Here is a 57671-nt window from a genome sequence, read left to right on the forward strand (position 1 = left end):
CCGGTTGCATGGTGATCGAAGGTGTCGTTCACCGTAACCGTCCGATCCGCGTATTGCGTGAAGACATCGTGATCTTCGAAGGCGAGCTGGAATCCCTGCGCCGCTTCAAGGATGACGCTTCCGAAGTACGTGCCGGCATGGAATGCGGTATCGGCGTCAAGAGCTACAACGACGTCAAGGTCGGCGACAAGATCGAAGTCTTCGAGAAGGTCCAGGTTGCTCGCAGCCTCTGACTCGCGTACTTCAAGAGCCGTACCGGGCAGTCGCATGAATATGCGCTGCCTGGCTGGCGGACTCTAAACGCAACGCCCGGTCTGGCTTTTGCCAGGCCGGGCGTTTGCCGCTTTCAGACCTCACGGGTTTGACCGTGGGGCAGTAACAGGTAACAAGACATGGCAAAAGAATATAGCCGTACCCAACGAATCGGCGATCAGATGCAGCGCGAGCTGGCCCAACTGATCCGTCGCGAAGTCAAAGACCCGCGCGTCGGCCTGGTGACCATTACCGCTGTTGAAGTCAGCCGTGACGTCGGTCACGCCAAGATCTTCATCACGGTGATGGGTCAGGACAGCGCCGAAGAAATCGCCCAGAGCATTAAGGTGCTCAACTCGGCAGCCGGTTTCCTGCGCATGCAACTGGCGCGGGAGATGAAGCTGCGCAGCGTTCCACAGCTGCACTTCCACTACGACGAAAGCGTCGTGCGGGGTGCGCATCTGTCGGCGCTGATCGAGCGTGCCGTGGCTGAAGACAGTCAGCATCCGGCTGCCGCTGAACCCGAAGACACCAAGGAGTAATCGGTGGCTCAGGTCAAACGTATCCGTCGTAACGTCAGCGGCATCATCCTGCTCGACAAGCCGTTGGGATTTACCTCCAACGCGGCGTTGCAGAAGGTTCGCTGGCTGCTCAATGCTGAAAAGGCCGGGCACACTGGCAGCCTCGATCCGCTGGCTACCGGCGTGCTGCCGCTGTGCTTCGGCGAGGCGACCAAGTTCTCCCAATACCTGCTCGATTCCGACAAGGGTTATGAAACCTTGGCGCAACTGGGCAAGACCACTACCACGGCGGACGCCGAAGGTGAGGTTTTGCTGGAGCGCCCGGTGACCGTTGGTCAGGCGGATGTCGAAGCGGTATTGCCGAAATTTCGCGGGCAAATCAGTCAGATACCGCCGATGTACTCCGCTTTGAAGCGCGATGGACAGCCGTTGTATAAACTGGCCCGTGCAGGCGAAGTAGTGGAGCGCGAACCGCGTTCTGTTACTATTGCGCGCTTGGAATTGCTGGCCTTTGACGGTAATACTGCACGGCTCGCCGTGGATTGCAGCAAGGGCACCTATATCCGGACCCTGGTGGAGGATATTGGCGAGCAGCTCGGCTGTGGCGCGTACGTGGCGGAATTGCGACGGACCCAGGCCGGGCCCTTCACGTTGGCCCAGACGGTCACGCTGGAAGAGCTTGAAGCGGTGCATGCCGAAGGCGGCAACGAAGCGGTCGACCGTTTCCTGATGCCATCGGACAGCGGCCTGCTGGATTGGCCGCTCTTGCAGTTCTCGGAACACAGCGCGTTCTACTGGCTCAACGGCCAGCCGGTACGCGCCCCGGATGCGCCGAAGTTCGGCATGGTCCGGGTACAGGATCACAACGGTCGCTTCATCGGTATCGGTGAAGTGAGCGAAGACGGGCGCATTGCGCCGCGTCGACTGATTCGGTCGGAATGACCGGAACCAGCCTGCGTAACAGCGGGTTGGCGAGTGTGGCTGTTAACAGGCACGGTCACTACTCATTTATAGATACAGGGATTTGTCCCTGGCCTGTTGAAGCTGTTTCCTCGGAACAGTTTCCTGACTAAAAGGATTGCCTCATGGCTCTCGACGTTCAAGAAAAAGCTCAAATCGTTGCTGACTACCAGCAAGCTGTTGGTGACACTGGTTCGCCAGAAGTGCAAGTTGCACTGCTGACCGCCAACATCAACAAACTGCAAGGTCACTTCAAGGCCAACGGTAAGGATCACCACTCCCGTCGTGGTCTGATCCGCATGGTAAACCAGCGTCGCAAGCTGCTGGACTACCTGAAAGGCAAGGACGTGAGCCGTTACAGCGCTCTGATCGCTCGCCTGGGTCTGCGTCGCTAATCAGCGATTGCGCTAGAGGTTGGTGGTCTGTCGTACGTCAGTGGGTTTCCCGCTGGCGCATGGCAGGCTCCCAGCCTCAAGTTTTATCTGGATACACGTTTTACCCTGGACAGGCGTCGGGCCGATTCCCGTCATTGCCCAAGAATTTCGCAAGAAGACAAGTTCCCCAAGAGCCACAAAGAAGGTAGGACACCGTGAACCCGGTAATCAAAAAATTCCAGTTCGGTCAGTCGACCGTTACCCTCGAGACTGGCCGTATCGCCCGTCAGGCCTCCGGCGCAGTGCTGGTCACCGTTGACGACGACGTCAGCGTATTGGTGACCGTAGTGGGTGCCAAGCAAGCCGATCCAGGCAAGGGCTTCTTCCCTCTGTCTGTGCACTACCAGGAAAAGACCTACGCCGCGGGCAAGATCCCTGGCGGTTTCTTCAAGCGTGAAGGCCGTCCTTCCGAGAAAGAAACCCTGACTTCCCGACTGATCGACCGTCCGATCCGTCCGCTTTTCCCTGAAGGTTTCATGAACGAAGTGCAGGTTGTCTGCACCGTCGTTTCCACCAGCAAGAAGACCGATCCGGACATCGCTGCGATGATCGGTACCTCGGCTGCGCTGGCGATCTCCGGCATTCCTTTCGATGGCCCGATCGGCGCTGCCCGCGTTGCGTTCCACGAAAGCACCGGCTACCTGCTGAACCCGACCTACGAGCAACAGAAGGCATCGAGCCTGGACATGGTCGTGGCCGGTACTTCCGAAGCCGTGCTGATGGTTGAATCCGAAGCCAAGGAACTGACCGAAGACCAGATGCTGGGCGCCGTGCTGTTTGCCCACGACGAGTTCCAGGTGGTCATCAACGCCGTCAAGGAACTGGCTGCCGAAGCCGCCAAGCCAACCTGGACCTGGGCTCCTCAGCCAGAAGCCACCGAGCTGCTCGGCGCGATCCGTGCCGAGTTCGGCGAAGCGATCTCCCAGGCCTACACCATCACCATCAAGGCCGACCGCTATGCGCGTCTGGGCGAGCTGCGTGACCAGGTCGTTGCCAAGTTCTCCGGCGAAGAAGGCCAGCCATCGGCCAGCGACGTCAAGGCGGCTTTCGGTGAAATCGAATACCGCACCGTTCGCGAAAACATCGTCAACGGCAAGCCGCGTATCGACGGTCGCGACACTCGCACCGTGCGTCCGCTGAACATCGAAGTCGGCGTCCTGCCAAAGACCCACGGTTCGGCACTGTTCACCCGTGGTGAAACCCAGGCGCTGGTCGTTGCGACACTGGGCACCGCCCGTGACGCGCAACTGCTCGACACCCTGGAAGGCGAGAAGAAAGACCCGTTCATGCTGCACTACAACTTCCCTCCGTTCTCGGTGGGCGAGTGTGGTCGCATGGGTGGCGCCGGTCGTCGCGAAATCGGTCACGGCCGTCTGGCCCGTCGTTCGGTCCAGGCCATGCTGCCGGCCGCTGACGTGTTCCCGTACACCATTCGCGTGGTATCGGAAATCACCGAGTCCAACGGTTCGAGCTCGATGGCTTCGGTCTGCGGCGCTTCCCTGGCTCTGATGGACGCTGGTGTGCCGATGAAGGCGCCGGTGGCCGGTATCGCCATGGGTCTGGTCAAGGAAGGCGAGAAATTCGCCGTCCTGACCGACATCCTGGGTGACGAAGACCACCTGGGCGACATGGACTTCAAAGTGGCCGGTACCGCCAAGGGCGTCACCGCGCTGCAGATGGACATCAAGATCAAGGGCATCACCGAAGAGATCATGGAAATCGCCCTGGGCCAAGCCCTGGAAGCGCGCCTGAACATTCTCGGTCAGATGAACCAGATCATCGGTCAGTCCCGTACCGAACTGTCGGAAAATGCTCCGACCATGATCGCGATGAAAATCGACACCGACAAAATCCGTGATGTCATCGGTAAAGGCGGCGCGACTATCCGTGCGATCTGTGAAGAAACCAAGGCTTCGATCGACATCGAAGACGACGGTTCGATCAAGATCTTCGGCGAAACCAAGGAAGCGGCAGAAGCAGCACGCCAGCGCGTCCTGGGCATCACCGCAGAGGCCGAGATCGGCAAGATCTACATCGGCAAGGTTGAACGCATCGTCGACTTCGGCGCGTTCGTCAACATCCTGCCGGGCAAGGACGGTCTGGTTCACATCTCCATGCTGAGCGATGCTCGCGTCGAGAAAGTGACCGACATCCTGAAAGAAGGCCAGGAAGTGGAAGTGCTGGTACTGGACGTGGATAACCGCGGCCGTATCAAGCTGTCCATCAAGGACGTCGCAGCAGCCAAGGCATCGGGCGTTTAATCACTCCCTCGCTTGACCGCTGAACAAGCAAACGCTCCGACTGGTTCGGGGCGTTTTGCTGTGTGCTGAAAATCCCTTCAGGGCAGGTTGCCTGTCCCCCGGGGACGATGCTAGGTTTAGCCACCGCCCGTGTAGCTCAGTCGGTAGAGCAGCGCACTCGTAACGCGAAGGTCGCAGGTTCGATTCCTGTCTCGGGCACCACCCCCCCCCTGGTTATTTCACCTTCCTGCTCAGCTCCTCGACCGTGCGTTTGAGCTGTGTCATTTCGTTGTCCTGATCGCTGAGCTCCCGTTTCAGGGACGAAATTTCGCTGCTGCTCGAGCTCGAACTGGAACTGCTGTTGCGCTTGAGTTCTTCCACTTGCTTGCCAAGGTCGTTCAGATCGCGTTCCTGTTCCTTGATGATGCGCTTGAGATCGTCTATCTCCTTGCTGCTGGAGGTGGAGCTGGAGCCACTGTTGCGTTTGAGTTCTTCGATTTGTCGGGCCTGCTCGCCCAGGGTGCGCTTCTGACTGTCCAGCTCGGCGGTGTTGTCCTTGACTGCTTCTGGTAGTTTTTCCAGATCACCCACGCTGATATTGGTCTTGATCAGAATATCCTTGTCGAATGAGTTGCGAAGCAGCGGGATAGTGTCAGACGGCAGAGGGGTGCCGGAGGAAACTTCGACTGCCGCTTGAACGGCACCGATCAAGGTCAGGCTGCCGAGCAGGAGGGACGTGGTTGCAAACCGGGTCGACGAACGTTTCGCAAGACTGCGCATCATTGGGTTCCTGAAGAAGTGCCGATATGGCACATCGCTATGACTGGTTGCCATGACAAATGTTCCTGGGCACCTTGCCGTCAGGCATGAGATTTTTTCTGCGGTGGATGTAAAGAGCCGTGTAAATCGTTGGCAAAACATCCTATATTCGTCACCTGCATGAGCATCGCCCAGCAGTTTTCAGATGATCCACGAATGGTTCTGAAGGCCAGGAAAACCGAGCTTCCAACGGCTTCCTGCGTCAGAGAGATCCTTGATGATCCAGATCCATCTTCCATTCCCAGATCAGCGAGAACGCCATGACCGCTAAAGAATTGTCCCAAGAAGCCAGACACGAAGAAGCCCTGGAAAAGTATCTCGAAGAAACGCCGCAGTTGCGCGATGAGATCAAGGACTTGTCCGCCGATGATCAGAAAGACCAGGTCCAGTGGGCATTCGAGGATGAGGCTGAAGCCCAGGGCCTGCAGCCTTGGGAGCTGACGCTCAAGTACACCAGTACGCCGGAAGAGTTCGAGGCGCAGCGCCTTGTCTTGCACAAGGAGGCGGCCGAGGTGTTGGGTGTGGATTGGGATGAGTACTGCGAGATGAATAATCTTGTAGTTTAAAAGCAGCTACAAGCCACAAGCCCCAAGCTGCAAGACAAGCGCCGAACCGCTTGAAGCTTGCAGCTTGGGGCTCGCAGCTGCTTAGAGACTAAGCCGCATCGACAGGTCCACGGCTTTCACGTCCTTGGTCATCGCACCGATGGAGATATAGTCCACTCCGGTCTCGGCGATCGGGCGCAACGTGCTTTCGTTGATGCCGCCGCTGGCTTCCAGTTTCGCCTTGCCGCCGTTCAGGCGCACGGCTTCGCGCATGTCGTCCAGGCTCAGCTCGTCGAGCATGATGATGTCGGCATCGGCCGCCAGCGCTTCTTTCAATTCAGCCAGGCTTTCCACTTCGATTTCCACCGGCTTGCCCGGTGCGATCTTGTGGGCGGCGCTGATGGCCTGGGCAATGCCACCGCAGGCGGCGATATGGTTTTCTTTGATCAGGAAGGCATCGTAAAGGCCGATGCGATGGTTATGGCAGCCGCCGCAGGTCACCGCGTACTTCTGGGCCAGGCGCAGCCCGGGCAGGGTCTTGCGGGTATCCAGCAGCTTGACCTGGGTGTCGGCCACAAAGTCCGCCAAATAGCGGGCCCGGGTGGCAACGCCCGAGAGCATCTGCAGGAAGTTCAGCGCGCTGCGTTCGCCCGTCAGCAGTGAGCGGGCCGGGCCTTCGAGGTGGAACAGGGCCTGGTCGGGGCTTGCCCGGTCGCCGTCGCGCACTTGCCAATGCACCGCGACGCGGGGATCCAGTTGTCTGAACACCGCATCGACCCAGGCCGTGCCGCTGATGGTCGCGGCTTCCCGGGTGATGATGGTGGCCTTGGCCAGGCGTTCGGCGGGGATCAGTTGTGCGGTGATGTCGCCGCTGCCGATGTCTTCGAGCAACGCACGGCGCACGTTGGCTTCGATTTCGGCGGTCAGATCGGCGAGGCGTAGATTCGGCATGACGGGCTCCACAAACAAAGTGGCCGGATTATAGGGCCAGGCTGCAGGCGAACCCAAGGCGCCACTTGCGCGCACCCGAATGAAACCTGCATTTGGTCGCATGGGCGCAACATTTTCCCGATTGTCCTGTCACTTGTTCCGAGTATTTCGAGCTGGTTCACAAGTGTCCACTGGTGCGCCAGGGTTCTTTTACCCGATAATCCGCCTTTCGATTGACGCCATGACTTTGACGTCGCGAACCGAAGAATACCCTTTCAGGAGGCCAGGATGCACAACGACGGGAATGTAGTGCCTTTGCACAAGGCGTCTACCGATCAGGCGAGTCGCTCGCCGCTCGCCCGCCTGCCTGTGATTCTGCTTCAGGTTCGCGACAAGGCTGCGCAGCAATTGCGCCTTGGCTTGCAGGAATTGTTCGATAACGCTGACGATACCTTGTTCGAAATGGCCGATCGGGCGCGGAACGATGTGGAGCAGAACCTCTACTTCGAAGCCATGCGAGACCTGCGGCTGAAACGCAAGAGCATCGAGCGTGAATTCCTCGAGCAGTTTTTCGAGGCGTTCGTCAATCTTGCCCAATACGATCTGACCCAGGCCACCCTCGCGCCCGTATTGGGCGCCATACCGGCCCAGCGAAACCATGATGACCTCGAACGGCGACTGGCGGTGGAAACCATGGTCACCCGGGTGCTCAGTCGCGATGGCCTGTCTCTCGATCAACTCACGGCGCGACTCGGCGCGTTACTGTCGCGGCCCCTGGCGAACCAGCACAACCCCTTGAACCCGGCCCTGCTGTGTGAGAATTTTCTCCAGGCCGGGCGTAACCTGGGCGTAGGCATCAAGGTCAAACTGATCCTGCTCAAGCTCTTCGAGCGGTATGTGCTCAGCGAATGCGACAACCTTTATTCCGAGGCCAATCAGCTATTGGCGGCAACCGGGATCTTGCCGGATCTGAAGGTTTCTCCGTCGCGGCGGGCCTCGGACCGTGTCGAAGAGCCTGCTCGACCCAGCACTGCCGGGCCTGCCAGGCCAAGGGTCGACGATGTCGATGACAGCGTGCACGAAGTCTTCGCCGCTTTGCAGAAGTTGTTGGTCCAGGTGCGCGGCAGTGTCGCGCCGACCCTTGAGCCCAGTGCACCGGCCCAGCCAATCACGACCCGTGACCTTTTGCGCTTGTTGTCTCATTTGCAGCAATACGTGCCGGCCCCCTCGGTTCAGGATGACTTCGACCTGCGCAGCCAGCTTGAACAGCTGTTGACCCGGGTCAGTGTCAAGAGCGGCAAATCCCGCGTGGTCGAAGGCGCGGACGAAGACGTGATCAACCTGATCGCGATGATGTTCGAATTCATCCTTGATGACCGTAACCTGCCGGACTCCCTCAAGGCGTTGATCGGCCGGCTGCAGATCCCGATGCTCAAGGTCGCGGTGCAGGACAAGAGTTTTTTCAGTCGCAATAATCATCCGGCGCGCCGGTTGCTCAATGAAATCGCCGCGGCGGCGATGGGTTGGGGGGATTGCGATGATCATCAGCGCGACAGCCTCTATCTGCGCATCGAGCAGGTGGTGCAGCGCCTGTTGAACGACTTCGTCGACGATCCGGCGATATTTTCCGAAGTGCTGGCCGATTTCCTGGCGTTCACCAGCGACGAGCGCCGCCGTTGTGAATTGCTTGAGCAGCGCATCCGTGACGCCGAAGAGGGAAGGGCAAAGGCCGACCTGGCTCGACAGCGGGTCGAAGGGGCGCTGAACCAGATCATGCTGGGCAAAGTCCTGCCCCAGGCCGTAGTGGATTTTGTGCAGCAGGCCTGGAGCCAGGTGCTGCTGCTGACTGGCTTCAAGCATGGCGAGCATTCAGCCGAATGGCGGGCCGACGTGCTGACCCTGGAACAATTGGTCTGGAGTGTCCAGCATCACGAAGAGGCCGATGCGGGCCTGCGTTTGCTGGCGATGGTGCCGGAGCTGCTCAAGGCCCTGCGCGAGGGGCTGAGTCGCTCGGCGTTCGATCCGTTCGCCACCAGCGAATTTTTCAGCGAGCTGGAACTGCTTCATGTCCAGGCCCTGCAGCGGCTGGGCCAGGCAACGGAGGCTGGCGAGCCGGTGGATCTGCCGGTCATGGTCGAAGTGGCGGAACCCATCGTCCTTCGCACTGCGCCACAGACGCCCCCGCAGGAGCCGACCGTGCGTTTGCCGGCTGATGATGCAGGCCTGCTTCAGGTCGATCAATTGCGCCTGGGATGCTGGGTAGAGTTCCAGGAAGACGAAGACAACAGCCTGCGTTGCAAGCTGGCGGCGATCATCCAGGCCACCGGCAAGTTCGTTTTCGTCAACCGCACCGGCCTCAAGGTCCTGGAGCACAGCCGCACCAGCCTCGCCCTGGAGTTCCGCCGGGGAGCGGCACGTCTGCTGGACGACACCCTGCTGTTCGACCGGGCACTGGAGTCTGTTCTCGGCAACCTGCGCCAGCTCAATCGCGGCAAGTGATCGCGCAGCCGACGTAGATCGCGGCATACTGGCGGCAATCACCGTCGTCATCGAAGGAACCCGTATGCAGCTGGACCCCGTGAGCGGTTGGTGCGATGGCATGCGTCATTGCCCTTCGCCTAATTTCAATGCGCGCCCCGAAGGCGAGATCTCCCTGCTGGTGATCCACAACATCAGCCTGCCGCCGGCACAGTTCGCGACCGGCAAGGTGCAGGAATTTTTCCAGAATCGTCTGGATGTCACGGAACATCCCTACTTTGCCGGTATTGCCGACCTGCGCGTTTCTGCGCATTTTCTGATCGAACGTGACGGCGCGGTGACGCAGTTTGTCTCTTGTCTGGAGCGTGCGTGGCACGCGGGGGTTTCGTGCTTCGAAGGGCGGGAGACGTGTAACGATTTTTCCATAGGCATCGAGCTTGAAGGCACCGATGATCTGCCGTTCACCGACGCGCAATATGTGGCCCTGGTGGACCTGACCCGGCAGTTGCGCGCGGCGTTTACGGCGATCACGGTGCAGCGCATCTGTGGGCACAGCGACATTGCCCCGGGGCGCAAGACCGATCCGGGACCGGCATTCGACTGGGCGCGCTATCGCGCGGCCCTGACAGAAGGGGAAGGACAATGAGTTTTCTGGTGTTGCTGCTGGCAGTCTGGATCGAGAAATTCTCGGCCCTGCGCCAGCGGGTCCAGCGTGACGGCGGTTGGCTGCGCGAGCTGAACAAGCTCGAAGCGAGCCCACGCTGGGTCAATCGGCCGTGGCTGGTGCTGATGGTGATGGTGCTGTTGCCGGTGGCGCTGCTGGCATTGCTGTTATGGGTGCTGGAGCCGGTGGCCTATGGTCTGCTGGCACTGCCGGTGCACCTGTTGGTGGTGATCTACAGCCTGGGGCGCGGCGATCTGTTGGCTGAACTCGGGCCGTTTCGCGACGCTTGGCGCCGTGAAGATCTGCAGGCAGCGAATCATGTGGCCAAGCGCGACCTGAACATCGATGCCGATGGCGGCGAGCAGTTGCTGGAGCGGGTCCAGGGGCACTTGCTGTGGCAGGCGTACCAGAGTTTTTTTGCGGTCATCTTCTGGTATTTCCTGCTGGGCCCGGTGGCTGCCCTGAGCTATCGATTGCTCGCCCTTGCCGCCGAACACAGCCACAACCCCGGCGTGGCCGAGCGTGCGGCGCAGCTGCGCCACGCGTTCGATTGGGTACCGGTGCGGTTGTTGGCGGCGAGCTTCGCCCTGGTGGGCAACTTCGTGGCGGTCAGCCGGGTGATGCTGCACGAACTGCTGAACTGGAACATCAGCGCGGCCGACCTGATCAACAAGGTCGGCCTGGTGGCCGGCGAGATCCCGACCCCCGTCGCCGGGCCGGACGGCATCAACAGCCTGGATCGGCTGTGGGAACTGCTGTTGCGCGCGGCGGTACTCTGGTATGCCGGGTTTGCGTTGTGGACGGTGTTGGCCTGATAGAACGGATCTTTGTGGCCAACAGCTTTTGTGGCGAGGGAGCTTGCTCCCGCTCGGCTGCGCAGCAGCCGCAAACCCGGCTAAAGAGATCTACTTGGAAAAAACCCAGGGGCCTGCTTTGCAGGCCAGCGGGAGCAAGCTCCCTCGCCACGGTGGTTTGCGGTCATTCCTCTCGTTAACCTTAAGTTACAAATCTCCCCGCCGATTTAGGCTATACAGAAGCAGCGTCCGCATAGTGGCCTTCTGCTGCCTGCCCGCGCGCCTATAAAAATAAAAATTATCGGGAGACTTCCTTGTGAAGAGTTTGCTCTGGCCCGCCGTCGCCCTGATGAACCGCCTGAGCTTCGGCATGAAGTTCAGCCTGATCAGCGTGTTGTTCCTGCTGCCGATGCTGGTGACCAACTTCTTTCTGGTACGTGATTCCTACCGGGAGTTTCAGGGCACCCAAGTCGAGTTGCAAAGCCTCGACTTGCTGGGCAGCAGCCTGACTCTGCGCCGCGACCTGGAGACCTTGAACAACCTGGTGCAGATCAATGCCAGCCTGGGCCAGTCCGGCAAGGCGGGCGACGTGGAAAGCCGGATCAGCACCCTGGAGCAACAGATTCTCGCGCGCCTCCAGGGCATGCAGGCGATGGCCGCAGAGCCCGAGCACGTCAGCGCCTTCGATGCCAAGCGCGACGAAATGATTGCCGCCTTCAAGGCCCAGCAGGCCGAAAGCTCACTGCAAAGCAAAAGCGCGTTGATCGGCAGGTTGCTCAACAATGCGCAGATATTTGGCCAGGTCATTGCCAGCCAGGCGGGCCTGAGCCGCGACAACCAGGGCGACATCCGCCAACTCAGCGAGCTGATGGTCGGCGTGACCCCCAAGGTCACCCAGATCCTGGGCGAAGGGCGTGCGCTGGGGGCTTCGTCGTTGGGCTTGGGGTTCCTCAATTCTGCTTCAAGCACCCGGTTTGACGAGTTGCTGGTACAGGTCGAAAAACTCCAGGGCGAATATGATCTGAAATTGCAGGACGCCCTTGGCTCCAGCAAGGCGGCCGGGCAGGCGCTTGCCGAGCAGGCTGGCGCCAGCAAGAATTCCCTCAAACAGGCCGCCGAACTGATCGAGGAACAGGTGGTGATGGCTGATACGCTCGACGCCCCCTGGTCGGCGTTTTACCAGCAGGTCAGCGGCCTGATGGAACAGACCTATCGGCTGAACGAAGTGACACTGGGTTTTCTCGGTGTCCAGTTGCAGCACCGCCTGGAGCAGAACCGCAGCCACATGGTGCTGCAAGCGGCGGCACTGGCGGTGGTGTTCCTGTTGATTTTTTACCTGTACGCCGGTTTTTATGCCTCGACTCGCACCACGCTCAAGCATTTGGGCGCAATGATGGACAAGGTTGCGGCCGGCGACATGACGGTCAATTTCGTGGCGCGCAGCAAGGATGAGTTGGGGGAGCTGGGTGAAGTGTTCAACGGCACCGTGGCGAAAATCCATGACCTGATCGAGCAGGTCGGTCGCACGGTTGCCGAGGTCGAGCGCCAGGCCGGTCAGGTGCAAGCCGTGTCTGCCCAGAGCAACCAGGCCGTGGCCGGGCAGCGCAGCCAGATCGAGCTGGTCGCCACGGCGATGAACCAGATGTCGGCCACCGCCCAGGAAGTCGCCAGCAGTGCCGCCGCGGCGGTCAGCAGCGCCCATAGCGTGAATGATGAAACCCTTAGCGGACGCGGCCTGGTTGAGTCACAGCAAAGCAGCATCGCCCGGCTGGCCAGTGAAATCGATCAGTCGGTGCAAGTGATCAATCAACTGGCCACCGACAGCCAGGCCATCAGCCGTGTACTGGATGTGATCAAGAGCATTGCCGAGCAGACCAACCTGCTGGCGCTCAATGCCGCGATCGAAGCGGCCAGGGCCGGCGAGCAGGGGCGTGGGTTCGCGGTGGTGGCCGATGAGGTCCGGACCCTCGCCAAGCGAACCCAGAAATCGACCGAGGAAATCGAAGCGATGATCAGCCGGCTGCACAGCGGCGTGGGCGCCGCCGTCAAGGCCATGGGCAGCAGTCATGAGATGGCCAGCGGCACCGTCGGCCAATCGGAAAGGGTTCAGCAGGCCCTGGAAAATATCCTCGGCGCCGTTGGCATGATCGTCGACCAGAACCAGCAGATCGCCGCTGCCGCAGAGCAACAGACGGCGGTAGCCCATGACATCGACCAGAACATCGTCGAGATCAACCGCGCCGGCGAGCGCACCGCCGAGGGCGCGCACCAGACCGAAGACGCCAGCCGCGAGCTGTCCGCGCAGGTGGTGCAGCTCAAGCAGTTGATCAATGCGTTTCGGGTTTGATTCCTGTGTCCACACAGTTCCAATGTGGGAGCGAGCCTGCTCGCGAAAGCGGCATATCACTCGCAGACAGGGTGTCTGGTACACCGCATTCGCGAGCAGGCTCGCTCCCACAGGTTGTCACCAATTGAACAGTTGGCGGGCGTTGGCCGTGCTGGCCTCGGCCAATCGCTCCGGGCTGATCCCGATGATCTGCGCCAATGCCGCGCAAATCGCCGGCAAATGCGCCGGGCTGTTGCGCTGGCCGGGGAACATCGCCGGGGCCATGTCCGGTGAATCGGTCTCCAGCACCACCGCGTCCAGCGGCAGTTTTGGCAGCACCCGGTGCATGCGCAAAGCCTGCGGCCATGTCGCGGCGCCGCCGAGGCCGAGCTTGTAACCGAGCCTGAGGTATTCGCGGGCCTCTTCGAAGCTGCCGGCGAAGGCGTGGATGATGCCGGTGCGGGCGGGGCGGATACGCTTCAGGGTTGCGATCACCGCAGCGTGGCTGCGGCGCACATGGATCAGTGCCGGCAGTTCGAACTCCACGGCCAGGCCCAGTTGTGCCTCGAACAATGCCTGCTGGCGATCACGGTCCAGCGTCTCGATGTAATAGTCCAGGCCGATTTCCCCCACCGCACACAACTGCCGATGCCCGGCCAGGCGGGCCAGCCAGTCACGTAAGTGCTCAAGATCTTCGCCACGATGCTGGTCGAGGTACACCGGGTGCAGGCCCAGCGCGGCATGCAGGTCGGGGTCGCTTTGCACGAGGTCCCAGACCCGTTGCCAGTTGTCCCGAGATACCCCCAGCAAGACCATTTGCCGAACGCCCAGGGCGCGGCTTTCGGCCAGCAGCGCCGAGCGATCCGCGTCGAAATCCGGGAAGTCCAGGTGGGTGTGGGTGTCGATCAGCTCCATGGTTCGATCCGGGAAAATCCTCAGCCTTGGTGGATACGCTGTTTGAACGTGCGGGCAATCGCCTGGACACCAGGCTGGTAGTCATCGTTCTCGATGGCTGCCAGCGCCAGTTCCAGCGCCTTGGCGGCGATCAGTTGATGCTGTTGGGACATGGCATTGACCGGCAGCGGCAGGAAATCCAGCAGTTGCGTGTCACCAAACGTGCCCAGGCGCAGCGGCCGCGACTTGAGCGGAAAATCATGCAGGGCGTCGAACACGCCTTGCAGCAGTACATAGGACGTGGTGATCAGCGCATCGGGCAAATGCCCCAGGCGCGCGAGCATCTCGTCCATCAGTTGGCGACCGCATTCACGGCTGAACGACTCGCCGTGTTCGATCAACACCTGGCCGTCGAACCCGGCCAGCGCCTCGCGAAACCCAGCGGTCCGCTCCTGGCTGATGCTCAGTTCGGGACGGGCACTGATCAGCGCGATCTGCCGCGGGTGGGTGTCCAGCAGGCTGCGGGTCAGTTGCAGGCTGGCCTGGCGGTCATCGCTGATCACCGAGCAGAAGTGCGCCGGTTCCATCACCCGGTCGATGGCAATTATCGGAATACCCTTGGCCTGGAGCTGACGGTAACTGTCATCCTCGGCCGGCAGGCAACTGGCGACGATCAGCGCATCGCAGCGCCGGGCGCGGAACAGTTGCAGCAATTGCCGCTCGCTGTCAGGCGCGTCGTCAGAACTGGCTATCAACAGTTGATAGCCCCGGGCGCGAGCGCCTTGCTCCAGAAGCTTGGCAATACGGGCATAGCTGGGGTTTTCCAGGTCCGGCAGGATGAAACCCAACGTCCGCGTGTGCCGGCTGCGCAGCCCGGCGGCCTGGGGGTTAGGCGTGAAGCCATGTTCTTCGACCACCGCCCGCACCCGTTCGACGGTCGCGTTGCTGATGCGTTGCTGTTCGGCCTTGCCGTTGATGACGTAGCTGGCGGTGGTGACGGACACACCGGCAAGCTGGGCGATATCACTGAGTTTCAACCCGGTTTTCCTTGTTTTTTCGAGTGTGCCGCGACATTGAAGGCCCATCCTACCCGATTCGGCACGATGGTCACCCCCGAGGCGCTTTCGACAAGTTGCACTTCAAGGATGAGAGATTATCGAGTAACGTGCCAATCTTTCTAGATTAAACGTTTCAGCAAGCGTATTTTCAGGCTCTCGGGATTTTCTGGCCGCACTGCCGCGATACCGCCGGAAGCTGTCCCACACGCTAAGCTGATTCATTCAAAACAATACCTGGCGCCCACCGGACGCCAAAAAGGAGAAAGCATGCTCGAGCTCACTCTAGAGCAGATATCCATGGCCCAGGTGGCTGTGGATAAAGACGCCGCGCTGCAATTGCTCGCCGACAAACTGGTGGCCGATGGCCTGGTCGCCGAAGGTTACCTCGCCGGTTTACAGGCCCGCGAGGCCCAGGGCTCGACATTTCTTGGCCAAGGTATTGCCATTCCCCACGGTACCCCGCAGACCCGCGACCTGGTGTATGCCACCGGCGTGCGCTTGCTGCAATTCCCGGACGGCGTGGATTGGGGCGATGGCCAGATCGTCTACCTGGCGATTGGCATCGCGGCCAAATCCGACGAGCACCTGCGCCTGTTGCAACTGCTGACCCGCGCCCTCGGCGAGACGGACCTGGGTCAGGCCCTGCGCCGCGCCGGGTCTGCCGAGGCGCTGTTGAAACTGCTGCAAGGCGCGCCGCAGGAACTGGCGCTGGATGCGCAGATGATCGGCCTCGGCGTGTCGGCCGACGATTTCGAAGAACTGGTGTGGCGCGGCGCTCGTCTGTTGCGCCAGGCCGACTGCGTGAGCAACGGCTTCGCCGGTGTGTTGCAGCAGGTCGAGGCGCTGCCGTTGGGCGACGGCCTGTGGTGGCTGCACAGTGAACAGACCGTCAAGCGCCCTGGCCTGGCTTTCGTCACGCCGGACAAGCCCATCCGTTACCTCGGCCAGCCCCTGAGCGGACTGTTCTGCCTGGCGAGCCTCGGCGAGGCCCATCAGGCCTTGCTGGAAAGACTCTGCGCGCTGCTGATCGAAGGTCGCGGCCACGAACTGGGCCGCGCCACCAGCAGTCGCAAGGTCCTCGAAGTGCTGGGCGGCGAGCTGCCCGCCGACTGGCCCAGCGCCCGTATCGGCCTGGCCAATGCCCACGGCCTGCATGCACGTCCGGCGAAAATCCTCGCGCAATTGGCGAAAAACTTCGACGGCGAAATCCGCGTGCGCATCGTCGACGGCCAGGACAGCGCCGTGTCGGCCAAGAGCCTGAGCAAACTGTTGAGCCTGGGTGCCCGTCGCGGCCAGGTCCTGGAGTTCATCGCCGAGCCGAGCATTGCCGCCGATGCGCTGCCGGCCTTGCTGGCCGCCGTCGAAGAGGGGCTCGGCGAAGAGGTCGAACCGCTGCCGCCACCGAGCGCGCCACGGGAAACCACCATCGCCGAAGTCGCCAGCGTGATGCTGGCGCCCGAGTCCGGCAGCCTGCTCCAGGCGGTCGCCGCCGCACCGGGCATCGCCATCGGCCCGGCGCATGTTCAAGTGCTGCAAGACATCGACTATCCGTTGCGCGGCGAGTCACCGGCCATCGAGCGCGAGCGCCTGCAAAAGGCGTTGAGCCAGGTGCGCCGCGACATCGAAGGCTTGATCGAGCGCGCGAAGGCCAAGGCCATCCGCGAAATTTTCATCACTCATCAGGAAATGCTCGACGACCCGGAGCTGACCGACGAGGTCGACACCCGCTTGAAGCTGGGCGAGAGCGCGCAAGCGGCGTGGATGGGCGTGATCGAAGCCGCCGCGAAAGAACAGGAAGCCCTGCAGGATGCCTTGCTTGCCGAACGTGCCGCCGACTTGCGGGACGTCGGCCGGCGGGTGCTGGCGCAGCTGTGTGGCGTGGAAACGCCGGCTGAGCCGGATCAACCGTACATTCTGGTAATGGACGAAGTCGGCCCCTCCGACGTGGCCCGCCTGGATCCGGCTCGGGTGGCGGGGATCCTGACCGCCCGGGGCGGCGCCACCGCCCACAGCGCGATTGTTGCCCGTGCCCTGGGCATTCCCGCCCTGGTCGGTGCCGGGGCAGCGGTGTTGCTGCTGGCGCCGGGCACCTCCTTGCTGCTGGACGGCCAGCGCGGTCGGCTGCATGTCGACCCGGACGCTGCCACATTGCAACGCGCCGCCGAAGAGCGCGACACCCGCGAGCAGCGCCTCAAGGCCGCCGCCGAGCAGCGTCACCAACCGGCGCTGACCCGCGACGGTCACGCCGTGGAAGTGTTCGCCAACATCGGCGAAAGCGCCGGCGTCACCAGCGCGGTGGAGCAGGGCGCGGAGGGCATCGGCCTGCTGCGCACCGAATTGATTTTCATGGCTCACAACGAGGCCCCGGACGAAGCGACCCAGGAAGCCGAATACCGCAAGGTGCTCGATGGCCTGGCCGGTCGGCCGCTGGTGGTGCGCACCCTTGATGTGGGCGGCGACAAACCGCTGCCGTACTGGCCGATCGCGAAGGAAGAAAACCCCTTCCTCGGGGTGCGCGGCATCCGCCTGACCTTGCAGCGTCCGCAGGTGATGGAAGCGCAGTTGCGCGCCTTGTTGCGCTCGGCGGACAACCGTCCGCTGCGGATCATGTTCCCCATGGTTGGCAGCGTCGACGAGTGGCGCCAGGCCCGCGACATGACCGAGCGCCTGCGCCGGGAAATCCCGGTGGCGGACCTGCAACTGGGAATCATGATCGAAGTGCCGTCCGCCGCTTTGCTCGCGCCGGTGCTCGCCAAGGAGGTCGACTTCTTCAGCGTCGGCACCAATGACCTGACCCAATACACCCTGGCGATCGACCGGGGCCACCCGACCCTGTCGGCCCAGGCCGACGGCCTGCATCCAGCGGTATTGCAGCTGATCGATATCACCGTGCGCGCGGCCCATGCCCATGGCAAATGGGTCGGCGTGTGCGGCGAGCTGGCGGCTGATCCGCTGGCGGTGCCGGTGCTGGTGGGCCTGGGTGTCGACGAACTGAGCGTTTCGGCCCGCAGCATCGCCGAGGTCAAGGCGCGGGTTCGCGAATTGAGCCTGGCGCAAGTACAAACCCTGGCCCAAGAGGCCTTGGCCGTGGGCAGCGCCGACGACGTGCGCGCATTAGTGGAGGCGCTGTAATGGCGAAGATTCTTACCCTGACCCTCAACCCGGCGCTCGACCTCACGGTGGAGTTGGCGCGCCTGGAACCGGGCCAGGTCAACCGCAGCGATGCCATGCACGCCCACGCCGCCGGTAAAGGCGTGAACGTGGCCCAGGTGTTGGCCGATCTCGGCCATACGCTGACGGTCAGTGGATTTCTGGGCGAGGACAACGCCCAGGTGTTCGAGACGCTGTTCGCTCAGCGTGGCTTCGTCGACGCGTTCATCCGCGTGCCCGGCGAAACCCGCAGCAACATCAAGCTGGCCGAGCAGGACGGCCGCATCACCGATCTCAACGGCCCGGGCCCAATGGTCGACGAAGCCGCGCAGCAGGCGTTGCTGGCGCGCCTTGAGCAAATCGCCCCCGGCCATGATGTAGTGGTCGTGGCGGGCAGCTTGCCCCGTGGCGTCAGTGCGCAGTGGCTGCAGGCGCTGATCACGCGCCTGAAACAACTTGGCCTGAACGTGGCCCTCGACACCAGCGGCGAAGCCTTGCGCGTCGCCCTGGCGGCGGGGCCGTGGCTGATCAAGCCGAACACCGAGGAGCTGGCCGATGCGCTGGGCTGCGCCGTGGTCAGCGAGCTGGCCCAGGCGCAAGCGGCGCAGCGCCTGCATGCCGAGGGTATCGAGCACGTGGTGATTTCCCATGGCGCCGACGGCGTGAACTGGTTCAGCGTCGGTTCGGCGCTGCATGCTTCGCCGCCCAAGGTGACGGTCGCCAGTACCGTGGGCGCCGGTGATTCGCTGCTGGCCGGCATGCTGCACGGCTTGCTCGGTGCGCACACGCCGGAGCAGACCCTGCGCAGCGCCACGGCCATCGCCGCCATGGCGGTCACGCAGATCGGTTTTGGCATCCACGACACCGCGTTGCTGGCGTCGCTTGAACAGGGCGTGCGCGTGCGCCCCCTGACAGAACAATAAGAGGGTTCGCAAGATGAAATTAGCCATTGTGACGGCCTGCCCGAACGGCATGGTCACCAGTGTGTTGTGCGCCCGTCTGCTGGACGCGGCGGCCCAGCGCCAGGGCTGGAGCACCAGCGTTGAAGTGCATGACCCGGCGCACCCCGAGCGCCAGTTGTCGGCCGCCACGCTTGAGGCGGCCGAGTGGGTGCTGCTGGTTACCAGCGGCCCGGTGGACCTGTCGCGATTTGTCGGCAGGCGGGTATTTCGCAGCACCCCGGCCCAGGCCCTTCAAGACGTTGATACGGTGCTGCGGCGTGGCGCCGAGGAAGCCGTGGTGCTGGCCGAGGCCGACATGCTCGCCGAAGCACCACAGGCCTCCACCGAACGCGCCCCGCGCCTGGTGGCCATCACTGCGTGCCCGACCGGCGTTGCCCACACCTTCATGGCCGCCGAAGCCTTGCAGCAGGCAGCGGCGCGCTTGGGCTACGACTTGCAGATCGAAACCCAGGGCTCGGTGGGCGCGCGTAATCCGCTAAGTCCCGAGGCGATTGCCGAGGCCGACGTGGTGCTGCTGGCGACCGACATTGAAGTCGCCACCGAGCGTTTCGCCGGCAAGAAAATCTACCGCTGCGGCACCGGCATCGCGTTGAAGCAGGCCGAAGCCACGCTGAACAAGGCCTTGGCCGAAGGTCGGCAGGAAAGCGTCGCCAGCGAGGCTTCCGGCGGTCCGGCGAAGGCGGAAAAAAGCGGCGTCTACAAACACTTGCTGACCGGTGTTTCGTTCATGCTGCCGATGGTGGTGGCGGGTGGTTTGTTGATTGCCCTGTCGTTTGCCTTTGGGATCAAAGCATTCGAGGTGCAAGGCTCACTCGCTGCCGCGCTGAAAACTGTCGGTGACCACGCTTTCCAATTGATGGTGCCGTTACTCGCGGGATACATCGCTTACTCCATCTCCGACCGTCCAGGCCTGGCTCCCGGCATGATCGGTGGCCTGTTGGCGAGCTCTTTGGGAGCGGGTTTCATCGGTGGGATCGTGGCGGGTTTCCTGGCGGGCTACTGCGTAAAAGCGATCAGTTGGCTTGTACGTTTACCCCAGAGCCTTGAAGCATTGAAGCCGATTCTGATCATTCCCTTGTTGGCCAGCCTGGTGACGGGGCTGGTGATGATCTATGTGGTAGGACCGCCTGTAGCTCAATTGCTCAATGGATTGACCGACTTCCTGAGCAACATGGGCACAGCCAATGCAGTTATGTTGGGGGTTCTGCTCGGCGGGATGATGTGTGTAGATCTGGGCGGGCCGATCAACAAGGCGGCCTATTCCTTTTCGGTCGGGCTCCTGGCCTCGCAGAGCGGCGCACCGATTGCGGCGGCCATGGCCGCGGGGATGGTGCCTCCGATTGGGTTGGGTATTGCGACCTTCCTGGCTCGCAGTAAATTTGCACAGGTCGAGCGAGAGGCGGGCAAAGCGGCCATGATCCTCGGCATGTGTTTCATCTCCGAAGGTGCGATTCCGTTCGCCGCCAAGGACCCATTGCGAGTAATTCCCTCGAGTATCGTCGGGGGAGCGCTTGCCGGCGCACTGTCGATGTATTTCGGCTGCAAACTCGCCGCTCCCCACGGAGGCCTGTTCGTGTTGTTGATCCCCAACGCCATCAATCATGCGTTGCTGTACCTGCTGGCAATCGTCGCGGGCAGCCTGCTGACGGCGGTGACCTATGCGCTGCTCAAGCGGCCTGAGGCGGTGGAGATGGCGCTGGAGCCGGCGAAGGCCTGACCCAACCCTGTTGTTTCCTGTGGGAGCGAGCTTGCTCGCGATAGCGGTGTATCAGTCGACATTTTAGTTGCCTGACACCCTGCCATCGCGAGCAAGCTCGCTCCCACAGTTGATCTTGGGGCGTCCTGAGTCCCTGTCACACCCACTTCACACAGCCATGCTTAAGTTTTCCCATTTCAAGGGAGAACACCATGAGCGAATTCGACCTGGGCCGTCGCCGTGTAATGCAAGCTGTTGGTGCCGGTTTGTTGTTGCCGGGGCTGGCGCCGGCGGTGATTGCTTCGGTCAAGGATCGGCCGGTGCTGACCGAAGGCGTGCAGTCGGGCGACTTGCAGGGCGACCGGGCGATGATCTGGAGTCGCAGCGACCGCCCGGCGCGGATGGTGGTGGAGTGGGACACCCGCAGCCAGTTCTCCAACCCTCGACGCTTTGTCTCGGCGCTGGCCGACAGCCGCAGCGATTTCACCGCCCGGGTCGAACTCACCGGCCTGCCGCCCGACCAGGCGATTTTCTACCGCGTGCATTTCGAAGACGCCCGCAGCGGTGTCGCCAGCGAGCCCTGGCTCGGCCATTTGCGCAGCGTGCCGCAGTTCAAGCGCAACATCCGGTTTGTCTGGAGCGGCGATACCGTCGGCCAGGGATTCGGCATCAACCCGGACATTGGCGGCATGCGCATCTACGAAGCCATGCGCCTGCGCCTGCCGGACTTTTTTATCCACAGCGGCGACACCATCTACGCCGACGGCCCGGTGCCGGCGCAGGTCACTACCGAGGGCGGGCGCATCTGGCGCAACCTGACCACCGAAGCCAAGAGCAAGGTTGCCGAGACCCTGGACGAATATCGCGGCAACTACCGCTACAACCTGATGGATGAAAACGTCCGTCGTTTCAATGCCGAGGTGCCGCAGATCTGGCAATGGGACGACCACGAGGTGGTCAACAACTGGTCGCCGGGCAAGCAGCTGGACGAGCGCTACCAGACCAAGGATATCCACAGCCTGGTAGGCCGTGCGCGACAGGCCTGGCTGGAATATGCGCCGATGCGCCTGCAGAAGGCCGACCATGGTGGACGGATCTATCGCAAGCTCGGCTACGGACCGATGCTCGATGTGTTCGTGCTGGACATGCGCAGCTACCGCGAAGCCAATGACGCCAACCTCGGCGCGGCGAAACCGTTCCTGGGGCGTGAGCAACTGAACTGGCTCAAGCGCGAACTGAAGCAATCCCGGGCGCAGTGGAAAGTCATTGCCGCCGACATGCCCATTGGCCTCGGCGTACCCGACGGCGAAGTCAGCCCCGGTGTGCCGCGCTGGGAAGCGGTCGCCAACGGTGACCCGGGCGAGGCCCAGGGGCGTGAGGTGGAAATTGCCGAACTGCTCGGTTATCTGCGCAAGCATCAGGTGCGCAACTACGTCTGGCTGACTGCCGATGTGCACTATTGCGCCGCCCACCATTACCATCCTGAACAGGCCGCGTTCCAGGACTTCGAACCGTTCTGGGAGTTTGTCGCCGGGCCGCTGAACGCCGGCAGCTTCGGGCCCAATGCCCTGGACAAGACCTTCGGTCCCGAAGTGGTATTCCAGAAAGCGCCCCCCGCGCAGAACACTTCGCCGTTTGCCGGTTATCAGTTCTTTGGCGAGGTGAACATCGACGGGCAGAGCGGCGAGATGAGCGTGGTGTTGCGCGATCTTGAAGGCGTGGCGGTGTTCGAGAAGAAGTTGCAGCCGGTTTGAATTCAAGGCCCACCAAAAAACCAATGTGGGAGCGAGCTTGCTCGCGATGGCGGTATGTCTGTCAATAAAATGCTGACTGACAATCCGCTATCGCGAGCAAGCTCGCTCCCACAGGGTTTTAGGGTGGATTCAAAATAAGCGTTCGTCAGTAAACATCCCGCCGATACCGGCCCTGCTCGATCAGCTTTTCCACTTCCTCGCGGCCCAGCACCAGGTTGAGCACGTGGTCCACGCCTGACGCCATCCCCTGCAAGCTGCCGCAGACATAGATCACCGCGCCGTCGGCCAGCCATTGCTTGAGCAACGCGGCCGATTCCAGCAGGCGGTCCTGGACGTAGATTTTCTTTTCCTGATCCCGGGAGAACGCAAGGTCCAGGCGTTCCAGGTCGCCGGAGGTCACCCATTCCTGCAGTTCGTCGCGGCAATGGAAATCATGCTCGCGGTTGCGCTCGCCAAACAGCAGCCAGTTGCGCTGCATGCCCTGGGCAACGCGGGCCTTGAGCAAACTGCGCAAGCCGGCCAGGCCGGTGCCGTTGCCCAGCAGAATCATCGGCACGCCCTGGGGCGGCAGATGGAAGCTGCTGTTGCGACGGACGCGCAGGCTGATGGGACTGCCCAGCGGCGCATGCTCGGTCAGCCAGCCGGAACCGATGCCCAGGCTGCCATCGGCGTGACGTTCCTGGCGTACGATCAGTTCCAGTACACCGTCGGCGGGGATCGAGGCGATGGAATATTCACGCATCCCCAGCGGTGCCAACGCCTCCACCAGCGCCTGGGCGTGCAGACCCACCAGGTGGGCGCGGTTTTCCGGCAGCTGACGCGTGGCGAGGGCTTGTTCGAGCGTCTGCTGCAAGCCATCGACCTGCACCCGAGCGATACCGGCGATACCCAGGCCATCGAGGAAGTGTTCGATAGCCCACGGGTCATTGCGCGGCAGGATTTCCACCAGGTCACCGGCCAGCCAACTGCTCGGGCCGGGGGCGCCGAGGCCGAGCAGGTACACGCCCGAACCGCTGCTGTCGGGGTTGAGCAGGGTGCGCTGGCTCAAGGTCCAGTGTTCAAAGCTCGGCGCTTGCCACGCATCCGCCGGAGGCTGGCCGGTCAGCTCGGCCAGTTGCTGTTGCCAGTGCCGCAAGGCGTACGGGTCGCCGCTGTCCACTTCCACCGGCGCGAACAGCGTCTTGCCGCCGTGCTCCGCCAGCCAGTTGTGCAGACGGCGGGCGAAACCGCAGAAATTGTCATATTGCCGGTCACCGAGGCCGAGAACCGAGTATTGCAGGCTTTCCAGGCTCATCGCCCGGCCGAGCACCTTGCGCTCGAAACCGCGAGCGCTGTCCGGTCCGTCACCGTCGCCAAAGGTGCTGACGACAAACAGCGCGCGGGTGGCGCTGTTCAAGTCCTTTTCGCTGACGCCGGCCAACGGCTGGACCTTCACCGGTAGCCCGGCGGCCTGGAGCTGGCCGGCGGTCTGCCAGGCCAGTTGCTCGGCAAAACCGCTCTGGCTGGCGAAGCCGATCAGCCACGCCGGGGCATCGCCAGGGTTGCCTGCAAGCGCTTGGCGAGCCTGGCGGACCTGACGTTTTTTGCGTCGGCGGTCCAGGTAGAGCAGCCAGCCGGTGATGAAAAACAGCGGCATCGCCAACGCGGCGGCGGTCACCAGGATCCGCCCGACCAGGCCGAAGTAACTGCCGACATGCAGGGCATAGATGCTGGTGAGCAATTGCGCCTTGAGGCTCTTGTCGGTGTAGCGGCTGTGACGGCTGATGACGCCGGTGCTCGGGTCGAGCATGAGTTGGTTCAGGGCGCGGTCATGGGGGGCGTCCTTGAGCAGGTAGAAAACCGTCGCCGGTTGCCCGGCCACTGGCGGCATGCGCACGTTGTAGGCGGACAGACCAGGACCGGCGGCGCTGTAGATGCTGCTCCACATGGCCCGGTAATCGGCGATCGGCGCCGGCCCGCTCGGTGCCGGGCCACGGGTGCGCACGCGCTCATCCTTGGGCGAATCGGAAAGCAGGCGGGTCAGGCCTTTGTTGTACCACTCATAGGACCAGGTCAGCCCGGTCAGGGCGGCCAACAGATAGAACAGCAGGCACCAGGTGCCCGCGACGGAGTGCAGGTCCCAATTGAAGCTGCGGCCCTTTTTCGCCCAATCGAGGGTCAGCCAGGCGCGCCAGTTTTTCCACTGGCGTGGCCAGCGCAGGTAGAGGCCGGACAAGCAGAAAAACACCAGGATCAGCGTGCAGGCGCCGGTGATCTGCCGGCCTACGTCGTCCAGGGTCAGGACGCGGTGCAGCCTGAGCATCAGGCCGAAGAAATCCTGGCCCACCACGTCACCCAGGAACTGCGCGTTATAGGGGTTGAAGTAGCGCATCGGCCCGCGTTTCTCTCCGGGCGGGGCGGTGAAGATCGCCCGCGCGGCGTTGCCGCTGTCGGTCTCGACCCAGAGCATGGCGACGGTCTTGCCGGAGGCGGCTTCGATCTGTTCCACCAGTTCGGCGGGCGGCAGGACGCCGGCCGGTTGTTTTTCAACCGTCAGCACCTCGGGGTTCAATGCCCGCAGAATCTCGTCCTGGAAAGACACCACCGCACCGGTAACGCCCATCAACGCCAGGACCAGCCCGGCACTGATGCCGAAAAACCAGTGCAACTGGAACAGGGTTTTCTTCAACACGTCGCCCGCCTTGTTCATTCAATACTGTTTGTCACGGCGTGCATTATGCCGTGTGTTATCGAGAAGCATTCATAAACACACATAAAAGCCCCATTCATTTGCATGAACGGGGCTTTTGCCCGGTGCCGGTCAGTAATGGGGCGGTGGCTAGATCCTGTGGGAGCGAGCCTGCTCGCGAAGACGTCGTGTCAGTCACGCATTTATCAACTGACACTTCGCTTTCGCGAGCGGGCTCGCTCCCACAGGTTCATTGCCTGGCCATCGGCGTCGGGTTCTTTCAATCGGTCAGAAGTGGAAATTGGTACTCAACAACGCCGTGCGCCCGGCCGCCTGGTTGGCGAAGTGGGTCGAGAATGCCTTGTCGTAGTAAGTCTCGTCGGTCAGGTTCTGCACGTTGAGTTGCAGGTCCAGGTGCTTGCTGACCTTGTAGCTGGCCATGGCGTCATAACGCACATAAGAGTCGACCATGGTGGTGTTCGCCACGCTGCCGAACACATCATCCACATAAAAGGCCCCGCCACCGATGGTCAGCTTTGGCGTGAGCGCGTAGGTGGTCCAGACGCTGGCGCTGTTTTTCGGCGTGTTCGGCAACTCGTTGCCATCGCTGGTGCTCATCGGCCCGCCATCGACCTGCTCACTGTCCAGGTAACTGTAGCCGGCGAACACCTGCCATTTCTCGGTGAGCTTGCCGCTGGCCGACAGCTCCAGGCCGTCGACGCGAGTCTTGCCGGCGTTTTCATAGGTCGTGGTGTCGACCTGCACCCGGGCGTTTTCCTTCTCGGTGCGGAAAATCGCCGCGGTCAGCGAAAGCCGGCTGTCGAGCAAGTCCCACTTGGTGCCGATCTCGTAGTTCTTGGTGGTTTCCGGCTCCATGTCACTGGCGAGCAGGTTGCCACTGCGGTCTGGCGTCCCACCGAGCGGATTGCCCTCGATGCCTTCGCCAACCATGCTGCCGGGCGGGGTGGCCGAGGTCGCGTAGGACGCATAGATGCTGCCGTTGTCGGCTGGTTTCCAGACCAGGCCGAACTGGCCGGTGACGAATTCGCTGGTGTCGTCACCCTTGGACGTGGTGGTACCGGCGGCGTCGTAAGTCTTGTATTTCGTGTCGAAGTGGTCGTAGCGCAAGCCCATGTTCACCAGCCACTGCGGTGACAGTTCCAGCGTGTCGAACACGTAGAGCGCGCGGGTGACGCTGGTGGTGTCGGTGCCGGCGTAATTGCGCGAAATCGCGCCGTTCCAGGGATCGTTCGGGTTCGGGTTGGACAGCGACGTGCAGTTGTAGCCGCTCGGCGCGCCGACCAGGGCCGGCGTGCAGTTGGTGTTCGCGGCGGTGGTGCCCGGTACGGTGTCGGTGTTGACGTTGTACGAAGTCTTCTCGCCGGTCTCGCGGCTCAGCTCGATGCCGGTGGAGAAACTGTTCTTGAAGCCGGCCACATAAAAATCACCGAACAGATCAGTCTGGTTAGTGGTGGTGTCGACGTTGCTGACGCGGCTGTTGACGCGGCGCCAGACTGTACCGTTGTTGACGTTGCCCTTGCTGTCGTCGGGTTGGGTGAGGATGTAGTCCTGCATGCTGGAGCCGTGGCGCAGGGTGTTCTTGACGGTCAGCGCATCGCTCAGGTCATGCTCGATGGCGATGGTCGCAGTGTCGACGCGGGTCTTGCGGAAGTCGCGGTCGGTGAGGCCATAGAAGTTGCTGTTGTCGCCGCCGGCATAGGGCTTGTCCGGGTTGGCTTTGGTGCGGTCGGCGGTGCGGCCCGAGGCGGGAACCCTGTAGGGAATGCCCGAATCCGGCAGGTCGTTGCTTTCCAGGTGATAGTAGTCGAGGTTGACCCGGGTGTCGGTGCCCAGGCCGAACGCCAGCGACGGCGCGACGCCCCAGCGATCGTAGTTGACCTGGTCACGACCGGCGACGTTGCTTTCGTGGCTCATCAGGTTGAGCCGGCCGGCGGCGCTGTCGCTGAACTGGTAATTGCCGTCGAGGGTGTAGCGCTGGGTCTGGTCCGAACCCCAGGTGAAGCCGCCGTCGAACGAGTCGCCCAAGTGGGCTTTCTTGCTCACCAGATTGATGGTGCCGCCGGCGGCGCCGCGGCCGCCGATGGCCGAGTTCGGGCCCTTGCTGACCTCGATGGACTCCACCGCAAAGATCTCCCGGCTTTGCGAACCGGTATCACGCACGTTATCCAGATAAGTGTCGCCCTGGGCATCGAAGCCACGGATGAAAGGTCGGTCGCCCTGGGGGTTGCCGCCTTCGCCGGCGCCAAAAGTGATGCCCGGCACGGTACGCAGGGCGTCCTGCATGTTGAGGGCGCCGGTGTCCTTGAGCACCTGCTGGGGAATGACCGTCACCGAGCGCGGTGTGTCGACCAGCGGCGCGGTGTATTTCGAGGACGAGGCTTTTTCGACCTGGTAGGACGTCGTGTCCTGGGCCTCGCCCGTAATGCTGGTAGCGTCCAGGGAGATGGCGTTGCGCGGGGCTTTTTCGTCGATCTTTTCCGCCGCTTGGGCCATCTGCGCGATTGACGTCGCACCGAGGGCGACGCCGATGGCGGAGGCCAACAGACGAGGTGAATTAACCGGTGATTGTGATTGTTGACGCGACATGAACAGTGCCTTCCCCAAGGTTGAGGCGGCGGAATATAGGGTAAACAGTTTTATGTATCAATTGCGAAACATTGCTATTTGTGAGGAATTTACATTCTTTACATTTTGCCTTTACGGTTTCTGCCCAGTGGCGCGCTGGCGGGGGTTGTGCACAGTCAATAAGAATCACTACCATTGGCGCCCCGCGTTATCCACAGGTCTTGAATGCCATGTTGCTGCACATTCCCGGTGTATTTTCTCCTGAAGAAGTGCAGCGTATCCGCGAGGCGCTGGAGCAGGCCGAATGGGCAGATGGCAAGGTCACGGCCGGTTATCAATCGGCCAAGGCCAAGCACAACCTGCAACTGCCCGAGGGGCATCCCCTGGCCAAGGAAATCGGCGCGGCCATGCTGGATCGGTTGTGGAAAAACCCCTTGTTCATGTCGGCGGCGCTTCCACACAAAGTCTTCCCGCCGCTGGTGAATTGCTACACCGCTGACGGCAGTTTCGATTTCCATATCGACAATGCCGTACGCCAGCCCAAGGGCAGTGCCGAGCGGGTGCGCACCGACCTGTCGGCCACGCTGTTCTTCAGCGACCCGGAGGACTACGACGGCGGCGAGCTGGAAATACAGGACACCTACGGCACCCAACGGGTCAAATTGCCGGCCGGGGACATGGTGTTGTATCCGGGCACCAGCCTGCACAAGGTCAACGCGGTTACCCGTGGCGCACGCTATGCCTCGTTCTTCTGGACCCAGAGCCTGGTGCGCGAAGACAGCCAGCGCGCGCTGCTGTTCGAGATGGACGGTGCGATCCGGGAACTGACCCGGGACGTGCCCGAGCATCCGTCGTTGATTCGCCTGACCGGCACCTACCACAACCTGTTGCGTCGCTGGGTCGAGGTGTAGGTGGCGGATTTTCGTCTGCGCCGCGAGGAAGTGCTCGACGGCGAGGCCCTCAAGGCCATGCTCGAGGACAGCCCGGCGCGGGCGGCCCAGGCGATTTTGATCGCAGCGGGCGAAGGGCTGCTTGAGGCCCAGGCGCTGCTGGGGCAGATCCTGCTCGAAGGGCGCGGTATCGAACAGGACAAAACCCTGGCCCGGCGCTGGTTCGAAATCGCCGCCCAACGCGGGCACCTGATGGCGCGCAACATGCTGGGGCGATGCCATGAGCATGGCTGGGGCTGTGTCGCCGATCCTTCGGTCGCGGCCGGACATTATCGCCAGGCAGCCGAGGCAGGACTGGATTGGGCGATGTACAACCTGGCCAACCTGCTGGCGACTGGGCGCGGCGTTTCTGAGAATCAGCCGCAGGCATTGGTCCTTTATTGGCGCGCGGCCGAGCTGGGGCACGCCAAATCAATGAATCTGTTGGGGCGGTATCTGGAAGAGGGGCGTTTCTGCCCGGCGGACCCGGTGGCGGCGGCCCGGTGGTATCGACGTTCGGCCGAAGGCGGGGATTTTCGGGGGCAGTTCAGCCATGGCTGCGTATTGATTGCCGATGCCCGTATCGAAGAGGGCTTGGTGTGGTTGCGCCGGGCGTTGGCCGGAGGGAATCTGAATTTTCTTCGTGTCGCCGTGCAAACCTTGCAGACGGCGCGGCTGACTGCGTTGTCTCCACTGATCGAGGCCTATCAGGCGCGAATCCAGCAGATGCAAAAAAGCCCGTGAGCCAGTCACGGGCTTTTGGGTCAGGCAAGCGCGTTTTTACACGTAGAACGACTTCAGCGGCGGAAAGCCATTGAACTCCACAGCGCTGTAGCTGGTGGTGTAGGCACCGGTCGACAGCCAGTACAAACGATCGCCAATCGCCAGGTTCAGCGGCAAACCGTATTTGTAGTTTTCGTACATGATGTCGGCGCTGTCGCAGGTCGGGCCGGCGATGACCACTTCTTCCATCTCGCCTTTCTTCTCGGTCCAGATCGGGAACTTGATGGCTTCGTCCATGGTTTCGATCAGGCCGGAGAATTTGCCCACGTCGGTGTACACCCAACGCTCGACGGCGGTACGCGACTTGCGCGCCACCAGCACCACTTCGCTGACCAGGATGCCGGCGTTGGCGATCAACGAACGGCCCGGCTCGAGGATGATTTCCGGCAGTTCGTCGCCGAAGTCTTCCTTGAGGAAGCGGATGATTTCCTCGGCGTAGGTTTCCAGGCTGTTGGTGCGGGTAATGTAGTTGGCCGGGAAGCCACCGCCCATGTTAATCAGCTTCAGGACGATGCCGTCTTCTTCTTTCAGACGCTCGAAGATCACCTTGACCTTGGCGATGGCCGCGTCCCAGACGCTGATGTCGCGCTGTTGCGAGCCGACGTGGAACGAGATGCCGTAAGGCACCAGGCCCAGGTCGCGGGCGAGGATCAGCAGGTCCATGGCCATGTCGGTCTGGCAGCCGAACTTGCGCGACAGTGGCCAGTCAGCCGTGGTCGAACCTTCGGTGAGGATGCGCACATAGACTTTCGAACCCGGCGCGGCCTTGGCGATGTTGCGCAGGTCAGCTTCGGAGTCAGTGGCGTAGAGGCGCACGCCCTTCTCGTAGAAGTAGCGGATGTCCTTGGATTTCTTGATGGTGTTGCCGTAGCTGATCTGGTCCGGGCCAACGCCACGGCTCATCACCTTGTCCAGTTCATAGATCGAGGCGATGTCGAAGTTCGAGCCTTTATCCTTGAGCAGGTCGATGATTTCCACCGCCGGGTTGGCCTTGACGGCGTAGTAGACCTTGGCGAATTCGAAACCGGCGCGCAGGTCGTCATAGGCCTTGGCGATCATCGCGGTGTCGATCACCACGAACGGGGTTTCCTGCTTGTCGGCGAACGCCTTCATTTTCTGAAAGGTTTCGCGCGCGAAATAATCTTCGACCTGGATCGACATACTTGGGACTCCTACTGGCAAACATCAGGATCAATGGGTTTGAGGGCAGCAACCCCCGCGAACGTCCTCCGTATCCCCACTTTGGTTCGCCTACTTCCCAAGGCATTGCCGCCGAAAGCAAAAAGGCCATCCAAGTCGTTTGAGAGCTACTTCGCTTGGCAATACTGCGTTGGGAAGAGGCTCGGAATGCTCATTTACAATCAGTAAACTCCGCTTCCTCGCCTCTTCCCGCCTTGTCTTGCCTGCGCTCGCTACGCTCTCAAAAGACTTGAAACATGATTCCCTTGGCCTTGCTGTCTCGTCGTCAGTACTTGAGCCGGATGGATCGTTTCCAGCATGGACGTTCGGCGCGAACTTTAGGGCGTGAGGGGCCTGAGATCAACTAAAAATGTCGCGTTTTTGCACGTCTCCGTCGTGCGGCGCGCGACAGCTCATGATGTAACCGACCGGTGTGACAGGTTGATGTTCCCTCGGATCGGTTTTCGAGCCTGTTGGATGTCACGTTTGCACTTGTGGCGAGGGAGCTTGCTCCCGCTTGGGTGCGAAGCGCCCATCGCTTTTTTTGGGGCCGCTTCGCGACCCAGCGGGAGCAAGCTCCCTCGCCACAAAAGCCAGCTACAAAGGCACTCTTTCCCCGCCTAGATGGACGCGGTCTCGGCCGGCGAGACGATGCTGGTCTTGCCGCCACGGGACTTGCCGGAGCTCAGGTATTCGGCAATCGATTCCTGGGTCACTTCCCCAAGGAAGACCCGCTCGGCATCCATCACCGGCAGCCACGAACGGTTGAACTCATACATGCGCGACAACAGGATCCGCAGGTGTTCGTCGTAGGCCGCGGTGGCGTTGAATTCCCGCAGGAACTGCCCGCAAGTGCCGGTCTGGCGGTACAGGTCGCGACGGCGCACATACCCCAGCGCCTTGTTCTCGGCGCAGGTAACCACCACGTAGCGCCGGTCGTGTTCGTCCATCAATTCCAGCGCCTCGGCCACCGGTGTTTCGGGGCTGACCGACGGGGCGTTGTCCGCCGCGTCTTCGGCCTTGACCAGCAACAGGCGCTTGAGGGTGCTGTCCTGGCCGACAAAGTTGCTGACGAATTCATCGGCCGGGTGGGCGAGGAGCGTGTCCGGGTGATCGCACTGGACCAGCTTGCCGGCGCGGAAGATCGCGATCTTGTCGCCCAGCTTGATGGCTTCGTCGATGTCGTGGCTGACCATGATCACGGTCTTGTTCAGCGCCCGTTGCATCTCGAAGAACTCGTTCTGGATCATCTCGCGGTTGATCGGATCGACCGCGCCGAAAGGTTCGTCCATCAGCAGCAACGGCGCATCGGCGGCCAGGGCGCGGATCACGCCGATCCGCTGCTGCTGGCCGCCCGACAGTTCACGGGGGTAGCGATGCAGGTACTGCTTGGGCTCGAGCTTGATCATGCTCATCAACTCGCGGGCGCGGTCGTGGCATTTCTGCTTGTCCCAGCCAAGCAGGCGCGGGACCACGGTGATGTTCTCCTCGATGGTCATGTTCGGGAACAGGCCGATCTGCTGGATCACGTAGCCGATGTTGCGGCGCAGGGTCACCTCGTCGAGGCCGGTGGTGTCTTCGCCGTTGATCAATACCTTGCCCGAGGTCGGCGGTATCAGGCGGTTGATCATCTTCAGCGTGGTGCTTTTGCCACAGCCCGACGGCCCGAGGAACACGCAGATCTCGCCTTCGTTGACGGTCAGGTTCACCGAGTCCACGGCTTTCACATCCTTGCCGTTGCTCTTGAAGGTTTTGCTGAGGTTTTGAAGTTCGATCATTTTAATAGTCCTTTCGGGGTCAGCGAGCGTTGCAGCCATTGCAGAAGCAGGTCGGCGAAGATGGCCAGGAGGCTGACCAGCACGGCGCCGACGATCAGCATCGACATGTCGCTGCGGCTGATGGAAGCGAGGATGAGCACGCCCAGGCCACCGGCGCCGATGGTGGCGGCGATGGTCATGACGCCGATGTTCATGACCACGGCGGTGCGTACGCCGGCGAGGATCACCGGCACGGCAATCGGCAGTTCGACCATGCGCAGGCGCTGGCTGAAGGTCATGCCGATGCCGCGGGCGGCTTCACGAATGCCCGGTTCGACGCCGGTCAAGGCCAGGTACGTGTTGCGCATGATCGGCAGCAGCGAATAAAGGAACACCGCGGTGATCGCCGGCATCGGACCGAGGCCCTGGCCGAACTTGGAATAGAACGGCAGCAGCAGGCCGAACAGGGCAATCGACGGAATGGTCAACAGTACCGTGGCGCTGGCTTGCAACGGGCCGGCGAGCGCCGGGAAGCGGGTCATGAAAATGCCCAGCGGCACGCCAATGATTATCGCCAGGGTCACGGCGATGCCCACCAGGGTGATGTGCTGCCAGGTCAGGTGCAGCACCAGCGGCCAGTCCAGATGGGAAAAGGCGTCAAGAAAATCCATGGCTTTTCCTCCAGGTCATTGGGTTGAGAGCAGGGAATGCTGGCGCAGGAAATCGGCGGCAACGGCGGAAGGGCTTTCATGATCGACATCCACACGAGCGTTGAGCTGGCGCATGGTTTCGTCGTCGAACAATTCGGCCAGTGGCTTGAGCTGCGCGGCCAGTTGCGGATGGGCGTCGAGGAAGGCCTGGCGCACCACTGGCGCGGCGGTGTAGTCGGGGAAATAGTGCTTGTCGTCCTCCAGCAGCTTCAGCTTGAACGCGTTCAGTCGGCCGTCGGTGGTGTACACCAGTCCGGCGAACACCTGGCTGTTGCGCAGGGCGGTGTAGACCAGGCCGGCGTCCATCTGACGGATATTCTTGCGGGTCAGGTTCATGCCGTAGCGCTCGACCATGCCGGCCAGGCCGTCGGAACGGTTGGCGAACTCGGTGTCCAGCGCGACCAGGTGATTTTCCTCGGCCTCGGTCTGCAGCACCGTATTCAATTGGCTGATGGAATTGATCTGCGGGTACTTCTTTGCGACTTTCTCCGGCAGGGCCAAGGCGTAGGTGTTGCTGAATTTCGACGGCGCGAGCCAGACCAGGCCTTTTTTCGCGTCGAGTTCTTTCACCCGGGCGTAGGACTGGGCGCTGTCGAGTTTTTCCGTGACATGGTTGTAGGAAACCAGCGACACGCCGGTGTATTCCCAGAGTAAATCCAACTGCCCGGTTTCATGGGCGCTGCGGGCCAGGTTGCTGCCCAGCCCGCCAGTGACCTGAGCGTCGTAGCCCTTGTCGCGCAGGTATTGCGCGGTGATCTCGGCCAGCAGGGTCTGCTCGGTAAACACCCGGGCACCGAGGCGGATCAGCGGTTTTTCAGCGGCTTGGGCGAATCCCGCGAACAGCAGCAGGCAGCCCAGGATCAAGCTCAACTTCTTCATAATGATTCCTTTATCCAGCCAGGCTCAGGACGGTCGCAGACCGCGCTCCAGCCAGAGGCGGCTGGCCAGGGTTACCAGGCCGTCGAGCAGCAGCGCCAGCAAGGCGGTGCAGGCCGCGCCGAGCAGCAATTGCGGCTGGTTGTTCAAGGCGATGCCGGGGAAAATCAGGCTGCCAAGGCTGTTGGCGCCGATCAGGAACGCCAGCGGTGCGGTGCCGACGTTGATCGCCAGGGCTACGCGCACGCCACCGACGATGATCGGCACGGCGTTGGGCAGTTCGACTTTCCACAACACCTGGCGCGGGGTCATGCCGATGCCGACGGCAGCTTCCTTGAGCGAGCCCTGGACATTTTTCAGGCCTTCATAGGTGTTGCGCACGATGGGCAACAGCGAGGCGAGGAACAGGGCGAAGATCGCCGGCCCGCTGCCGATGCCCAGGATACCCAGGGCAATGGCCAGCACGGCCAGGGGCGGCACGGTATTGCCGATGTTGAACACTTGCATGAAGCGTTCGGCGCGCCCGACCATGCCGGGGCGGCTGAGGGCGATGCCGGCGGGAATGCCGACGATCAGGGCCGCCAACATGGAAGCCAGTACAAGCATCAGGTGCGCTTGCAGGTAGAACAGCAGGTCGTCGCGGTAACGGTGGATCGTATCGATGCCGATCCAGTGGACCAACAGGGCCAGGAGGGCGACGACGACCGCCCCCCCGATAAGCCCTTTGCCATAGCGGATAGCCACAGGCGGACTCCTTTGTATTTTTAGTCGGCGCACGCTTTCCCGGGCGGCGGACCTTCATTGGTTGCCGGGAAAACGTTCGCGAGAAGCAGCTCTTTTCGATGCCGTCAAAACGGCTGTCGAAGCGAGCCATGAGCGCAGCCTCGTCAGGCTAACTTGCTGATTTTTCAGACCCTGACGGTTGCTCGTATCAGGGTGGTGGACGCCTCCACGCGGCAAAAGGTTCCCATGTGCGGCAGCATCTGGCCACCCTTGATGTGCTCAACGGTTCGGTTCCTGGCACAAGTTGAGCTATAATCGCCGCCCTTTTTTGAATCACCTGCCAGGCGATTTCCCATGACCAAACAGGCCGCCGAAGTCGCGAAACGCCGCACTTTCGCCATTATTTCCCACCCCGATGCCGGTAAGACCACCATCACCGAAAAGCTCTTGCTGATGGGCAAGGCGATTGCGGTGGCCGGCACGGTGAAGTCCCGCAAGTCCGACCGCCACGCCACCTCCGACTGGATGGAGATGGAAAAGCAGCGGGGTATTTCCATTACCACGTCGGTCATGCAGTTCCCATATCGCGAGCATATGATCAACCTGCTCGATACCCCGGGCCACGAAGACTTCTCCGAAGACACCTACCGTACCCTGACCGCGGTGGACTCGGCCTTGATGGTCCTCGACGGCGGTAAGGGCGTCGAGCCACGGACCATCGCGCTGATGGACGTCTGCCGTCTGCGGGACACGCCGATCGTCAGCTTCATCAACAAGCTCGACCGCGACATTCGCGACCCGATTGAACTGCTCGACGAAATCGAAGCGGTCCTGAAGATCAAGGCCGCGCCGATCACCTGGCCGATCGGTTGCTACCGCGACTTCAAGGGCGTTTACCACCTGGCCGACGACTACATCATCGTCTACACCGCCGGCCACGGTCATGAGCGCACCGAAACCAAGATCATCGAGAAGCTCGACTCCGACGAGGCCCGCGCGCACCTGGGCGACGAATACGAGCGTTTCGTCGAGCAACTGGAGCTGGTTCAGGGCGCCTGCCATGAATTCAACCAGCAGGAATTTCTCGATGGCCAGCTGACCCCGGTGTTCTTCGGTACCGCCCTGGGCAACTTCGGCGTCGACCATGTGCTCGACGCCGTTGTCGACTGGGCTCCGCGCCCGCTGCCACGCGTTGCCAACGAGCGCACCGTGGAGCCGGTGGAAGAGAAATTCGCAGGCTTCGTGTTCAAGATCCAGGCGAACATGGACCCCAGGCATCGCGACCGCATCGCCTTCATGCGCATTTGCTCCGGCAAGTACGAGAAGGGCATGAAGATGCGCCACGTGCGCACCGGCAAGGACGTGCGCATCGGCGACGCCTTGACCTTCTTCTCCTCGGAACGCGAGCAACTGGAAGAGGCCTTCGCCGGCGACATCATCGGCCTGCACAACCACGGCACCATCCAGATCGGCGACACCTTCACCGAAGGCGAAGCCCTGGGTTTTACCGGCATCCCGCATTTCGCCCCGGAACTGTTCCGCCGCGTACGCCTGAAGGACCCGCTCAAGTCCAAGCAATTGCGCCAGGGCCTCCAGCAGTTGGCCGAAGAGGGCGCCACCCAGGTGTTCTTCCCGGAGCGCAGCAACGACATCATCCTCGGCGCCGTCGGTGTGCTGCAGTTCGACGTCGTCGCCAGTCGCCTGAAAGAGGAATACAAGGTCGAGTGCTCCTACGAGCCAATCACCGTATATTCCGCCCGCTGGATTGAATGCGACGACAAGAAAAAACTCGAGGAATTTTCCAACAAGGCCGTGGAAAACCTCGCGCTGGACGGCGGCGGCCACCTGACCTACCTGGCGCCAACACGGGTCAACCTGGCGCTGATGGAAGAGCGCTGGCCAGATGTGAAATTCCGCGCGACGCGCGAGCATCACTAAGCCCCCAGGCGTCTAAACCGAAAACCTGTGGGAGCGAGCCTGCTCGTGAAAGCGGTGGGTCAGCTTGCCTGGATGCTGGATGTGCGGGCCTCTTCGCGAGCAGGCTCGCTCCCACATTAGTCCTGCGCTAGTTTTTCAATCCCCCGGCCACCCCTAATCCCTGTGGGAGCGAGCCTGCTCGCGAAGGCGGTGGGTCAGCTTGCATGGATGCTGTGGTGTTAGTGGGTTTGGGAATAAACCTTATTCGAAACCAATCTTTATGGCAGCGGCATTTCTGGCTGTTCCGTGGCGTCCTATCTGATGAACCGGTCTGTTCGGAACAGTATTTCCTGAGCACCGTCGGCCCCGGCTTTATCCGGTAAAGAAGGAATTGGCTATGAATAAGCTGCTGCGCATGATGTTTTTTCTAAAGGTGTTGGTGATGCTGTCCCTCGGTTCCACCGCTGCGTGGGCCGAATGCGATGAGCACGAGAAGCACGCGTCGAGTGGCTCGGTGGTTCAAGGCGAGTTGATGCTTGCCGCGACCGATGCGGACGCAGGCGATCCGGACGATGGCGAGGATGATGATGGTTCGCCAATCGACACGCCGGATGGCGATGAGGATGAAGAGGGCGATAGCCAGACGTAGGTTTGTGGCCTACAGAAACCCCCTCCAGCCCCAACTGATACTCAGTCGGGGCTGGAGGGGTTTTTTATGTCGGGTGCATGACCCAAGGCAAAGGATGGTCCCGTGGCGAGGGAGCTTGCTCCCGCTGGCCCGGTCCGACGCTTCGGGCGCAGCAGGCCCAAAAAAGAGGGTCCGCTTCGCGGCCCAGCGGGAGCAAGCTCCCTCGCCACAAGTGCTTTTCTGCCTTACGTGCTTTGCTGCTTTTTAGCCTTACGCCGCGCCGTCAAGGAACCGCTCGGCGTAGTGACACGCCACCAACCGGTTATCGAGTGGGCGAAGCGCCGGCTCTTCGGTCTTGCAACGCTCGGTCGCGTACGGGCAGCGCTTGTGGAAGGCGCAGCCGGACGGTGGGTTGAGCGGGTTGGGCAGTTCGCCGACGATTTTGATCTTCGGCTTGTTCGGGTCCGGGTGGATGGTCGGGGTGGCCGACAGCAGCGCCTGGGTGTAGGGGTGCAGTGGGCGGCTGTAGATGGACTCGTTGGGGCCCATTTCCACCGGGCGGCCGAGGTACATCACCATCACGTCGTCAGCGACGTGCTGCACCACCGCCAGGTTGTGGGAAATGAACACATAGGCGGTGTTGAATTCCTGCTGCAGGTCCATAAACAGGTTCAGCACCTGGGCCTGGATCGACACGTCCAGCGCCGACGTCGGTTCGTCCGCCACCAGCACCTTGGGTTGCAGCATCATGGCCCGGGCGAGGGCGATGCGCTGGCGCTGGCCGCCGGAGAACATGTGCGGGTAGCGCTGGTAATGCTCGGGGCGCAGGCCCACCTGCTTCATCATCGCCTGGACTTTGTCGCGACGCTCGGTGGCCGAGAGGTTGGTGTTGATGAGCAACGGCTCGGCCAGTTGATCACCGATTTTCTGCCGCGGGTTGAGGGACGCATAAGGACTCTGGAAGACCATCTGCACGTCTTTGCGCAGTTGCTTGCGCTCGGCCTTGTTGGCGCCGGCCACTTCCTGACCGGCGATTTTCAAGGAGCCGGCGGAAGGCTCTTCGATCAGCGTCAGGGCCCGGGCGAGGGTGGATTTGCCGCATCCGGATTCGCCCACCACGGCCAGGGTCTTGCCGGCCTCCAGTTCGAACGACACACCGTTGAGGGCGCGCACGGTCGCATGACCCTTGAACATGCCACGGGACACTTCGTAATGACGGGTCAGGTCACGGGCGGTAAGTACGACGGCCATCACGCCACCTCCTGGTTCAACGGGTAGAAGCAGCGGGCGAGGCTGTTGGATTTCGGATCGAGCGCAGGGCGCTCCTGGCGGCAGTTGTCGCGCACGTACGGGCAGCGCGGCGACAGCAGGCAGCCTTGCGGGCGGTCGTAGCGACCGGGCACGATGCCCGGCAAGGTCGCCAGGCGCTCGGCGCCCATGCTGTGTTCCGGAATCGCCGCCAGCAGTGCTTCGCTGTACGGGTGGGCCGGGATGTCGAACAGCTGCGGCACCTTGCCCACTTCCACGGCCTGGCCGGCGTACATCACGCACACGCGCTGGGCAGTTTCAGCCACGACGGCGAGGTCATGGGTGATCAGCACCAGGCCCATGTCCTGCTCTTTCTGCAGGGCCAGCAGCAGATCCATGATTTGCGCCTGGATGGTCACGTCCAGAGCGGTGGTCGGTTCGTCGGCGATCAGCAGTTTCGGCTCGCCGGCAATCGCCATGGCAATCGCCACGCGCTGGCTCATGCCGCCGGACAGTTGATGCGGGTAGGCGTCCATGCGGCTGGCGGCGCCCGGGATCTCGACTTTTTCCAGCAGTTCGATGGCGCGCTTGCGGGCGGCCTTGCCGGACATCTTCAGGTGCAGGCGCAGCACTTCTTCGATCTGGAAACCCACGGTGTAGCTGGGGTTGAGCGCGGTCATCGGGTCCTGGAAAACCATCGCCAGGTCCTTGCCGACGATCTGCCGGCGCTGGCGGTTGCTCAGCTTGAGCATGTTCTTGCCGTCGAAGTTAAGCGCGTCGGCGGTGACGATGCCGGGGTGCTCGATCAGGCCCATCAGCGCCATCATGGTCACGGATTTACCCGAGCCCGATTCGCCGACGATCGCCAGGACCTCGCCTTTGTCTACGCTCAGGTCCAGGCCGTCGACCACCGGCACGGCGGTGGCGTCGCCGAAGCGGACGTTGAGATTCTTGATTTCTAGCAATGACATGGGAATCTCCTCAGGCGGCATTCTTGAGTTTCGGGTCCAGCGCATCGCGCAGACCGTCGCCCATCAGGTTGATTGCCAGCACGCTGAGCAAAATGGTCAGGCCGGGCAGGCTCACGACCCACCAGGCGCGTTCGATGTAGTCGCGGGCCGAGGCCAGCATGGTGCCCCACTCGGGGGTCGGTGGTTGCACGCCGAGCCCGAGGAAGCCCAGGGCGGCGGCGTCGAGGATCGCCGAGGAGAAGCTCAGGGTCGCCTGGACGATCAGCGGTGCCATGCAGTTGGGCAGCACGGTAATGAACATCAGGCGCGGCAGGCCGGCACCGGCCAGGCGGGCGGCGGTCACGTAGTCGCGGTTCAGCTCGCCCATCACGGCGGCGCGGGTCAGGCGCACGTAGGACGGCAACGAGACGATGGCGATGGCGATCACGGTGTTGATCAGGCCTGGGCCGAGGATGGCGACGATCGCCACGGCCAGCAGCAGCGAGGGCAGGGCGAGCATGATGTCCATCAGGCGCATGATGGTCGGGCCGAGGATGCGCGGGAAGAACCCGGCGAACAGCCCCAGCAGGATGCCTGGGATCAGCGACATCACCACCGACGACAGGCCGATCAGCATCGACAGCCGCGAGCCCTCGATCAGGCGCGAGAGCAAATCGCGGCCCAGTTCGTCGGTGCCCAGCAGGAACTGCATCTGCCCGCCTTCGAGCCACGCCGGCGGCGTTAGCAGGAAGTCACGGTATTGCTCGCTCGGGTCATGCGGCGCGACCCATGGGGCGAAGAGTGCGCAGAACACGATCAGGATCATGAACATCAGCCCGGCGACGGCGCCCTTGTTGCGGGAAAACGCTTGCCAGAATTCTTTGTATGGGGACGGGTACAGCAGGCTTTGATCGACTGCTACCGAGGTAGTTGGAGTACTCATGGTTTTGATCTCAGCGCTGGTGACGGATACGTGGGTTGGCAAAGCCGTAGAGGATGTCCACGACGAAGTTGACCAGAATCACGATGCAGGCGATCAGCAGAATGCCGTTTTGCACCACAGGATAATCCCGCGCGGCAATGGCTTCGATCAGCCACTTGCCGATGCCCGGCCAGGAGAAGATCGTTTCGGTCAGGACCGCGCCGGCCAGCAGTGTGCCGACTTGCAGGCCGATCACGGTCAGTACCGGGATCAGCGCGTTGCGCAGGCCGTGCACGAACACTACGCGCGACGGCGACAGGCCTTTGGCCTTGGCTGTGCGGATGTAGTCCTCACGCAGTACTTCGAGCATCGATGAGCGGGTCATCCGCGCGATGACTGCCAGTGGAATAGTGCCCAAAACGATTGCAGGCAGGATCAGGTGATGCAGGTAGTCGAGTACCGCACCGGGCTCATCGCTGAGGATAGTGTCGATCAGCATGAACTTTGTCGGGCGTGCGACATCGATGAGCAGGTCGTTTTGACCGGATACCGGCGTCCAGCCCAAGCTGACCGAGAAGAACATGATCAGAATCAGGCCCCACCAGAAGATCGGCATCGAATACCCCGCCAGGGAGATGCCCATCACCCCATGGTCGAACAGGGATCCTCGCTTGAGTGCCGCGATCACCCCGGCCAGCAGGCCGAGGATACCGGCGAACAGCAGCGCGGCCATGGACAGCTCGAACGTCGCTGGAAACAGGGTGCAGAACTCGCTCCATACGCTTTCACGGGTGCGCAGCGATTCGCCGAGATCGCCCTGGGCCAGTTTACCGATGTAGTCCAGGTACTGGGCATACAGCGGTTTGTTCAGGCCAAGGCGTTCCATTGCCTGAGCATGCATTTCGGGATCGACCCGACGTTCGCCCATCATCACTTCCACGGGGTCGCCGGGGATCATGCGAATCAACGCGAAGGTCAGCAAGGTGATGCCGAAGAACGTGGGAATCAGTAATCCCAGTCGGCGGGCAATAAAACTAAACATCTTCAGGTGTACCTCATCAGCCGGTTAGGCGTGCCCTTCGACGCTTGGGGTCAAGTGTCGAAGGGCGTTTTCTTATCTACTTCACCTGGGTGGTGGCGAAGTTGTTAGTGGTGAGCGGGCTAATTACATAACCCTCTACGTTCTTGCGCATTGCCGTGAACATGCGGGTGTGGGCCATGCTGATCCATGGCTGGTCCTGGTTGAAAATCACCTGGGCCTGCTCATAGAGCCTCGCCCGCTCCTCGGGGTTCACTGTGGCGCGTGCCTGGTCGAGCAGCGCCTGGAATTTCTCGTTGCACCAGCGCGCGTAGTTTTCGCCGTTCTTGGCGGCTTCGCAACTGAGCATAGGCGTCAGGAAATTATCCGGGTCGCCGTTATCGCCCGCCCATCCGGCGGAAACCATGTCGTGCTCGCCGTTTTTCGCGCGTTTGAGCATTTCGCCCCATTCCATCACGCGGATATCGACCTTGATCCCGACTTTCGCCAGGTCGGCCTGCATCATTTGCGCGCCGAGCATCGGGTTGGGGTTGGTCGGACCGCCGCCGTTGCGGGTGAACAGGGTAAACACGGTGCCTTCCGGCACGCCGGCTTCCCTGAGCAACTGGCGCGCCTTGTCGAGGTCGCGGGTCGGGTTCTTCAGGTCGTGGTTGTAACCCAGCAGCGTCGGCGGGTAAGGGTTGACCGCGGCGGTGGCGTTGCCCTTGCCGAACAGCGCGTTGACGTAGGCTTCCTTGTCGAAGGCCAGGTCGATGGCTTTGCGCACCCGCACGTCGCTCATGTATTTGTGGCTGGTGTTCAGGGCGGTGTAGGAAACGGTCATCGCATCCAGCTCGGTGACCTTCAGGTTCGGGTCTTTCTTGATGCTGGGGATATCGTCCGGTTTCGGGTACAGCGCGATCTGGCACTCATTGGTCTTGAGTTTTTGCATGCGCACATTGTTATCGGTGGCGATCGCCAGCACCAGCGCATCGGCCGGCGGCTTGCCCCGGAAGTAGTCCGGGTTGGCCTTGAAGCGAACCTGGGCGTCTTTGTTGTAGCGCTGGAAGATGAACGGCCCGGTGCCGATCGGCTTGTTGTTCAGCTCGCCGGCCTTGCCGGCCTTGAGCAACTGGTCGGCGTATTCGGCCGGGTAAATCGAGGAGAACGCCATGGCGATGTCGGCCAGGAACGGTGCTTCGCGGCGGGTCAGGGTGAACTTGACCGTGTGCTCGTCGACCTTTTCGACGTTCTTGAGCAGTTCCTTGAAACCCATGCTTTCAAAGTACGGGAAACCCACGCTCGACAGTTTGTGCCACGGGTGATTCGGGTCCAGCTGGCGCTGGAAGCTCCAGACCACGTCGTCGGCGTTCATGTCGCGGGTCGGCTTGAAGTAATCGGTGGTGTGGAACTTGACGCCTTTGCGCAGGTGGAAGGTATACGTCAGGCCGTCGTCGCTGATGTCCCAGGACTCGGCCAGGGCAGGAATCACTTCGGTGGTGCCGGGCTTGAAGTCGGCCAGGCGGTTGAAGATCGTTTCGGCCACGGCGTCGGCGGTGACTGCAGTCGTGTACTGGACCATGTCGAAGCCTTCCGGGCTGGCTTCTGTGCAAACCACCAGGGGTTTGGCCGTGGCGCCAACGGCAACACTCAGCAGTGCGGCGGCAATGGCGGCGCGTAGGGGGTTCATGTTCATCGTCAATCCTCTGCAATCGGTTGAACGGCAAAAAACCGAACGGTCAACCTTGTGGGTCGACCGTCGGTGGAAAGGTTAGAGAATGTTGAACGGAATGGTGGTAACCAGGCGGAATTCGTTGATGCTGCCGTCAGATTGGTTTTCGCTGGCGCGGTGTGCGGTGTAGGTCGCACGGATCGCGGTGGCTTTCAGAGGGCCACTCTGTACGGCATAGGATGCGCCGATGCCGTATTCGTAATGGTGTTCGCCATCCTGAGTCTGGATACCATCGTAGCCTTTGCCAACCACGCCGTTGTTTCCGCTGTAGTGGGTACCGTCGATGCCCCAGCCACGTGCCTGGTAAATATTGAATTTCAGGCCTGGAACGCCATATTCAGCCATGTTCAGGCCATAGGCGACCTGGAAGGATTTTTCGTTCGGGCCGTTGAAGTCCGACAACAGGGAGTTGGCCAGGTAGATGCCGTTGGTTTCGTTCAGGTAGTCGAAATACTCGTTACCGTTCACTTGCTGGTAGGAAAGAGTAAGCGTGTGCGCCTGATGCGTCAGGCCGAACGACAACGAATAGGTGTCATTGTCGATGTCGCCGATCAGCGCTTTGCCTTCTTCCTGGGTTTTGTAATAGTTCAGCCCGGTAGTCAGGCTCAGCACGGAGCTGTCGCCAAGTACATGGCTGGCGCCGAAATAATATTGGTTCCAAAGATCTTCGGCCTTGGTGGCCCAGAGACTGGTGGTCAGGCTGGCGAGCGGCGTGTAGGTGATACCGGCTGTGTGGATGTGGTCGGATTCTTGACGGCCGTTGGCGTACTCGGCGCGGAATTTGCGCAGACTTTGTTCCGAACGCGGGGACACGCGATCGAAGGTTGCTGCGTCGAAAGTCAGGTTTTCCAGCTCCGCGACATTCAAGCTCACCCCTTGAAAGCTCGAAGGCAAGGCACGGTTACCGATCGTGTCGACTTGTGGGCTGCTGTAGCTTTGGCGACCGGCTGTCAGGGTGCTGTTGGAGAAGCGCGCCTTGACGTTAGCCAAGCCCAGTTTGCTCCACTGGCCCACTGCGTCACCGCCTTTTTCGGTCAGGGTACGGTTATTGCCTGAAGCAACGCCCGTTTTTGGCGCTCCGCCATTGCCCGCCGCCATGTTCTCGCGATCGCGTTCCAGCGCAATGGCGTTATAGGCAGCGATTTCAGTGCTGAACCCGACGGTCCCCTCGGTAAAGCCCGAGGTGTAATTGACGATGGTGCCCTGAACCCAGTTGATACGACGGTCGGTTTCGGCCAGAGCGCCATTTTTGTTGTAGACGAACTTCCCGCCACGCTTGAGCTGCTCGTTCGCATACCAGTTACGCGTGGACCCTGTCACCGATTGCCCTTCCAAGAAGCCGGTAGCTTCGCTTTGGGCTTTTTTTTCTTTGATGGAGACAGGGCTGACAGCCTGGCTTTGAGGATCTGCGTAAGCCGTGGCCGTAACGCTGCTGATGGCCAGGGCCAGTATCGCGGTGCTGCTCAGTTTCATGGGTAACGCTCCTTTTTCTTTCTTTTTTATGCCGTTCTTTTTCGGTGATACGGCTATTGGTTTACAACTCATTTGCAGCTTGCAAACGTTTGCCAGGCGCTTGATCGGCGAATTAAGGCGAAACGCTGGCGGAGGGCTTCCAAAGGAAGCCCTCGCTGCATGGCTAAACGGTTATGGGTTCAGGCTGACGCCCGAGAAGACGTTGCGACCGAAGGGGCTGACCTTGAACCCTTCGACTTTGGCACTCAGCGGCTGGTTGACCGTCGAGTGGGCGATCGGCGTGATCGGCACTTGCTGCTTGAGCAACTGCTGGGCCTGTTTATAGAGCACGGTGCGCTGCTCGCGGTCGGTGACGATCTTGGCCTGCTTGATCAGCTTGTCGTAGTCCTGGTCACACCATTGGGAGTAGTTGTTGCCGCCAATGGCGTCGCAGCTGTACAGCGTGCCCATCCAGTTGTCCGGGTCCCCGTTGTCGCCGGTCCAGCCGATCAGGTTGATGTCGTGCTCGCCGTTCTTGGTGCGCTTGATGTACTCGCCCCATTCGTAGGTGACGATCTTCACCTTCAAACCGATCTTCGCCCAGTCGGACTGGAGCATCTCGGCCATCAGCTTGGCGTTGGGGTTGTACGGGCGTTGCACGGGCATGGCCCAGAGGGTGATTTCGGTGCCTTCCTTGACCCCGGCGGCCTTGAGCAGCTCCTTGGCTTTTTCCGGGTCGTAGGGGGCGTCCTTGATGGTGTCGTCGTAGGACCATTGGGTTGGCGGCATCGAGTTTTGCGCCAGTTGTCCCGCGCCCTGGTACACGGCGTTGAGAATGCCCTGCTTGTTCACTGCCATGTCCAGCGCCCGGCGTACTTCGACCTGGTCGAAGGGTTTGTGGCGAACGTTATAGGCGATATAGCCAAGGTTGAAACCGGGCTTCTCGATCAGTTGCAGCTTGGGATCGTTCTTCAGCGCCGGCACATCGGCCGGGCGTGGATGCAGGGTAATCTGGCATTCGTTGGCCTTGAGCTTCTGCACCCGCACCGACGCATCGGTGTTGATCGAGAAGATCAGGTTGTCCAGCTTGACCCGCTCAGGCGCCCAGTACTGCTTGTTGGCGACGTAGCGGATGTTGGAGTCTTTCTGGTAACTCTTGAACTCGAAAGCCCCGGTGCCGATCGGCTTCTGGTTGATGTCGCTCGGCTTGCCGCCCTGGAGCAGCTTGTCGGCGTACTCGGCCGAGAGGATCGAGGCGAAGCTCATGGCGATGTTCTGGATGAACGCGGCGTCCACGCTGTTGAGCGTCATGACCACCGTCAACGGTCCTGTCGCTTCGACCTTGGCGATGTTTTTGTTCAGGCTCATGCCGTTGAAGTACGGGAACTCGGTGGGGTAGGCCTTGCGAAACGGATGCTGCGGATCGAGCATGCGATTAAAGGTGAACAGCACGTCGTCGGCATTGAAATCCCGGGTCGGCGTGAAGTAGTCGGTGGTGTGGAATTTCACCCCTTCGCGCAGGTGGAAGGTGTATTTCAGGCCGTCTTCGGAAATGTCCCAGCTCGTCGCCAGGCCCGGCACGACATTGGTCGCGCCTTTTTCAAATTCGGCCAGGCGGTTGTACAGCGGTTCGGCGGCATCGTTGTCGGTCGCGGTGGTGTATTGCGCGGTGTCGAAACCGGCGGGGCTGCCTTCGGAACAGAACACCAGGCTGCCGCCGGCGGCCTGGGCCGCGGATGTAGCGGCCAGCAGGCCGGTGCCCAGCAATGCGGATAAAACCAAGGTATGGCGCATGACGCTCCCTCTCTCGTTCGGGGTGTTTGACAGTGAACCGGTGTCCTTCCAGGAACGGGGCCGGGGCACTGGGCTCATTCCAATGCGTGAACAGCGCTGCCGCAGGATTGGCAAAACCTCCAGCCCCGACGGTATGAGTCGTGGGCCAGGCGGTATATGCGCAATGCCTGAAAGACTTATGAAAAGGCGACACGTCCTAAACCAGCTGCTGTGGTACGCAGTGCTTTTGGATGTAGGCAATTTCCTAGGTCTTGGTCTCGGCAGATAAAGCTACGGTGCGTCGTGGGAGCGAGCCCTGCTCGCGATGGCGTTGATGTAGATCGCCATCGCGCTCAAAAAGGGGCTGCTAAGCAGCCCAGCGGGAGCAAGCTCCCTCGCCACAGGTCACTTATTTGCTGACGCTGACGCCGTAGAAGGAGTTCAAGCCAAAGGGGCTGATCTTGAAGTCCTGCACGTTGGCGCGCATGGGTTGATACACCGTCGAGTGAGCGATAGGTGTCATCGGCACGGCGTCCTTGAGGACGTGTTGCGCCTGTTTGTAGAGGTCGGTGCGCTTGGCCTGGTCGGTGGTGCGCTTGGCTTCCTTGACGAGGCCGTCGAACTTCTTGTCGCACCATTTGGAGAAGTTGTTGCCTTGCAGCGAGTCGCAGCCAAACAACACGTTGAGCCAGTTGTCCGGGTCACCGTTATCACCGCTCCAGCCGATGATCATGGCCTGGTTCTCGCCGCCCTTGGAGCGCTTGATGTACTCGCCCCACTCATAGCTGGTGATCTTGACCTTCAGGCCGATCTTGGACCAGTCGTTCTGCAGCATTTCCGCCATCAGTTTGGCGTTCGGGTTGTACGGACGCTGAACCGGCATGGCCCACAGAACGATCTCTGTGCCTTCCTTGACGCCGGCTTCCTTGAGCAGAGCCTTGGCTTTTTCAGGGTCGTATTTGGCATCTTTGATGGTGGTGTCGTAGGACCACTGGGTCGGAGGCATGGCGTTGACCGCCAGTTGTCCCGCACCTTGGTACACCGAGTCGATGATCTGTTGCTTGTTTACAGCCATGTCCAAGGCTTGACGAACGCGCAGGTCAGCCAACGGGTTGGGCTTGTCGTCGCCTTTGACTTTTTCCATCACGTTGTAAGCTACATAACCCAGGTTGAAACCCGCCTGGTCAGGCATCTTCAGCGCTTTGTCGTCCTTGAGGGCCTTGAGGTCGGCCGGGCGTGGGAAGAGGGTGATCTGGCACTCGTTCTTCTTCAGCTTCTGGATACGCACCGACGGGTCGGTGGTGATGGCGAAGATCAGGTTGTCGATCTTCACGTCTTCAGGCTTCCAGTAGTCCTTGTTGCCGGTGTAACGGATGTTGGAGTCTTTCTGGTAGCTCTTGAACACGAACGGGCCGGTGCCGATCGGCTTCTGGTTGATGTCGGCAGGCTTGCCGTCCTTGAGCAGTTGGCCGGCGTATTCGGCGGACTGGATCGAGGCGAAGCTCATGGCCAGGTTCTGGATGAACGCGGCGTCGACATCCTTGAGGGTGAACTTGACGGTGTGGTCGTCGACTTTATCGACCTTGGTGATGTTGGTGTCCATCCCCATGTCGGTGAAGTACGGGAATTCGGTCGGGTACGCCTTACGGAACGGATCGTCCTTGTTGATCATGCGGTTGAACGTGAACAGCACGTCATCGGCATTAAATTCACGGGTCGGCTTGAAATACGGGGTGGTATGGAACTTGACGCCTTCACGCAGGTGGAACGTGTAGGTCAGGCCGTCTTCGGAAATGTCCCACTTGGTGGCCAGGCCAGGAATCACGGCGGTACCGCCGCGCTCAAACTGGGTCAGGCGGTTGAACATGGTTTCTGCAGAGGCATCGAAGTCGGTTCCGGTGGTGTACTGACCAGGGTCAAAACCGGCCGGGCTGCCTTCGGAGCAGAACACCAGGTTAGTCGCGGCGGAAGCGAAAGGAGCGCTGGCTAACAACCCTGCGCCGACTAAAAACGGAATGACCGCGTGTTTAAGCATGTTGGCCTCATGATTTGTTGTCATTTTTGGATTTGAGGGCGACCTCGTGAGTCGTCCTGCGGATACTTATGCAGGCCCCATACCCAATGCAAGATCCAGAGCGGTTTCAAGTCTGAAACAGTGGCACGTACGTACCTTAATGTCGCATCTTTGTAACTTTTGACGCATTTTAACGTTTGCGCCGGTTTTTTTGGGGCAAGCGGCGCTCCGTGCCGGTGCGCTGCGAGGCTGCAACGCACCGGCCTGGGGCGGGTTTTACTTGTTCAAACCCACGCCGTAGAAGGGTGTAAGCCCGAACGGGCTGAGCTTGAAATCCACCACTTCCTTGCGTATCGGCTGGAACACCGTCGAGTTGGCGATGGGCGTGATGGGCACCTGCTGCTTGAGGATTTTCTGCGCCTGGCGGTACAGGTCGATGCGTTGCTGGCGGTCGGTCGAGACCTTGGCCTGCTGGATCAGCCGGTCGTAGGCCGGGTCGCACCACTTGGCGTAGTTGCTGCCCTTGACCGCCGCGCAGCTGTAGAGCACGCCGAGCCAGTTGTCTGGATCGCCGTTGTCGCCGGTCCAGCCGTAGATCATCGCGTCGTGTTCGCCATTCTTGGCGCGCTTGATGTACTCGCCCCATTCGTAGCTGACGATGTTGGCCTTGATGCCAACTTTGGCCCAGTCCTGCTGGATCATTTGCGCAGACATTCGCGCATTGGGGTTGGAAGCGCGCTGCACCGTCATTGCCCATAAATCGATGGTTGTACCGGGCGCAACCCCTGCTTCCTTGAGGAGCGCCTTGGCCTTGGTCACGTCATGGGGCGCGTCCTGGATCGCCGGGTCGAACGACCATTGGGCCGGGGGCAAGGCATTCTGGGCCAGCTGCCCGGCGCCCTGGTACACGGCCTTGATGATCGCCGGCTTGTCGATGGCCATGTCCAGTGCCTGACGGACCTTGAGCTGGTCCAACGGCGGATGCGTCACGTTATAGGCGAGGAAACCCAGGTTGAAACCGGGCTGCCTGAGCACGCGCAGGTTCGGGTCCTGCTCCATCACTTCGATGTCGGCCGGGCGCGGATAACCGCTGACCTGGCATTCGCCGCGCTTGAGCTTTTGCAGGCGCACGGCGGCGTCCGGCGTGATGGAAAAAATCAGGTTGTCGAGCTTCACGTCCTCGGGTTTCCAGTACGCCGTATTGGCGGCGTAGCGGATCTGCGAATCCTTCTGATAGCGCTTGAACACAAACGGCCCGGTGCCGACGGGCTTCTGGTTGAGCTCGCCGGCCTTGCCTTCCTTTAATAGCTGCGCTGCGTACTCGGCGGACTGCACCGAGGCAAAACTCATCGCCAGGTTCTGCACGAATGCGGCGTCGACGTTGTTCAGGCTGAAGCGCACGGTGTGCTCGTCGATCTTTTCGACGCTTTTGATCGTGGTGTTCAGGCCCATGTCGGTGAAATACGGGGACTCGGTGGGGTAGGCCTGGCGGAACGGGTGTTGCGGATCGAGCAGGCGCTGGAACGTGAACAGCACGTCATCGGCGTTGAAGTCGCGGCTCGGGGTGAAATAGTCGGTGGTATGAAACTTCACACCCTCGCGCAGGTGGAAGGTGTAGGCCAGGCCATCGGCGGATACGTCCCAGCTTGACGCCAATCCGGGCTCGACTTCGGTGCCGCCGCGCTTGAACTGGGTGAGGCGGTTGAAGACGGTTTCGGCCGAAGCATCGAAGTCGGTGCCGCTGGTGTATTGGCTGGGATCGAAGCCGGCGGGGCTGGCTTCGGAGCAATAGACCAGGGTGGTCGCGGCCTGGGCCAGTGGGGCGCCGCTGATCAGGGCGAGCGTGAGCAAGAGGGGCTTGAAGGTGGTTCTGTCCATGAAATCCCTTAGGGCTTGATGACGGTTTTCTGAAGGGTAGCGGGTGCGGCGGGCGCGTAGGAAATATCTAAAAGTGAGGATGACCCGTGGGTTTGGGCATACCGCGCTTTTCATCAATATTTAATTGACGCCGGAATAATGGCTATCTAGTATCGCGCCACTATTTTGATATTGCTTTTTCGGGGCGGGGACGATGCGCGTCTTCCCGCCTCGGGACGAAGTCATGTTCGGCTCTGCCGCGATCGACTTCGGCATGGATGACCTTTAATTGCTCTGCAACGAGACCCGATCATGGACGACCGCCAACACGCCTTCCTGGCCCGCCAACCTTCTGCTGCCCTGGAAAACCGCGAGCGGTTTCTCGGGATGCCCAAGCGCGGCCTGGCGTTCCTGTTGGCCAACGTCATGTTCTGGCAACCGATGTGGGCCCAGGCCGACGGCATCGTGGTCAGCGCCCCGGGCACCGGCCTGGATCGGGCCGGCAATGGCGTGCCCATCGTCAACATCGCCAAGCCCAATGCCAACGGTCTGTCCCACAACCAGTTCAAGGACTACAACGTCGGCAGTAACGGCGTAATCCTCAACAACGCCACCTCGCGCACCCAATCCACACAACTGGGCGGGATCATCCTCGGCAACCCGAACCTCCAGGGCGCGGCTGCCACGACGATCCTCAACGAAGTCAACGGCGGCAGCCCCAGCCAGTTGCGCGGCTACACCGAAGTGGCCGGGCAGTCGGCCCACGTCATCGTTGCCAACCCGTATGGCATCAGCTGCAACGGCTGCGGCTTTATCAACAGCCCGAAAGTGACCTTGAGTACCGGCAAACCAATCGTCGAAAACGGTCGGCTGGATCGTTATCAAGTGGACCAGGGCAGCGTCGCCATCGAAGGCGCGGGCCTCAACGCCAGCAATGTCGATCACTTCGAAATCATCACCCGCAGCGCCAAGATCAATGCCGAGATTCAGGCCAGGAACCTGACGATTGTCGCTGGGCGCAACGACGTCAATGCCGACAGCTTGAGCGCCACCGCCCGCGCCGATGACGGCAGTGTGAAGCCGGAACTGGCGATCGACTCCTCGGCGCTGGGTGGCATGTACGCCGGCGCGATCAAGCTGGTGGGCACCGAGGCTGGGGTTGGGGTGAAGCTGGACGGCAAGTTGATTGCCAGTGGCGGCGATATCCAGCTCGATGCCAATGGGCATTTGAGCATGGTTGATACTTCTGCCAGCGGGGCGGTCAACGTCAAGGCGGCGAGCCTTGATGCGCAGGGCCCGGTTTATGCCGGCACGACGCTGAATGCGCAGACTCAGGGTGACCTGACTAACCAACAAACCCTCGCCGCTCGGGACAGCATCACGTTGAATGCCGGTGGGCAGCTAACCAACAATGGCGTTATCGAAGCCGGGGTGAATGCGGATAACACGCGCAATGCTTCGGGCGATGTGAGCCTTACAGCGCAGAACCTGAACAACAACGGCAAGAGCATCGTCGCCAGCCGTAACCTCACCGCCAACGTTGCGCAAACCCTGAACAACCAGGGCGGCACCCTGAGCGCCGGGCAAACCGCCACGGTAAAAGCCGGGACGCTGGACAACCAGAACAAGGGGCGCGTGCTGAGCAGCGGCGCGCTGGGCGTTACTGCCGACAAACTCCTCAACACGCAAGGCATTGTCAGCAGCAACGGTAATCTGACGGCTAATGTCGGGCAGTTGAATAACCACGACGGCGAAGTCTCCAGCGCCGCCACCACTCAAGTCACCGGCACCATGCTGGACAATAGCGACGGCCTGCTCACCGGCGACGTGGCGCTGAACATCGGGTTGATCGGTGCCCTGAACAACCGGAACGGCGTGTTGGGTTCCGGCAAGAGCTTGACCGTCACCGCCGCCAGTCTCGACAACACCCTCGAGGGTAGCTTGGTCAGCGATGGCAGCCTGACTACGCGCATCAGCGGTCTGTTCGACAACCGGCAAGGCAGCCTCGGCGCCAAGGGCATGACCGATGTCCAGGCAGACAGCCTGGACAATCGCGCCGGCAAGGTCCAATCCGTGAAGGACCTGCAACTGACGGTCGCCAAGCTCGATAACCGAGGGCAAGGCTTGCTCAGCAGCCAGGCGGGGCTGCGTGTCGATGGCTCGCAATTGGATAATCGCGCCGGCCTGCTCAGTGCCGTCGGCCCTGTGCATTTGCAGGTGACTGACGTCGACAACAGCGGCGGACGAATCTCCAGCAAAACCGACCTCACCGCCGACGTCTCGCACCTGAACAACCAGGGCGGCGAACTGGTCGCCCAAGGTGTGCTCACCGTTAGCGGCCAGGACCTGGATAACCGCGGCGGATTGGTTGGCGCGACCAACGCACTGAAACTCGACATCGACACGCTGGACAATCGAAACGGCGAAATCTCCAGTACCGCCGATATCAACATCACCGGCCAGCGCCTGGACAACAGCGACAACGGTAAGGTCCTCGCCGGCACTGATCTGGGCCTGAAAGTCGCGGCCATCATCAACCAGACCAAAGGCCTGCTGTTCAGTACGGGCGTCACCACTGTCGAGGGCAAAAGCCTGGACAACAGCGGCGCCAATCTGGTTGCCCGCCAGGGTTTGGATATTCGCCTGGACAATGCGTTGATCAACGTCGGCGGCGCCATCACCACCGAAGCCGGCCTGACCGTCAACAGCCAAAGCCTGGATAACCACGGCGACGGCCTGCTCAGCGCCAAAGGCGCCACCCACGTGACCACTGGCACGTTCGACAACACCGCCGGCGGTTATCTGGTCAGTGGCGACACCCTTGATCTCACCGCCAACCAAGTCAACAACGGCGCCGCCAGTCGCATCGCCAGCGACAAGGCGCTGACCGCCAGCGTCACCGGCCTGGATCAGCAGGGCGGCGAACTGTTCAGCAAAACAGCCTTGACCCTGGACCTCAACAACGGCCAGTTGAACAACCTCAAGGGCGTGATCAATGCGCCGCTCCTGGTGCTGAAAAACCTCAAGGACGTGGACAACCGTGGCGGCGAGATTTCCAGTGCCCAGGCGTTCACCCTGGCGGCACGCAACCTGGACAACCGTGACGGTAAGCTGATCAGCAACCAGGCGCTGACCCTGCGTATCGACCAAGCGTTTAACAACATCAAGGGGCTGCTTTCCGCGCAATCCATCGACACCCAAAGCGCCAGCCTGGACAACACCGATGGCCTGATCAGCAGTCGTGGCGCTCTGGTCATGACCGTGGACGGTCAACTGACCAATCGGGACGCCGCGATCATTGCCGACCGTGACCTGCACATCGAGGCCACCCACCTCGACAACGGCGCCGGCCAGATCGCCGGCAAAACCAATGTCACGGCCACTATCGACAGTGTGAACAACCAGGGCGGCCAGATAATCGCCCTCGGCGGATTGACGCTGACCGGCGCCTCGCTGGACAACCGCGCCGCAGGGCTGGTCGGGGCGACCGACACGCTGACGTTGAACGTCGGTTCGATCGACAACCGTGGCGGCGAACTGTCCGGCCACGCCGACGTTGCTTTGACAGGCAACGCGCTGAACAACAGCAACGGCGGCCAAGTCATCGCCAACGGCGCGTTGGCCCTGAAGATGAAGGAAGTGCTCAACCGCACCAAGGGCCTGCTGTCCGGCAAGACCGGTCTGACCTTGAGCGGCGAGACGCTGGATAACAGCGGCGGCGCGCTACTGACCCAAAAGAACCTCACCGCGCACCTCGACGGCGACCTGAACAACGCCAAGGGCACGTTGAGCGCCGAAGGCGAGCTTGAAGTCACCGCCGCCAGCCTCACCAACACCCTGGGCAGCGTTTCCAGTGCCGGAGCGTTGGCACTCACCCTCGACAACGCCGTGCTGAACCAGGGCGGCGAAATCGTCACCGATGCCGGCCTCACCCTCAAAAGCTTGAGCCTGGACAACCGCAGCCAAGGCAACATCAGCGCCAAGCAAGCGGTCGCCGTTGAAACCGGTGCGTTCGACAACAGCCAGGCCGGACGCCTGAGCAGCGGCGCCAACCTTGACCTGACCACGAAGCAGTTGACCAACCAGGACGGCGGCCGCATCGCCAGCAGCGGTGCGCTGACCGCCAGCGTCACGGGCCTCGACCAGCAGGGCGGGCAGCTTTTCAGCAACACGTCGCTGAGCCTTGATCTGAACCAAGGGCAACTGAACAACCAGAGTGGCTTGATCAACGCCCCCTTGCTGATGCTGAAAAACCTCAAGGGCGTCAACAACGCCGGCGGCGAAATCTCCAGCGCCCAGGCGTTCACCCTGGCCGCAAAAAACCTCAACAACGACAACGGCAAGTTGCTGAGCAACCAGGCCCTGACCCTGCGCATCGATAACGCGCTGACCAACCTCAAGGGCCTGATCGCCGCCGCCGCGCTGGACCTCGAGGCCGCGAGCCTGGACAACAGCGCCGGCACCCTGACCAGTCGCGCCAACCTCGACCTGAAACTGGCCGGCCCGCTGATTAACCAGAATCAAGGCCTTATCAACGCCGCCGACGCCTTGACCGTCAGCACTCACAACTTGAACAACCACCAGGGTTCGTTGCTGGGCAGCGCCATCGCCATCGACTTCGGTGCCGCCACGGGAGACTTGAGCAACAGCGCCGGCCTGATCATTACCGCCGGTGTACTCAGCCTCAAGCACCTGCGGGACCTGGACAACCAGGGCGGCGAAATCTCCAGCAGCCAGCCCCTCGACCTGACGGTTCGCGATTTCAACAACAGCGCCGGCAAACTCATCAGCAACGGTTTACTGACCGTGAAGGCCCGCGATGTCATCAACCAGGGCGGCCTGATGTCCGGTTTCAAAGGCCTCGACCTGAGCGCCGTGGGCCTGGACAACCGCAACGCCGGCACGCTGTCGAGCCGCGACGAAGACGTCAGCGTGACCCTGAGCGGCGCGCTGCTCAACGGTGCTGACGGTGCGTTGGCCGGCAAGAAAAAGCTCACCGTCACCGCGGCCAGCGTCGACAACCGCGGCGGGATTCTGTCCAGCGGCGCCGACCAGACCTTGACCGTCACCGGCGGTTTGCTGAACAACGCCCAAGGCGGCTTGATCGACAGCGCCGCGACCCTGGTCATCAACGCCATGACCCTGGGCAACGCTGGCGGCACCGTCAACGCGCAAAACGCACTGACCTTCACCGGCACCACCCTGGACAACACCGGCGGCAAGCTGATCGGCAATGCCGCCGTGACCTTGGACCTGCTCGGTGCCCTGACCAATACCAACGGCAAACTCGCCAGCGCCGGTCCGCTGCGGGTCGAGCGCGCCACGCAACTCGACAACCAGGGCGGCCAGATCGCCAGCCAAAGCTTGCTGACCTTGCTCATTGGTGGCCTGGACAACCGCAATCGCGGCACCGTCGCGGCCAATGACGCACTCGTCCTGACCGCCTCCGGCGCGGTGCAGAACGGTGGCGATGGCCTGATCTACAGCCAGAACGGCGCCGTGCGAATCGACGCCAATAGCCTCGCCAACGGCAAGGGCACCGTGCAGAGCCAGGGCAACCTGACCCTGGTCGTCGACCAAGACATCGACAACCAGAGCGGCCGCATCCAGGCCAAGGCCGGTGACCTGACCGTTGAAGCGCGCAACCTCGACAACCGCGGCGGCGTGCTCGCCAGCCTGCAAGGACTGCTGAAGACCGACCTGACCGGCGTGTTGAAAAACGGCTACGACCTGAACAACAACCGCCAGGGCGGCATCACCCAGGCCCAGCGCCTGAACCTGATCGCATCGGGCGGCCTGGACAACTACGGCGGACGCATCTCGGCGCAAACCGGCGATGCCCTCATCACCACCGGCAACATCGACAACCGCAACGGCGGCCTCTACGCCAAAGGCAAAGTCAACGTTACCGCCAACAATTTCGACAACAGCGGCGACAACGACGGCCAGATCGCCGGCAGCCAGATCGACCTGAACCTGACCGGCGCCTTGAACAACCGCCTGGGTATCATCGAAAGCGACAGCACGCTGATGATCAAGGCCGCGAGCCTGGATAACCAGACGGGGCAGATCCGTGCCTTGGGTACGGGGGGCAAGACCGATTTCCAGATCGGCGGGTTGTTCGATAACCGCAGTGGTGTGTTGGAAAGTGCCAACACTGACCTGACCCTTGGCGCCTCCAGTTTCCTCAATACCGGCGGCAGCTTGCTGCACGTTGGCACCGGCACGTTCGATATCTCCACCGCCAATGTCACCGGAGCCGGCGGTACGGTCGTGACGCGTGGCGGCCTGACTATCAGCACCGACACTTGGACCAACAGCGGGGTCATCCAGGCCGGACGCCTGAACGTCAACGTCAACCATTTCACCCAGACTGCCGGTGGCCAGTTGCTGGCTTCCGACAGCTTCATCGGCAGCGGCGTCAATTGGTTCAACGAAGGCCTTGTTGCCAGTAATGGCAGCCTGAAAATCGACCTGGGTGGTGCCTATTGGGGGGCCGGTCGTCTCAATAGCCTGGGGACGCTTGGCCTCAGCGCGGCCCAGGTGAGCCTCAACAGCGTCAGCTCCAGCATAACGGGCGGCGGCGATACCACCATTGGCGTTAATGGTCAGCTCGATAATGCCGGTCGCTTGACCTCGGCGGCGCGCCTGACGATTGGCGCCACGGGGATCAACAACTTTGGGACGTTGGGTGGTGGTCAAGCTTTGACCGTCACGACCGGCGCGCTGGCCAACCACCAAGGGCTGATTTTCAGCGGCGGCGACATGGGCCTGCGGGTCGATACGCTGAACAACCTCGATGCCAACATTTACAGCCTGGGAAATCTCAGTATTGACCGTAACGGCCTGGGCGCGCTGGCGAGCAGTATCGTCAACAGCTCCAGCTCGATTCAAAGCGACGGCAGCATGAGCCTGGCCGCCAGCACGATTCAGAACATCCGCACGCTGCTGACCATGGGCAGCAGTGGAATCTATACCGCCAAAATCTACGAAATCGCCTGCATCGAGGGGTACAACGCCGGTGACTGCAGCGGCAAGCAGAACCATGTATGGGAGCTGCTGCAACGCGAGAAAACCGAAGTGACCGCTGCCACCGCGGCCTCCAGCATCACGGCGGGTGGAAACCTGAGCCTGAGCGGCGGCGATCTGCTGAACCAGAGCAGCACTATCGCCAGCGGCGGCAACCTGACGGCCTCGCTGGTTAACTTGACCAACAACGGCGTCGAAACCGGCGAGACCGAAACGACGCGGGTGTTCCGTTCCGAGCGGACCCGAAATGCGGGTGGGTGGTACAACGCGGCCAGTAACTTCACCAATAAATATTGGTTTGAAAGTGCCGGTTACGATGTCAACAGCCTGAGCGGCTTGGAAGCGGGTATTGCCAACTTCATTGGCATGACCGAAATGGAGTACACGAGTTTAGGCACCACCCGGAAACTCGCCGGCGGTGACCAGAGCTACGCAGCCGTGAT

39 protein-coding genes and 1 tRNA gene (2 of these 40 only partly in view) are annotated in these 57671 nt (G+C 61.6%); 20 read left to right on the plus strand and 20 right to left on the minus strand.

The genetic code is table 11. From position 1 onward, the window contains the following. The 6 genes from infB to J3P91_RS03760 all read left to right on the plus strand — a co-directional run. Positions 1-233, plus strand: partial view of a translation initiation factor IF-2 gene (infB, locus tag J3P91_RS03735; protein WP_434602786.1) — the 3' portion only. The gene continues 2287 nt to the left of window position 1, outside the view; 233 of the gene's 2520 nt are visible here — the last part of the coding sequence; the start codon falls outside the window, past its left edge; the stop codon is at positions 231-233. A 159-nt stretch (positions 234-392) separates the two neighbouring features. Further along, the gene (rbfA, locus tag J3P91_RS03740) at positions 393-794 is read left to right on the plus strand and encodes a 30S ribosome-binding factor RbfA (RefSeq protein WP_181287552.1); all 402 of its coding nucleotides are present in this window, start codon (positions 393-395) and stop codon (positions 792-794) included. A gap of 3 nt (positions 795-797) precedes the next feature. Further along, the gene (truB, locus tag J3P91_RS03745) at positions 798-1715 is read left to right on the plus strand and encodes a tRNA pseudouridine(55) synthase TruB (protein WP_030139793.1); all 918 of its coding nucleotides are present in this window, start codon (positions 798-800) and stop codon (positions 1713-1715) included. 143 nt (positions 1716-1858) lie between these two features. Further along, the gene (gene rpsO, locus J3P91_RS03750) at positions 1859-2128 is read left to right on the plus strand and encodes a 30S ribosomal protein S15 (protein WP_011332409.1); all 270 of its coding nucleotides are present in this window, start codon (positions 1859-1861) and stop codon (positions 2126-2128) included. A gap of 194 nt (positions 2129-2322) precedes the next feature. Next, the gene (pnp, locus tag J3P91_RS03755) at positions 2323-4428 is read left to right on the plus strand and encodes a polyribonucleotide nucleotidyltransferase (protein ID WP_434602787.1); all 2106 of its coding nucleotides are present in this window, start codon (positions 2323-2325) and stop codon (positions 4426-4428) included. Between the two features lie 125 nt (positions 4429-4553). After that, positions 4554-4629, plus strand: a tRNA-Thr gene (locus tag J3P91_RS03760). 12 nt (positions 4630-4641) lie between these two features. On the opposite strand, the gene J3P91_RS03765 is transcribed toward J3P91_RS03760, so the two are convergent. Continuing rightward, the gene (locus J3P91_RS03765; protein ID WP_434604987.1) at positions 4642-5187 is read right to left on the minus strand and encodes a hypothetical protein; all 546 of its coding nucleotides are present in this window, start codon (positions 5185-5187) and stop codon (positions 4642-4644) included. Between the two features lie 299 nt (positions 5188-5486). Here J3P91_RS03765 and J3P91_RS03770 point away from each other — a divergent pair, with 299 nt between their 5' ends. After that, complete coding sequence (locus tag J3P91_RS03770; protein WP_434602788.1) at positions 5487-5792, plus strand: DUF6388 family protein; 306 nt, start codon at positions 5487-5489, stop codon at positions 5790-5792. A gap of 81 nt (positions 5793-5873) precedes the next feature. Here the strand turns inward: J3P91_RS03770 and nadC are convergent, their stop codons facing one another. Beyond that, positions 5874-6722 (minus strand): carboxylating nicotinate-nucleotide diphosphorylase, encoded by an 849-nt coding sequence (gene nadC, locus J3P91_RS03775; RefSeq protein WP_434602789.1) that lies wholly within the window; start codon positions 6720-6722, stop codon positions 5874-5876. Positions 6723-6989: 267 nt separating this feature from the next. Between nadC and J3P91_RS03780 the strand changes: the two genes are divergently transcribed. From J3P91_RS03780 to J3P91_RS03795, 4 genes are all read left to right on the plus strand, one after another. Continuing rightward, the gene (locus tag J3P91_RS03780) at positions 6990-9200 is read left to right on the plus strand and encodes a DUF1631 domain-containing protein (RefSeq protein WP_434602790.1); all 2211 of its coding nucleotides are present in this window, start codon (positions 6990-6992) and stop codon (positions 9198-9200) included. 64 nt (positions 9201-9264) lie between these two features. Beyond that, positions 9265-9825, plus strand: coding sequence for a 1,6-anhydro-N-acetylmuramyl-L-alanine amidase AmpD (gene ampD, locus J3P91_RS03785; RefSeq protein ID WP_434602791.1), 561 nt, complete (start codon positions 9265-9267; stop codon positions 9823-9825). After that, complete coding sequence (gene ampE, locus J3P91_RS03790) at positions 9822-10658, plus strand: regulatory signaling modulator protein AmpE (protein WP_434602792.1); 837 nt, start codon at positions 9822-9824, stop codon at positions 10656-10658. Before ampD ends, ampE begins: the two co-directional genes overlap by 4 nt. A gap of 1621 nt (positions 10659-12279) precedes the next feature. Continuing rightward, entirely contained in the window at positions 12280-12984 is a 705-nt protein-coding gene (locus J3P91_RS03795; RefSeq protein ID WP_434604989.1) for a methyl-accepting chemotaxis protein, read from the plus strand. A gap of 117 nt (positions 12985-13101) precedes the next feature. Here the strand turns inward: J3P91_RS03795 and J3P91_RS03800 are convergent, their stop codons facing one another. Both J3P91_RS03800 and cra read right to left on the minus strand, forming a co-directional pair. Beyond that, positions 13102-13878 (minus strand): TatD family hydrolase, encoded by a 777-nt coding sequence (locus tag J3P91_RS03800; protein WP_434602793.1) that lies wholly within the window; start codon positions 13876-13878, stop codon positions 13102-13104. Between the two features lie 20 nt (positions 13879-13898). Next, the gene (gene cra, locus J3P91_RS03805) at positions 13899-14894 is read right to left on the minus strand and encodes a catabolite repressor/activator (protein WP_434602794.1); all 996 of its coding nucleotides are present in this window, start codon (positions 14892-14894) and stop codon (positions 13899-13901) included. Between the two features lie 288 nt (positions 14895-15182). Between cra and ptsP the strand changes: the two genes are divergently transcribed. The 4 genes from ptsP (at position 15183) to J3P91_RS03825 (ending at position 22477) form a co-directional block, all read left to right on the plus strand. Next, positions 15183-18047, plus strand: coding sequence for a phosphoenolpyruvate--protein phosphotransferase (gene ptsP, locus J3P91_RS03810; RefSeq protein WP_434602795.1), 2865 nt, complete (start codon positions 15183-15185; stop codon positions 18045-18047). After that, entirely contained in the window at positions 18047-18988 is a 942-nt protein-coding gene (gene pfkB / locus J3P91_RS03815) for a 1-phosphofructokinase (protein ID WP_305496880.1), read from the plus strand. Before ptsP ends, pfkB begins: the two co-directional genes overlap by 1 nt. A 13-nt stretch (positions 18989-19001) precedes the next feature. Then, positions 19002-20744, plus strand: coding sequence for a PTS fructose-like transporter subunit IIB (locus tag J3P91_RS03820; RefSeq protein WP_434602796.1), 1743 nt, complete (start codon positions 19002-19004; stop codon positions 20742-20744). Positions 20745-20935: 191 nt separating this feature from the next. Continuing rightward, positions 20936-22477 carry an alkaline phosphatase D family protein gene (locus J3P91_RS03825; RefSeq protein WP_305496877.1) on the plus strand — a complete coding sequence of 514 codons (1542 nt, stop codon included), beginning with the start codon at positions 20936-20938 and terminating at the stop codon, positions 22475-22477. A 145-nt stretch (positions 22478-22622) separates the two neighbouring features. Here J3P91_RS03825 and J3P91_RS03830 read toward each other — a convergent pair whose 3' ends face one another. Beyond that, positions 22623-25148 carry a PepSY domain-containing protein gene (locus J3P91_RS03830; protein WP_434604990.1) on the minus strand — a complete coding sequence of 842 codons (2526 nt, stop codon included), beginning with the start codon at positions 25146-25148 and terminating at the stop codon, positions 22623-22625. 285 nt (positions 25149-25433) lie between these two features. Continuing rightward, positions 25434-27752, minus strand: a complete 2319-nt coding sequence (locus tag J3P91_RS03835; RefSeq protein ID WP_434602797.1) for a TonB-dependent receptor — start codon at positions 27750-27752, stop codon at positions 25434-25436. A 209-nt stretch (positions 27753-27961) separates the two neighbouring features. On the opposite strand from J3P91_RS03835, the gene J3P91_RS03840 reads away from it, so the two are divergent. Together J3P91_RS03840 and J3P91_RS03845 are read left to right on the plus strand one after the other, a co-directional pair. Next, positions 27962-28642 carry a Fe2+-dependent dioxygenase gene (locus tag J3P91_RS03840; protein ID WP_434602798.1) on the plus strand — a complete coding sequence of 227 codons (681 nt, stop codon included), beginning with the start codon at positions 27962-27964 and terminating at the stop codon, positions 28640-28642. After that, positions 28643-29404, plus strand: a complete 762-nt coding sequence (locus tag J3P91_RS03845) for a tetratricopeptide repeat protein (RefSeq protein ID WP_434602799.1) — start codon at positions 28643-28645, stop codon at positions 29402-29404. Positions 29405-29440: 36 nt separating this feature from the next. Here J3P91_RS03845 and J3P91_RS03850 read toward each other — a convergent pair whose 3' ends face one another. The 5 genes from J3P91_RS03850 to J3P91_RS03870 all read right to left on the minus strand — a co-directional run bounded on the left by J3P91_RS03850 (position 29441) and on the right by J3P91_RS03870 (position 34709). After that, positions 29441-30604: a type III PLP-dependent enzyme gene (locus J3P91_RS03850; RefSeq protein ID WP_305496871.1), complete on the minus strand. Its 1164-nt coding sequence runs from the start codon at positions 30602-30604 to the stop codon at positions 29441-29443. A 638-nt stretch (positions 30605-31242) separates the two neighbouring features. Next, the gene (locus J3P91_RS03855) at positions 31243-32400 is read right to left on the minus strand and encodes an osmoprotectant ABC transporter ATP-binding protein OsmV (RefSeq protein ID WP_434569839.1); all 1158 of its coding nucleotides are present in this window, start codon (positions 32398-32400) and stop codon (positions 31243-31245) included. Continuing rightward, positions 32397-33050, minus strand: coding sequence for an ABC transporter permease (locus J3P91_RS03860; protein ID WP_434602800.1), 654 nt, complete (start codon positions 33048-33050; stop codon positions 32397-32399). Before J3P91_RS03860 ends, J3P91_RS03855 begins: the two co-directional genes overlap by 4 nt. Positions 33051-33065: 15 nt before the next feature. Further along, on the minus strand, positions 33066-33968 hold the full coding sequence (locus J3P91_RS03865) for a glycine betaine ABC transporter substrate-binding protein (RefSeq protein ID WP_434602801.1): 903 nt from the start codon (positions 33966-33968) through the stop codon (positions 33066-33068). Positions 33969-33992: 24 nt separating this feature from the next. Next, entirely contained in the window at positions 33993-34709 is a 717-nt protein-coding gene (locus J3P91_RS03870; RefSeq protein WP_186612146.1) for an ABC transporter permease, read from the minus strand. 333 nt (positions 34710-35042) lie between these two features. Here J3P91_RS03870 and J3P91_RS03875 point away from each other — a divergent pair, with 333 nt between their 5' ends. Next, positions 35043-36626: a peptide chain release factor 3 gene (locus tag J3P91_RS03875; RefSeq protein ID WP_434602802.1), complete on the plus strand. Its 1584-nt coding sequence runs from the start codon at positions 35043-35045 to the stop codon at positions 36624-36626. Between the two features lie 376 nt (positions 36627-37002). Further along, entirely contained in the window at positions 37003-37254 is a 252-nt protein-coding gene (locus J3P91_RS03880; RefSeq protein ID WP_434569836.1) for a hypothetical protein, read from the plus strand. A gap of 249 nt (positions 37255-37503) precedes the next feature. Here the strand turns inward: J3P91_RS03880 and J3P91_RS03885 are convergent, their stop codons facing one another. The 9 genes from J3P91_RS03885 to J3P91_RS03925 form a co-directional block, all read right to left on the minus strand. Beyond that, a complete protein-coding gene (locus J3P91_RS03885) occupies positions 37504-38484 on the minus strand; it encodes a peptide ABC transporter ATP-binding protein (RefSeq protein WP_305496858.1) in 981 nt (326 codons plus the stop codon). Continuing rightward, positions 38484-39452: an ABC transporter ATP-binding protein gene (locus tag J3P91_RS03890; protein WP_305496856.1), complete on the minus strand. Its 969-nt coding sequence runs from the start codon at positions 39450-39452 to the stop codon at positions 38484-38486. Before J3P91_RS03890 ends, J3P91_RS03885 begins: the two co-directional genes overlap by 1 nt. A gap of 10 nt (positions 39453-39462) precedes the next feature. Beyond that, complete coding sequence (locus tag J3P91_RS03895; RefSeq protein WP_434569835.1) at positions 39463-40374, minus strand: ABC transporter permease subunit; 912 nt, start codon at positions 40372-40374, stop codon at positions 39463-39465. Between the two features lie 10 nt (positions 40375-40384). Beyond that, a complete protein-coding gene (locus J3P91_RS03900; RefSeq protein ID WP_434569834.1) occupies positions 40385-41395 on the minus strand; it encodes an ABC transporter permease subunit in 1011 nt (336 codons plus the stop codon). A gap of 76 nt (positions 41396-41471) precedes the next feature. Beyond that, on the minus strand, positions 41472-43067 hold the full coding sequence (locus tag J3P91_RS03905; protein ID WP_434602803.1) for an ABC transporter substrate-binding protein: 1596 nt from the start codon (positions 43065-43067) through the stop codon (positions 41472-41474). A gap of 75 nt (positions 43068-43142) precedes the next feature. Then, entirely contained in the window at positions 43143-44576 is a 1434-nt protein-coding gene (locus J3P91_RS03910; protein WP_434569833.1) for an OprD family porin, read from the minus strand. A 171-nt stretch (positions 44577-44747) separates the two neighbouring features. Further along, positions 44748-46349 (minus strand): ABC transporter substrate-binding protein, encoded by a 1602-nt coding sequence (locus J3P91_RS03915; RefSeq protein WP_434602804.1) that lies wholly within the window; start codon positions 46347-46349, stop codon positions 44748-44750. A gap of 388 nt (positions 46350-46737) precedes the next feature. Then, positions 46738-48363, minus strand: coding sequence for an ABC transporter substrate-binding protein (locus J3P91_RS03920; RefSeq protein ID WP_434569831.1), 1626 nt, complete (start codon positions 48361-48363; stop codon positions 46738-46740). A gap of 255 nt (positions 48364-48618) precedes the next feature. Further along, positions 48619-50220, minus strand: a complete 1602-nt coding sequence (locus J3P91_RS03925) for an ABC transporter substrate-binding protein (protein ID WP_434602805.1) — start codon at positions 50218-50220, stop codon at positions 48619-48621. A 291-nt stretch (positions 50221-50511) separates the two neighbouring features. On the opposite strand from J3P91_RS03925, the gene J3P91_RS03930 reads away from it, so the two are divergent. Beyond that, positions 50512-57671 carry the 5' portion of a hemagglutinin repeat-containing protein gene (locus tag J3P91_RS03930; protein WP_434602806.1) on the plus strand. The gene runs 5254 nt beyond the window's last position, so the window shows 7160 of its 12414 coding nt (coding positions 1-7160); the start codon lies at positions 50512-50514; its stop codon lies off the right edge, out of view.

The organism is Pseudomonas sp. Z4-7, from assembly GCF_051131965.1.
GTDB lineage: Bacteria > Pseudomonadota > Gammaproteobacteria > Pseudomonadales > Pseudomonadaceae > Aquipseudomonas.

What these genes read in the sequence shown, in the direction of transcription:
- rbfA (WP_181287552.1), top strand. Translation starts at nt 393, where the DNA reads ATGGCAAAAGAATATAGCCGTACCCAACGAATCGGCGATCAGATGCAG.
- rpsO (WP_011332409.1), top strand. Translation starts at nt 1,859, where the DNA reads ATGGCTCTCGACGTTCAAGAAAAAGCTCAAATCGTTGCTGACTACCAG.
- J3P91_RS03765 (WP_434604987.1), bottom strand. Translation starts at nt 5,187, where the DNA reads ATGCGCAGTCTTGCGAAACGTTCGTCGACCCGGTTTGCAACCACGTCC.
- J3P91_RS03770 (WP_434602788.1), top strand. Translation starts at nt 5,487, where the DNA reads ATGACCGCTAAAGAATTGTCCCAAGAAGCCAGACACGAAGAAGCCCTG.
- nadC (WP_434602789.1), bottom strand. Translation starts at nt 6,722, where the DNA reads ATGCCGAATCTACGCCTCGCCGATCTGACCGCCGAAATCGAAGCCAAC.
- J3P91_RS03780 (WP_434602790.1), top strand. Translation starts at nt 6,990, where the DNA reads ATGCACAACGACGGGAATGTAGTGCCTTTGCACAAGGCGTCTACCGAT.
- ampD (WP_434602791.1), top strand. Translation starts at nt 9,265, where the DNA reads ATGCAGCTGGACCCCGTGAGCGGTTGGTGCGATGGCATGCGTCATTGC.
- ampE (WP_434602792.1), top strand. Translation starts at nt 9,822, where the DNA reads ATGAGTTTTCTGGTGTTGCTGCTGGCAGTCTGGATCGAGAAATTCTCG.
- J3P91_RS03795 (WP_434604989.1), top strand. Translation starts at nt 12,280, where the DNA reads ATGTCGGCCACCGCCCAGGAAGTCGCCAGCAGTGCCGCCGCGGCGGTC.
- J3P91_RS03800 (WP_434602793.1), bottom strand. Translation starts at nt 13,878, where the DNA reads ATGGAGCTGATCGACACCCACACCCACCTGGACTTCCCGGATTTCGAC.
- ptsP (WP_434602795.1), top strand. Translation starts at nt 15,183, where the DNA reads ATGCTCGAGCTCACTCTAGAGCAGATATCCATGGCCCAGGTGGCTGTG.
- pfkB (WP_305496880.1), top strand. Translation starts at nt 18,047, where the DNA reads ATGGCGAAGATTCTTACCCTGACCCTCAACCCGGCGCTCGACCTCACG.
- J3P91_RS03820 (WP_434602796.1), top strand. Translation starts at nt 19,002, where the DNA reads ATGAAATTAGCCATTGTGACGGCCTGCCCGAACGGCATGGTCACCAGT.
- J3P91_RS03825 (WP_305496877.1), top strand. Translation starts at nt 20,936, where the DNA reads ATGAGCGAATTCGACCTGGGCCGTCGCCGTGTAATGCAAGCTGTTGGT.
- J3P91_RS03835 (WP_434602797.1), bottom strand. Translation starts at nt 27,752, where the DNA reads ATGTCGCGTCAACAATCACAATCACCGGTTAATTCACCTCGTCTGTTG.
- J3P91_RS03840 (WP_434602798.1), top strand. Translation starts at nt 27,962, where the DNA reads ATGTTGCTGCACATTCCCGGTGTATTTTCTCCTGAAGAAGTGCAGCGT.
- J3P91_RS03850 (WP_305496871.1), bottom strand. Translation starts at nt 30,604, where the DNA reads ATGTCGATCCAGGTCGAAGATTATTTCGCGCGCGAAACCTTTCAGAAA.
- J3P91_RS03855 (WP_434569839.1), bottom strand. Translation starts at nt 32,400, where the DNA reads ATGATCGAACTTCAAAACCTCAGCAAAACCTTCAAGAGCAACGGCAAG.
- J3P91_RS03860 (WP_434602800.1), bottom strand. Translation starts at nt 33,050, where the DNA reads ATGGATTTTCTTGACGCCTTTTCCCATCTGGACTGGCCGCTGGTGCTG.
- J3P91_RS03865 (WP_434602801.1), bottom strand. Translation starts at nt 33,968, where the DNA reads ATGAAGAAGTTGAGCTTGATCCTGGGCTGCCTGCTGCTGTTCGCGGGA.
- J3P91_RS03875 (WP_434602802.1), top strand. Translation starts at nt 35,043, where the DNA reads ATGACCAAACAGGCCGCCGAAGTCGCGAAACGCCGCACTTTCGCCATT.
- J3P91_RS03880 (WP_434569836.1), top strand. Translation starts at nt 37,003, where the DNA reads ATGAATAAGCTGCTGCGCATGATGTTTTTTCTAAAGGTGTTGGTGATG.
- J3P91_RS03885 (WP_305496858.1), bottom strand. Translation starts at nt 38,484, where the DNA reads ATGGCCGTCGTACTTACCGCCCGTGACCTGACCCGTCATTACGAAGTG.
- J3P91_RS03890 (WP_305496856.1), bottom strand. Translation starts at nt 39,452, where the DNA reads ATGTCATTGCTAGAAATCAAGAATCTCAACGTCCGCTTCGGCGACGCC.
- J3P91_RS03895 (WP_434569835.1), bottom strand. Translation starts at nt 40,374, where the DNA reads ATGAGTACTCCAACTACCTCGGTAGCAGTCGATCAAAGCCTGCTGTAC.
- J3P91_RS03900 (WP_434569834.1), bottom strand. Translation starts at nt 41,395, where the DNA reads ATGTTTAGTTTTATTGCCCGCCGACTGGGATTACTGATTCCCACGTTC.
- J3P91_RS03905 (WP_434602803.1), bottom strand. Translation starts at nt 43,067, where the DNA reads ATGAACATGAACCCCCTACGCGCCGCCATTGCCGCCGCACTGCTGAGT.
- J3P91_RS03910 (WP_434569833.1), bottom strand. Translation starts at nt 44,576, where the DNA reads ATGAAACTGAGCAGCACCGCGATACTGGCCCTGGCCATCAGCAGCGTT.
- J3P91_RS03915 (WP_434602804.1), bottom strand. Translation starts at nt 46,349, where the DNA reads ATGCGCCATACCTTGGTTTTATCCGCATTGCTGGGCACCGGCCTGCTG.
- J3P91_RS03920 (WP_434569831.1), bottom strand. Translation starts at nt 48,363, where the DNA reads ATGCTTAAACACGCGGTCATTCCGTTTTTAGTCGGCGCAGGGTTGTTA.
- J3P91_RS03925 (WP_434602805.1), bottom strand. Translation starts at nt 50,220, where the DNA reads ATGGACAGAACCACCTTCAAGCCCCTCTTGCTCACGCTCGCCCTGATC.